Annotated in this window: 45 protein-coding genes; 10 read left to right on the forward strand and 35 right to left on the reverse strand. The window is 43.0% G+C overall.

Annotated features, from left to right (window positions below; all coding sequences use genetic code 11):
- Window positions 1-760 (reverse strand): lactate/malate family dehydrogenase (locus F9817_RS17270; protein ID WP_161157409.1); only part of this gene is annotated, 760 nt, incomplete at its 3' end.
- A gap of 351 nt (window positions 761-1,111) precedes the next feature.
- On the opposite strand from F9817_RS17270, the gene F9817_RS17275 reads away from it, so the two are divergent.
- Entirely contained in the window at window positions 1,112-1,927 is an 816-nt protein-coding gene (locus F9817_RS17275; RefSeq protein ID WP_161157410.1) for a 6-carboxytetrahydropterin synthase, read from the forward strand.
- A gap of 76 nt (window positions 1,928-2,003) precedes the next feature.
- Here F9817_RS17275 and F9817_RS17280 read toward each other — a convergent pair whose 3' ends face one another.
- Together F9817_RS17280 and F9817_RS17285 are read right to left on the reverse strand one after the other, a co-directional pair.
- Window positions 2,004-2,447 (reverse strand): GNAT family N-acetyltransferase, encoded by a 444-nt coding sequence (locus tag F9817_RS17280; protein WP_161157411.1) that lies wholly within the window; start codon window positions 2,445-2,447, stop codon window positions 2,004-2,006.
- 128 nt (window positions 2,448-2,575) lie between these two features.
- Window positions 2,576-3,577 (reverse strand): aldo/keto reductase, encoded by a 1,002-nt coding sequence (locus F9817_RS17285; RefSeq protein ID WP_161157412.1) that lies wholly within the window; start codon window positions 3,575-3,577, stop codon window positions 2,576-2,578.
- 110 nt (window positions 3,578-3,687) lie between these two features.
- On the opposite strand from F9817_RS17285, the gene F9817_RS17290 reads away from it, so the two are divergent.
- On the forward strand, window positions 3,688-4,599 hold the full coding sequence (locus tag F9817_RS17290; RefSeq protein ID WP_161157413.1) for a LysR family transcriptional regulator: 912 nt from the start codon (window positions 3,688-3,690) through the stop codon (window positions 4,597-4,599).
- Here the strand turns inward: F9817_RS17290 and F9817_RS17295 are convergent, their stop codons facing one another.
- Both F9817_RS17295 and hpxO read right to left on the reverse strand, forming a co-directional pair.
- On the reverse strand, window positions 4,600-5,400 hold the full coding sequence (locus tag F9817_RS17295; RefSeq protein ID WP_161157414.1) for a PhzF family phenazine biosynthesis protein: 801 nt from the start codon (window positions 5,398-5,400) through the stop codon (window positions 4,600-4,602). It abuts the gene before it with no gap.
- A 204-nt stretch (window positions 5,401-5,604) separates the two neighbouring features.
- Window positions 5,605-6,759, reverse strand: coding sequence for an FAD-dependent urate hydroxylase HpxO (hpxO, locus tag F9817_RS17300; protein WP_161157415.1), 1,155 nt, complete (start codon window positions 6,757-6,759; stop codon window positions 5,605-5,607).
- A 337-nt stretch (window positions 6,760-7,096) separates the two neighbouring features.
- Between hpxO and F9817_RS17305 the strand changes: the two genes are divergently transcribed.
- Window positions 7,097-7,948 (forward strand): universal stress protein, encoded by an 852-nt coding sequence (locus F9817_RS17305; RefSeq protein WP_161157416.1) that lies wholly within the window; start codon window positions 7,097-7,099, stop codon window positions 7,946-7,948.
- 126 nt (window positions 7,949-8,074) lie between these two features.
- Window positions 8,075-9,166 carry a hypothetical protein gene (locus F9817_RS17310; RefSeq protein WP_161157417.1) on the forward strand — a complete coding sequence of 364 codons (1,092 nt, stop codon included), beginning with the start codon at window positions 8,075-8,077 and terminating at the stop codon, window positions 9,164-9,166.
- 66 nt (window positions 9,167-9,232) lie between these two features.
- On the opposite strand, the gene F9817_RS17315 is transcribed toward F9817_RS17310, so the two are convergent.
- A complete protein-coding gene (locus F9817_RS17315) occupies window positions 9,233-9,679 on the reverse strand; it encodes a DUF2798 domain-containing protein (RefSeq protein WP_161157418.1) in 447 nt (148 codons plus the stop codon).
- Window positions 9,680-9,744: 65 nt separating this feature from the next.
- Here F9817_RS17315 and F9817_RS17320 point away from each other — a divergent pair, with 65 nt between their 5' ends.
- A complete protein-coding gene (locus tag F9817_RS17320; RefSeq protein ID WP_161157419.1) occupies window positions 9,745-10,167 on the forward strand; it encodes a MarR family winged helix-turn-helix transcriptional regulator in 423 nt (140 codons plus the stop codon).
- 183 nt (window positions 10,168-10,350) lie between these two features.
- Here F9817_RS17320 and F9817_RS17325 read toward each other — a convergent pair whose 3' ends face one another.
- From F9817_RS17325 to F9817_RS17335, 3 genes are all read right to left on the reverse strand, one after another.
- Window positions 10,351-11,124, reverse strand: a complete 774-nt coding sequence (locus tag F9817_RS17325; RefSeq protein ID WP_161157420.1) for an ABC transporter substrate-binding protein — start codon at window positions 11,122-11,124, stop codon at window positions 10,351-10,353.
- Between the two features lie 391 nt (window positions 11,125-11,515).
- On the reverse strand, window positions 11,516-13,519 hold the full coding sequence (locus tag F9817_RS17330) for a methyl-accepting chemotaxis protein (protein ID WP_161157421.1): 2,004 nt from the start codon (window positions 13,517-13,519) through the stop codon (window positions 11,516-11,518).
- Window positions 13,520-13,723: 204 nt separating this feature from the next.
- Complete coding sequence (locus tag F9817_RS17335) at window positions 13,724-14,077, reverse strand: hypothetical protein (RefSeq protein ID WP_161157422.1); 354 nt, start codon at window positions 14,075-14,077, stop codon at window positions 13,724-13,726.
- A gap of 236 nt (window positions 14,078-14,313) precedes the next feature.
- On the opposite strand from F9817_RS17335, the gene F9817_RS17340 reads away from it, so the two are divergent.
- A complete protein-coding gene (locus tag F9817_RS17340) occupies window positions 14,314-14,772 on the forward strand; it encodes a GNAT family N-acetyltransferase (protein ID WP_161157423.1) in 459 nt (152 codons plus the stop codon).
- Window positions 14,773-14,845: 73 nt separating this feature from the next.
- On the opposite strand, the gene yghU is transcribed toward F9817_RS17340, so the two are convergent.
- From yghU to F9817_RS17395, 11 genes are all read right to left on the reverse strand, one after another.
- Window positions 14,846-15,679: a glutathione-dependent disulfide-bond oxidoreductase gene (yghU, locus tag F9817_RS17345; protein WP_408063539.1), complete on the reverse strand. Its 834-nt coding sequence runs from the start codon at window positions 15,677-15,679 to the stop codon at window positions 14,846-14,848.
- Window positions 15,680-15,834: 155 nt separating this feature from the next.
- Window positions 15,835-16,566: a glutamine amidotransferase gene (locus tag F9817_RS17350; protein WP_202436505.1), complete on the reverse strand. Its 732-nt coding sequence runs from the start codon at window positions 16,564-16,566 to the stop codon at window positions 15,835-15,837.
- Between the two features lie 211 nt (window positions 16,567-16,777).
- Window positions 16,778-17,878 carry a sugar diacid recognition domain-containing protein gene (locus F9817_RS17355; RefSeq protein WP_161157424.1) on the reverse strand — a complete coding sequence of 367 codons (1,101 nt, stop codon included), beginning with the start codon at window positions 17,876-17,878 and terminating at the stop codon, window positions 16,778-16,780.
- A 147-nt stretch (window positions 17,879-18,025) separates the two neighbouring features.
- Window positions 18,026-19,357, reverse strand: a complete 1,332-nt coding sequence (locus tag F9817_RS17360) for an enolase C-terminal domain-like protein (RefSeq protein WP_161157425.1) — start codon at window positions 19,355-19,357, stop codon at window positions 18,026-18,028.
- 72 nt (window positions 19,358-19,429) lie between these two features.
- Window positions 19,430-20,782, reverse strand: a complete 1,353-nt coding sequence (gntU, locus tag F9817_RS17365; RefSeq protein ID WP_161157426.1) for a gluconate transporter — start codon at window positions 20,780-20,782, stop codon at window positions 19,430-19,432.
- A gap of 34 nt (window positions 20,783-20,816) precedes the next feature.
- The gene (locus F9817_RS17370) at window positions 20,817-21,959 is read right to left on the reverse strand and encodes a glycerate kinase (protein WP_161157427.1); all 1,143 of its coding nucleotides are present in this window, start codon (window positions 21,957-21,959) and stop codon (window positions 20,817-20,819) included.
- Window positions 21,960-22,013: 54 nt separating this feature from the next.
- A complete protein-coding gene (gene garR / locus F9817_RS17375; RefSeq protein ID WP_161157428.1) occupies window positions 22,014-22,898 on the reverse strand; it encodes a 2-hydroxy-3-oxopropionate reductase in 885 nt (294 codons plus the stop codon).
- Window positions 22,899-22,907: 9 nt separating this feature from the next.
- Entirely contained in the window at window positions 22,908-23,672 is a 765-nt protein-coding gene (locus tag F9817_RS17380; protein ID WP_161157429.1) for an aldolase/citrate lyase family protein, read from the reverse strand.
- 376 nt (window positions 23,673-24,048) lie between these two features.
- A complete protein-coding gene (locus F9817_RS17385; RefSeq protein ID WP_161157430.1) occupies window positions 24,049-24,558 on the reverse strand; it encodes an Lrp/AsnC family transcriptional regulator in 510 nt (169 codons plus the stop codon).
- Between the two features lie 257 nt (window positions 24,559-24,815).
- Window positions 24,816-25,469: an HAD family hydrolase gene (locus F9817_RS17390; RefSeq protein WP_161157431.1), complete on the reverse strand. Its 654-nt coding sequence runs from the start codon at window positions 25,467-25,469 to the stop codon at window positions 24,816-24,818.
- 204 nt (window positions 25,470-25,673) lie between these two features.
- The gene (locus tag F9817_RS17395; protein ID WP_161157432.1) at window positions 25,674-26,972 is read right to left on the reverse strand and encodes an aspartate aminotransferase family protein; all 1,299 of its coding nucleotides are present in this window, start codon (window positions 26,970-26,972) and stop codon (window positions 25,674-25,676) included.
- Window positions 26,973-27,286: 314 nt separating this feature from the next.
- On the opposite strand from F9817_RS17395, the gene F9817_RS17400 reads away from it, so the two are divergent.
- Entirely contained in the window at window positions 27,287-28,213 is a 927-nt protein-coding gene (locus F9817_RS17400; RefSeq protein WP_161157433.1) for an NAD(P)-dependent oxidoreductase, read from the forward strand.
- A 50-nt stretch (window positions 28,214-28,263) separates the two neighbouring features.
- On the opposite strand, the gene F9817_RS17405 is transcribed toward F9817_RS17400, so the two are convergent.
- The 10 genes from F9817_RS17405 to F9817_RS17450 all read right to left on the reverse strand — a co-directional run bounded on the left by F9817_RS17405 (window position 28,264) and on the right by F9817_RS17450 (window position 40,071).
- On the reverse strand, window positions 28,264-29,733 hold the full coding sequence (locus F9817_RS17405; RefSeq protein WP_161157434.1) for an NAD-dependent succinate-semialdehyde dehydrogenase: 1,470 nt from the start codon (window positions 29,731-29,733) through the stop codon (window positions 28,264-28,266).
- A 36-nt stretch (window positions 29,734-29,769) separates the two neighbouring features.
- Window positions 29,770-30,927: an acetylornithine deacetylase gene (argE, locus tag F9817_RS17410; RefSeq protein WP_161157435.1), complete on the reverse strand. Its 1,158-nt coding sequence runs from the start codon at window positions 30,925-30,927 to the stop codon at window positions 29,770-29,772.
- Window positions 30,928-32,079: an NAD(P)/FAD-dependent oxidoreductase gene (locus F9817_RS17415; protein WP_161157436.1), complete on the reverse strand. Its 1,152-nt coding sequence runs from the start codon at window positions 32,077-32,079 to the stop codon at window positions 30,928-30,930. It lies immediately after the preceding gene.
- Window positions 32,076-33,545: an FAD/NAD(P)-dependent oxidoreductase gene (locus tag F9817_RS17420; RefSeq protein WP_161157437.1), complete on the reverse strand. Its 1,470-nt coding sequence runs from the start codon at window positions 33,543-33,545 to the stop codon at window positions 32,076-32,078. Before F9817_RS17420 ends, F9817_RS17415 begins: the two co-directional genes overlap by 4 nt.
- Window positions 33,521-33,835: a (2Fe-2S)-binding protein gene (locus F9817_RS17425; RefSeq protein ID WP_161157438.1), complete on the reverse strand. Its 315-nt coding sequence runs from the start codon at window positions 33,833-33,835 to the stop codon at window positions 33,521-33,523. The genes F9817_RS17420 and F9817_RS17425 overlap by 25 nt, the downstream gene beginning before the upstream one ends.
- Window positions 33,819-35,729, reverse strand: a complete 1,911-nt coding sequence (locus F9817_RS17430) for an ABC transporter ATP-binding protein (RefSeq protein WP_161157439.1) — start codon at window positions 35,727-35,729, stop codon at window positions 33,819-33,821. Before F9817_RS17430 ends, F9817_RS17425 begins: the two co-directional genes overlap by 17 nt.
- A gap of 10 nt (window positions 35,730-35,739) precedes the next feature.
- On the reverse strand, window positions 35,740-36,579 hold the full coding sequence (locus F9817_RS17435; protein WP_161157440.1) for an ABC transporter permease: 840 nt from the start codon (window positions 36,577-36,579) through the stop codon (window positions 35,740-35,742).
- On the reverse strand, window positions 36,576-37,535 hold the full coding sequence (locus F9817_RS17440; protein ID WP_161157441.1) for an ABC transporter permease: 960 nt from the start codon (window positions 37,533-37,535) through the stop codon (window positions 36,576-36,578). Before F9817_RS17440 ends, F9817_RS17435 begins: the two co-directional genes overlap by 4 nt.
- 62 nt (window positions 37,536-37,597) lie before the next feature.
- Window positions 37,598-39,223, reverse strand: coding sequence for an ABC transporter substrate-binding protein (locus F9817_RS17445; RefSeq protein ID WP_161157442.1), 1,626 nt, complete (start codon window positions 39,221-39,223; stop codon window positions 37,598-37,600).
- Window positions 39,224-39,396: 173 nt separating this feature from the next.
- Window positions 39,397-40,071, reverse strand: coding sequence for a haloacid dehalogenase type II (locus F9817_RS17450; protein WP_161157443.1), 675 nt, complete (start codon window positions 40,069-40,071; stop codon window positions 39,397-39,399).
- A 624-nt stretch (window positions 40,072-40,695) separates the two neighbouring features.
- Here F9817_RS17450 and F9817_RS17455 point away from each other — a divergent pair.
- Genes F9817_RS17455 through F9817_RS17465 form a run of 3 tightly spaced genes read left to right on the forward strand, consistent with a single transcriptional unit; the run spans window position 40,696 to window position 43,180 of the window.
- Window positions 40,696-41,400 (forward strand): metal ABC transporter ATP-binding protein, encoded by a 705-nt coding sequence (locus tag F9817_RS17455; RefSeq protein WP_161157444.1) that lies wholly within the window; start codon window positions 40,696-40,698, stop codon window positions 41,398-41,400.
- A gap of 12 nt (window positions 41,401-41,412) precedes the next feature.
- A complete protein-coding gene (locus F9817_RS17460) occupies window positions 41,413-42,285 on the forward strand; it encodes a metal ABC transporter permease (protein ID WP_161157445.1) in 873 nt (290 codons plus the stop codon).
- 16 nt (window positions 42,286-42,301) lie between these two features.
- Complete coding sequence (locus F9817_RS17465; protein WP_161157446.1) at window positions 42,302-43,180, forward strand: metal ABC transporter substrate-binding protein; 879 nt, start codon at window positions 42,302-42,304, stop codon at window positions 43,178-43,180.
- A 75-nt stretch (window positions 43,181-43,255) separates the two neighbouring features.
- Here the strand turns inward: F9817_RS17465 and F9817_RS17470 are convergent, their stop codons facing one another.
- The 5 genes from F9817_RS17470 to F9817_RS17490 all read right to left on the reverse strand — a co-directional run.
- A complete protein-coding gene (locus F9817_RS17470; RefSeq protein ID WP_161157447.1) occupies window positions 43,256-43,876 on the reverse strand; it encodes an OmpA family protein in 621 nt (206 codons plus the stop codon).
- A 13-nt stretch (window positions 43,877-43,889) separates the two neighbouring features.
- Window positions 43,890-45,248, reverse strand: a complete 1,359-nt coding sequence (locus F9817_RS17475) for a TadE/TadG family type IV pilus assembly protein (RefSeq protein WP_161157448.1) — start codon at window positions 45,246-45,248, stop codon at window positions 43,890-43,892.
- Between the two features lie 2 nt (window positions 45,249-45,250).
- The gene (gene tadF / locus F9817_RS17480; RefSeq protein WP_161157449.1) at window positions 45,251-45,814 is read right to left on the reverse strand and encodes a tight adherence pilus pseudopilin TadF; all 564 of its coding nucleotides are present in this window, start codon (window positions 45,812-45,814) and stop codon (window positions 45,251-45,253) included.
- Window positions 45,792-46,331 (reverse strand): TadE/TadG family type IV pilus assembly protein, encoded by a 540-nt coding sequence (locus F9817_RS17485; protein WP_237476281.1) that lies wholly within the window; start codon window positions 46,329-46,331, stop codon window positions 45,792-45,794. Before F9817_RS17485 ends, tadF begins: the two co-directional genes overlap by 23 nt.
- A partial coding sequence (locus F9817_RS17490; protein WP_427916721.1) for a tetratricopeptide repeat protein occupies window positions 46,312-46,999 on the reverse strand: 688 nt, incomplete at its 5' end. The genes F9817_RS17485 and F9817_RS17490, both read right to left, overlap by 20 nt.

Raw genomic sequence — 46,999 nt, forward strand, 5'->3', positions numbered from 1 at the left:
CGATATTACCATCGCGCACAATGGCATTAATCATGCGCGCAGCGACAGCGGCGATTCCGTAATCAGTCGCCCCCTTAGCTCGTACTACTTGATAAGCGATTTGACTAATTTCTTGCTGCACTTCTTTAATATCGACCCCTTTCAAGCGCTCAGGATTATCATGCAAAATTTGCTGAAAACGTTTTGCACCGACAGTCACCTGGCTCCACGGGATCATTTGTGAATCACCGTGTTCACCCAAACACATCGCTTCAACGCTGCGAGGATCCACCTGCATGGTATCGGCTAGGAAATAACGCAAACGTGCTGAATCTAGAGATGTGCCCGTACCTATCACTCGGTGTGAGGGTAAACCAGACAATTTGTGAACGAGATAGGTGATCGCATCGACTGGATTGGTAATAACGATGAAAATACCGGAGAACCCACTAGCCATCACCTGAGGCACAATCTCTTGTACAATATCGGTCGCTTTTTCTAGCATGTCTAAGCGGGTATTACCTTCTTTATAAGGTGCAGCCACAGACAACACAACGATATCTGCATCCGAGCAATCTTGATAATCACCCGCATAAATTCGCATCCGATTTTCGGAAAATCCTAACGAGTGTTTTAAATCTTCGGCTTCTGCCCACGCTTTCTCAGAGCGGCGATTAATAAGTACCAATTCCCCACAAAGATTTTCAATGGTGAGGTGATGAGCTAATGCACAACCGACATGCCCCATACCAATAATGGCGAGTTTACTTTGACTTAGCATATTTGCATCCCTTTCCTATACTCTGGCAGCGGTAAACGGCCTAAAAGCCTCACCAGAGCGAATTAATCCATTATCGTTAGCGATACACCATTATCGCCAACGTGTTGCTGCGCGGATTCTAGCATGCTTTATTATCGTCAAAAGCGAGTGACAGAGCTTTACCCAAATGCTTCATTGTAAGGATATGTTGACACTCTTGGTCTTATCACTGAGCAAAGTTAGTCACAATAAACAGGTCGGTAAGCGGATAAAAATGTGTTGTTCATCACAATCTACTTGAAAAATAATCCTATATTCTCCACAATTCGCTCGGGTTTGACCGTCGGGTTAATTTTAATAAGAGGTATTGTTTTGAAAACTGCGATGTATGTTGATGATCTTACTGCGATTGATTTTTCAGTCTACAACGGCCTAGAGATCTGTGGTGACAGTGTTTCTCTCAGTGTTATGGTGACAGGTAAACTGAATGAGTCTGGCATGATTTCAGACTTTGGTAAGATCAAACCGCGTTTAAAAGCAATTTGTGATAACGAAGTCGATCACCGCTTAGTGTGCGATCCGAAATTTTTAACCAATTTAGAATCCCAATGGCAAGGTGAGTTTCCCGTTTCAAGCGGTGTCATTACTGTAAAAGGTCCACGCTGCATGTTCTGTGAGATCAAATCGGGCCCAGAAAACTACGTTGAAGACATCAAACAGTACCTGCACGACAAATTTAACGAAGTGATGCCTGAGTTTGAATTCGAACTCACACTGAGTCATAACCGTAAAGCAAGCTTCCAATACAATCATGGATTAAAGCTTCATGACGGTAACTGCCAACGGATCATTCACGGTCATAGTGCCGAATTAGAAATCTTAATTGATGGTAAGCTTTGCGCTGAAAGCCAAGCGATGATGATTCAGCGCCTTAACGGTAAGCACTTGTTCAATGAAAGTGATGTTGTGCACGGTGAAGAACGCTCAACCGTTAGCTACTCAGCCTCTCAGGGACAATTTGAAGTACAACTGCCCAATGAACTGCTGGAAATCGTTGCCGGTGAACCATCGATTGAAAATATTTCGAAGCACATCGCACAGATTGTTCTATCAAACCAATCTAAAGCTTCAAGTGTACGCGTACGCGTGAGTGAAGGCTTATCAAAAGGTGCTGTGACACTGATTTAATCGATAACAATGACAAGGGCAGATTTGGGTTATGATGACCAATAACGCCAAGATAAGCCCTTGCCATTAAATCTTGTTATTGATCGTGAGTCAGCAACATTTCATATTCCCACTCATTCTCACCAACGACTTTAAAACCCAATCGTTTGTATAAATTTTGCGCAGGATTTGTTTTTAATACTCCTAATGCAACATTGGCACCTTGAAGCTTGGCTTTTTCAATTAACCCTTTCAATAATCGACTGCCAATTTTCCCGTTTTGAAAGTCAGGATGGATTTGAATTTGCACCACATACCATTCATTTTTTTCCGCACGATAAATGGCCTTAAATAACCCAGCACGCTGACCATTTACTTCTACAATCTGAGCAGCATCATAATGCAGCAACACTCGCTCTACGTACGATTTGCGATCCGTTCCTGCTCCCATATCGCTCAAATACCCTTTAAGTGTGGTATCTCTTAGGGCAATTAAAAACTCAATGTCGTTATTATCAGCAGCTCGAAGCGTGTACTCCATACTCACCTCCTTATGAGTGTCACTTAGAAGGCAAGACTGTATCACTGATAACCTACTGATGACTATACCCAAATAACGTTTCATGCCATGGGTATAGTCTGTGCCCTTAGTATGAGCGTGGGCTCACATTAAACGTGATCGGTGTATTTGAGAAAATCATCCGTGTATCTAGCACCAGCAACGCCTAACTCTGCGGTTAAACCATTCAATAACGCCAGTTGAGCATCACTAAGATTCAAAGAGATCGCCCCCAAGTTATCTTGAATATGAGCAATTTTACGACTGCCTGGAATCGGCACAATATCGTTTCCTTGATGAAGTAACCATGCTAGAGAGACTTGAGCAGGAGAGGCATTTAATTGCAAGGCGATCTCTTTTATCGCCGCCAGAAGGTGCAAGTTATGTTGATAATTTGTACCTTGTAAGCGTGGGTCCCCCCAAGCACGAAAGTCTTGATGACCATATTGCTCAGCACTTTTGGCTTGAGCAGTGAAAAAACCTCGCCCTAAAGGACTAAAGGGCACTAACCCTATATTGAGTTCGCGTAACAGTGGTAACACATCCTGCTCGATACCACGCTCCCATATAGAGTATTCACTTTGTAACACAGACACAGGGTACTCTTGATGTGCACGTTTAATATTGACGCAACTTGCTTCTGACATACCAAAATATTTCACTTTACCTTGCTTCACTAAATCACCCACTGTCCCAGCCACTTCTTCAACCGGGACATCAGGATCAACTCTGTGTTGATAGAAAATGTCGATGTAATCCGTCCCTAATCGCTGCAAACATTCATCAATAACACGACGAATATGTTCCGGACGACTATCCAATCCCGATGCTCTAACTTGCAAGTTATCGAAACCAAACTTAGTGGCTAACACAATGTCTTCACGCTGAACATTTGATTGCGACAACCAATGACCAAGTAGCTTTTCATTGGTATATGGTCCATAAAATTCAGCGGTATCAAGCATCGTAATACCATGGTTCACCGCATAATCTAGTGCTTGTTTTGATTCCCTATCATCAGATTCGCCATAAGCATGACTCATTCCCATACAACCTAATCCTAAAGCGGACACGCATAAACCTTGGTTACCTAGCTGTCTTACTGAATTCATCTTATTGGTTCCTTGTCTTCTTCGTAATGAGGAAACCAGTGTGCCATGCTTGTATTTATTAATTAATGCCGCATAATCTTATCGAATTAGTAAGGTTAAAATGGATAATTATGAAAAGTAGTGAATATTCAGATTTAAAAACGTGCTTAGCTGTCGCACAACATGGTAGCTTTGCGAATGCCGCGCGCCACTTAAAAATGACGCCATCAGCAGTCAGTCAAATCATCCGTCGTTTAGAACAGAAACTCGATATCAGGCTGTTTAACCGTACCACCCGCAGTGTTTCATTAACCACTGAAGGCCAAGCACTCATAACCAAAGTGGGCCCGGCTTTATCAGAGATAGAAGCAACCTTTAGTGAATTAAAATCTCAGAAAAAAGACCCTGCGGGTAAAGTCAACATTCATACCACTAGCTCAGCCGCTCGTTTGCTTTTGGAACCGATCATTGGACAATTCCACCAGACGTTCCCCAACATTGTGTTAGATATTGTGGTCGAAGATAAAATTATCGATATTGTCGAGAATGGCTTTGATTTGGGCATTAGTTTGGGCGAATACGTACAAAAAGATATGATTGCCTATCCGTTAATGCCAGAGACTCAATTAGTGGCTGCTGCGAGCCCAAATTACATTGATCAATATGGCATCCCTTCACATCCAAATGAATTACGACGTCATCGCTGCCTTAATTGGCGCTTTCTTAGCGACAATAGCGTTTATCGTTGGGAATTTTTTATTGATGGGCACTGGCAATCTTATCGAGTTGATGGCCCTCTAACTTCAACCTCTCGATCATTACTGCTTTCTTCTGCGTTAAAAGGGGGCGGCATCATTTTGTGGGAAGAAAATGTATTACAACCTTGGTTTGATAACGGACAACTTATCCCATTGTTAAGAGAATATTGCCATCCGTTTTTAAGTTGGCATATGTTCTATCCGCAACAAAAACACACGCCGAAAGCCGTGCGGTTATTCATCGATTTTATGCGGGAACACTATCCTGCTAGCCGTTTACGATGACTAAACGAACAAGACCCCTTTAATGACTGTATGTGCTGAACCATACAACTTCACACGTTTGTTTGTGTGGCAATATTCCATCTCAACATATCCACCTCGTGTTGACGCTTGATAGCCACGCATACGTGTTTTATTGAGAAGCGGAGACCAATACACAGCTAACGCACAATGTGCAGTCCCAGTCACAGGATCTTCATTAACACCAACCCAAGGCGCGAAATAGCGTGATACAAAATCAAGCTCGGGGTCATCAGCTGGCGCAGTGACAACCACGCCTCTGCCAGGAAATTGCTTTAATCTTTCAAAACTTGGAGTTAAAGCGCGCAATGACTGCACGCTCTCTATTTGAATCAAGTCTTTACTAGCAAACTGCTGGTAACTTACGACCTCTTTCGCATCTATCGTTAACAAGGTCAATTTCTCCTGAGCCACTTCGGCAGGTAACAATTCAGCAGCGGGAAAATCTAAGATAATTTGCTGGTCTTCCAATTTAGCCTGCAACACCCCAGACTGAGTATTGAATTCAACGATGTCACCAACACTCGCTAACCCTGATTCTTTCATGACATGTGCCGTAGCTAATGTTGCGTGTCCACACAGAGCCACCTCGATCTCTGGTGTAAACCAGCGCAATATCATGGTGCTTGTATCCAAAAATGCAGTTTCAGATAGTGCCATCTCTTTTGCTATTGCTAACATCAGAGATTCCTCTAAAGGAGATTGGGTAATGCAAACGCCGGCCGGATTCCCTGAAAATGGCTGAGAGGTAAACGCATCGACTTGATAGATGTTAAGTTCCATTGGCTCTCCTTATTACAGCGTAATCCTCCTGATTACGTGAGATCATTTTGGTGTATAACGGCTGAAGTTACGAGAGAAAAGCAGAATATTGACGGATATTTTGCACTACAAGAGTTCGCAAATTACATTTTGAGGTGTTTGGGATATTACATCCCATCTTTTCAACAAAAATGGGATGTCTTTACAAAAGCAATAACCGCTAACTTAACCGAGCGGACCACCTTGAATCGTCACTTTAAGACCCTCCATAATATGCTCGCCTGTCTCTTGCTTGAGCTCAGCATACCAACTTTGTGTTTTACTCATCTCTTTGCCATGAGTCACATCACAACGTTTACGCGCTTTTAGCACTAAGTCTTTAACTCGCCCTGCTCGCTGGGCTTCATAACTCTTTAACGCTGCGATTATGTCACCTGAATCTTGCAACACTTCAGATAGTACCACCGCGTCTTCAAATGCTGCGCAGCCGCCTTGACCGATATCAGGCGTCGTACTGTGGCCAGCATCACCTAATAGTGCAACACGCCCTTTAACTAGCGTAGGGAAAGGTTCAATATCATGAACTTCAATACGATTAACCGCGTCACTATCGATCGCTTTAATCAACGTTTGCACTGGTTCAGCCCAACCCGAAAAATAACGCGCTAAATCAGATTTGGCCGAAGCACGGTCTTCTTCTAATCCCTTAACCAATGGCACATCAAAAAAGTAATAAAAACGGTTGTCCGCAATTGGCATCATAGAGACGCGCTTTCCTTCTCCAACGAACGTTGTCCATTGGTCCGCGGATGCAATATTCGTATCAATCTCTACCAAACCATTCCAGTTGACATACCCAGCATAGCGTCGCTCGGGTTGATATCCGATAACATAAGGACGAACCACTGAGTGAGTCCCATCAGCGGCAATTAAAAAATCGGCTTTTTCTACGCCACCGTCAGTAAAATAAGCTGTAACACCTGCATCGTCTTGTTCAACACGCTCAACCACCTTACCAAATTGCACTTTGTCTCTGCCCCACCAATCAATCATACTCGCCTGCAAGTCCGCACGAGAGACAGGACAAGGACGCTCTCCTACTTCTTTCACTAACGGTTTTAAACTGAACTGAGTCATCACTTGGCCATTAAGCCCATCAATGTAAGCCATGTTATGCATAGGACCACCCAGTCGATCCATAATTTCTCCCATGCCCAAATAATTCATGCATTTCACGCCGTTAGACCATACAGAGATGGCAGCGCCTACCGGTTTATTTTCTTTGACCGCTTCAAACACATCGCACTCAATACCTTGCTTCTTCAACGCAGCGGCAGCTGACATTCCGCCCATCCCCGCACCAATTACGATTCCTTTCATTCTGTATTCCTCAGTGTTCTATGTCTGGATTGTATACAATTTACGCATAGACCGTGCCATATTGCTAAGATGATAGTTAACTGATAACAAATTACATAAAAATACTAATATTCATGTACTTAAATAAAATAAACCGCTCATTAAATTTTCGCCTTGACCGTTTCTCATTCTGGATTGAACTTAATTTGTGCATTTATCTGACCACTTGGTCAGATAAGGTGCAATTGTTTCGTTACAAAAGAAAACCTGACTCATTTGGACCAAAAACGCTTTACTGTTGCTAAAGAGCATTTCATAGCTATGGTTATAAATAGAGCAGTCAGAGTAAGGATACGATATGCAGCGTTATGTCACTGCCTGTGTGGAAGAACAACATTACTGTGAACCCATCACAGAACTTGCCGCTTGGGCATCACATAAACTCAAGGCCCCACTGCGATTAGTCCATGTCATGGATGATGATGATATATTCGCAGAACCCGACCTATCCCATTATATGGGGTTAGGTGCCCATGAGGAGTTAGTTCAATCTTGGACAGACTCTGCCTTAGCGCGGTCGCATAATCAAATCATCCAAAGTCAGCAATTACTAGATGAGTTGCAAATAAAGCTAAAATCACAAGGGTTGACCAATATTTCACAGCAGTACTTTCACGGACATCTTATTGATACGTTAAAAGAGCACGATTTAGAGATTAGGACCTTAGTATTGGGTAAATCCGGCCATACTAATGATGCAATGCCCCATCATATTGGCCATCATATCGAACCCCTATTACGGACATTGGACATCCATACACTTATTGCCAGTAACGAATTTATTGCTCCTCATAGCTTTATGCTGGCATTTGATGGTTCTCCACATGCAGAAGACATGCTAGATAAAGTCATTGCTTCACCTATATTGACCAATTTGACTTGTCACTTAGTTATGGTCCATGGGCATCACAATGAGTATGAAGCCTTTGAGAGAGCCACCCACCGCTTAGTCAATGCTGGGTTTAATGTCTTTACCGCCCATCTCGATGGAGACCTGCCCCACGCACTCACTGACTATCAATTACTTAATGACATTCATCTGTTAGTCATGGGCGCATATAGTCATTCAAAAATTCATAATATGATGTTTGGTAGTCATACAACGCGAATATTGAATGACACCGACATATCGGTGATGATTTTAAAATGAGATGAAACCTTCATTCCATTGCTCATGTTTTCATGTAGTTTAGCGCAATCCAATATGCATATCATTCAATAAGACCATTCATTAGATTGGTCTTATTGAATGATATGAATTAAAGGACTAACTAATATGATTAAACAGATTATCACTTTGATATTTGGTACTTGTGTTTGCTTTAGTGTTTTCGCTCGAACAGGGGTTTTCCCTCAGTCTAGCTTTGATGAACTCAGTTATGGTTTGTATTGGTTTGGTGCCGACAACCAATATGAAGAAGCATCATCCAGTACTCAAGATGGCAGCACTTATTACGACCCAGAAAAACCGACCCTCATTTTAATTCATGGGTGGCAAAACGGCAGTATTACGGATCAAGATAGACAAACCTTCTATGAAGATGACTCAAATGGCTGGCCAGATAAAGACTTTGCCAACAGCTGGATTAGTGCTGGCTACAATGTCGGTCTTTTGTATTGGGATCAATTTGCCGATGAATCAGAGGTCAAAGATGCTGAAGCAAAAATTTGGTCAACAGAAGGTAACCAAGCAATGCGCTGGATCGATAGTGAAGGCACTTACCATTCAGGCCCAGATCAAAACGTAACCGAGCTCCTGCTTGCTAAATATGAAGCGGCTATGGCTGGATATCAAGGCAGTGACATTCGATTAGCAGGACACAGTTTAGGCAACCAATTGGCTTTGCGCCTTGCTGATCAGTTGGTTCAACTTGCAGATGCAGGTGATATTAATAGTAACGAAGTACCTGGCCGTGTCTCTTTACTCGATCCTTTTTACTCCAACTATGCGAAAAGTTATCTAGATGGGGAATGGGTTGGAGAAAAAGCACGTGAGATCGTAAAACGCTTAAAAGCAGCAGACATTGCTATTGATTCTTATCGAACTTCACTTGTGACCTCTACTCTTTTTGTGGGGGATGAAAATACCGAATTACAAAACTCGGTAGCGTTCGAAGAGGAAAAAACTTCATATTTTGATCAAACTCAACAATCGCAAAAACACAGCGCTGCAATCTGGCTCTATTTGTGGTCTATCGAATATGCCACACCTACCGTTTCTGATAACACTCTCGCTGGACTTTCAGCAACAACAACGAATGTTGAAGTAAAACAGTGGATGGACACTACAGATCATTTAGTTCAGAGCTCTGGCGGGGATACTAAAGATCCCCAAGACAATGTTTTCGAAACAGAAGGAGCCCTGTAGCTTTACCGCCCATATCACCAAATAAAAGCACAATATGTGCTTTTATTTGGGTCGAAAATTCAAATATTATGCAGCGGCAGCAAGTGCACGCTGAATTTTAGGCTTCACAATAAATACCATGATCATTGCGATCACATAGCCCAAAGGCAAGGCACGGACCAAAGTAAACGACCATGTAGTAAAAAACTGCGCTATATCATGAGGATGAGTAGTCGAAAGTGTCGATATAACCGCTAGAATAGCCTCTAACGTAAATGCAATACCGGCGCATTGAATCAACTTTTGATAAAGCGGTTTAATATGACCAAAGCGTGTTTCCACAAACTTACCGATTTTCATGATCAGTAGACCAGCTAAAGGCAGCATGATGATTAATGAGAACGCTAACGCTTTAAGCCATTGAGCAAGGAAATCGTCACTGAAACCATGGTTAATATAGGTCATAAACAGTGAGAGTGTACTCACAATACAGATAGGAGCAGGTAGTGTGATGGCGACTTTCTTTAAATTCATTTTGTATCTTTTGTAATTGGTTGATATAGTCAACTATATGTTAATTAGTTGACACTATCAACCTTATGAAAAGTAGTAGTTTAGAACACCACATCGCCCACCTTACCCAGTGCATGCGAGAAAACATATCTAAGTTATTGGTAAAAAAAGGCATTACTCTTACGTTCTTTCAAAGTCTAGTCCTGCAAAAAATAGCCGAAAATACCGCGTGCACAGCTCATGACGTTGTTGTTGCCACGCAAAAAGACAAAGCACAAATTACTCGATTAATTAATGAGCTGATTAAGCTGGAATATGTCATTCGGCAACAAGATGAGCTAGATAAACGCCAATATATCCTGACGCTCACTACTGAAGGGCAAGAATGCTTTGCCGACATAAAGCTTATTCGTCAACAGGTGTCGGAAAAGATGACTCAAGGTGTCACGCAAACGCAGCAAGATCAACTGATAGAGTGGATTATGCTGATGGAAAATAACCTAAGTTAATCCGATGATACCTAAGTCTCGTCAGGATTAAGGTTTAGCGAAAAGAATGTCGCTCTGAAGATCTGCTTTGAAGAGGGAGTCGTTCTATGTTGAAGAGCAATGATGCCGCATAGGAGCGAGTTATATAAAAAAGCAGCGCTTCACAGGCGCTGCTTTCAATATCAATCTAACCATTCGCTTCGTTTATTTACCGTAAATATCGAAGTCGAAGTATTGTTTAGCTATCTTGTCGTACGTGCCATCAGCAAGCATATCGGCCAATGCTTTATTCACTTTGTCTTTTAAAGCACCGTCTTCTTTACGAAAACCAATGCCCGCACCAACGCCAAAGTATTGTTCATCATTTACTTCAGGTCCGCTAAAGTGGAAGCTTTTGCCAACAGGACGTTTCAAGAAACCATCATTTGCCGCGACTGCATCTTGGAATGCTGCGTCAAGGCGACCATTCACTAAATCTGCATAGATAAGGTCTTGGCTTTGGTAAGTCACCACATCAACCCCTTTTTTCAGCCATTGTTCTTTAGCATAGGTTTCAGCGGTTGTCCCTTGGAATACACCAACACGTTTGCCTTGCAAAGACTCCGCTGTAGGTTTCAAATCTACATTATTGGCAGTCACTAAACGAGCAGGTGTGCCATATAACTTATCAGAGAAAGCAATCTGCTTTTGACGTGCTGGAGTGATCGACATAGACGAAAGGATCGCATCGATTTTCTTCGCTTTCAGAGCAGGAATCAAACCATCGAAATCGCTTTGAACCCAAGTACAATCAGCTTGGATACGTTGACAAATTTCTTTACCTAAATCGATGTCGAAGCCAGCTAATGTACCATCCGGTTTTTTGTATTCGAATGGTGCATAACCAGGTTCAACGCCTAGACGAACTTTTTCTGCAGCGAAGCTAGATGTAGATAATGCGATCCCTGCAAGTAATACGGCAAACAGTGATTTTTTCATTTTAGTCACTCTTATTCTGTTTATGTTGTTGTTTTTAATGCGTCTGCAATGTTATTCATGTGCACTTCCCTCAGTGCATAGCCGCATTCTAACAACACCCAAACTGAATAATCAACAATTATTATTGTATTTTTATTCATTATTAGCGGATAAACACTGTATGGTATTCATTATCGAGCATAGCCTATGGTTAAAAGGTAGCCAACTAGAATATTATGTTGCAGCAAAATATAATCATACGGTGCGCTTTTTTTAGCAGCATTAAATCAGAAATTTTTCATTAACCTATTTAAAACCAATATCTTACTACCAAACCAAAAGAGCAAATGATCGGTATCATTTGCTCTTATTAAGTCATAGCTTTTCATTGCTTATCGCTAACGCGCAATAATTAGATCGTAAATTTTGCGACCAGTTGGCTTTGTTCAGTGGCAAGCTCATTTAAGGAATGGCTGTTAGTGGCTAATGTTTGAGCATCGTCTGCCAAACTTACCGCCATATCCGAAATATGCACGATGTGCTCTGCCACATCTTTTGTTACGACATTCTGCTGCTCACATGCTGTGGCAATTGAACGACTCATTTCGTTAATATTGTGCAGGCGTTTAATCATGACACTCAGTGACTCGTGGGTGTCATGAGTCTGCGTAACCGATTGATCGGCGTAAGATTGGTTGCTTTCCATCATGGCTACGGCTTGCCGAGCCTTCTCCTGAAGTTCGGCAATCTTGTGATTAATATCATCAGCAGAACGGCGCGAGTGACTTGCCAGCGAGCGTACTTCATCGGCGACGACAGCAAAGCCTCGGCCATTTTCTCCCGCACGGGCCGCTTCAATGGCAGCGTTCAATGCCAAAAGATTCGTTTGTTCAGAAATACTCTGAATCACTTCGATCACTTGGCTAATTTCTTGAGTTTCATTCGCCAGTTCCTGGATGAGGTCAGACGCCCCATCAAGCGAGGTTTTCAACGAACGGATAAAGGCCAAATTATCTTGCATATTGTCAATGTTCTCATTGGCTAACACCGTCACTTTCTCAACTTCACTGCTCGCATCTACGGCATGATGAGTCACCTCTTCGACCGCAGATTCCATTTGCGTTACAGCCGTTGCGATAGAATCCGTTTTCTTGCGCTGTTCGGCTAAGTCTTGACTGGTTTTATTACTCATTTCAAAACTGTCCGCTGCAACTTTGTTGACCATTTGGGCCGAATGTTGAACTGAACCAATCACATTGTGTAATTGTTCTCCAAGATGATTGATATCACGAACCACCTTGCCCATTTCAGAACGAAATGATTGGGTTATCTTCCATGATAAGTTGCCATTGGTCAGTTCATTCAAGGCCCGAGTGATAACCACAAGTGGCTTTTTCACTGAAAATACTACGGTGGTTGCCACTAATGCAGCAACAATAACAGCGACTATCGACAATGTGATATTGGTGGCCATTGAATAAGTTGATTGCTGTTCTGCATACTGGCGAGCAGAGTCCGATAAGGCTCTGATTCGAGCGGTCACATCCCCCGCTTCAATCACAATGTTGTCCATGTTCTGGCCAATTAGCTCTAACTTGGCACTGCTTTCACGTTGCAAATTGAGTGACTTAAGATGTTGTTGCATTAAACCGTCTGGACTTAGCACGGTACGATTCAATAAGTCGACATAACCTTGCAATGTTTTTTTGCTGTCCGGCATTTCTTTGATGACGTCAGTCAGCTTTTCTTTAAACATCTGTTGGTGCTGTTTAATTTGCTTTGTTAATGAATGTATTGCTTGATCATCATCCACCAGTAATGCTTTTTGTAGCAGGTTTTCAACACTCTTCCCTTTTGCTTCGGCAACATCTAAATCAATCACAACCAGTTCTTGATTATTCCATTCGGCTTCGGAATTCAATGCCGTAAGATCGCGTTCAAGATTTTGCCAACCAGATTCAAACTTAGACAGTTCATCTTCAGAAGCCTGTTTCGCTGCTGCGCGCTGTTCTTGAATGTCTAAATGCTGGTTCGATTCTTTAATCAAGTAATTCGCTTCTGTACCGACTTGTTTTACTTTATGCAAAAGCTGCGGATACCCCTCTATTTGATGGGTCAATGCTTGGTAGGATTCTTGGTAATGTTGCACTGCTTGGTGATATTCGTTCACCAGACGTCGTCTCTTCTGAGGGTCTAACTCGTTGGCGTGGAATAAGGTTAAACGGTTAATATTTTGGATGTCTAATAACACGGTATTAGAACTATCGAGTAACCCCGTTAACGTTGATGACGTCAATTTGAGTTGCTCAGCCATTCTGACTTGTGAAACATACGCTGACACGCTAATGCCCAACACAAATAAAATAACCACTGCGAAACCCGCAATGACTCTATGAATAAGGGACAAATACATCATAAACCTCTAGTAATGGGTAATAGGCGTGACGTCTCCTATAAAGTTTTATGATCGTTATTGACGTCTGCGCGATACCCTTACGTATACCATTCGCTTATGAAAGAAATGTGTCGATGTTGATTGAACTTTCATCAACTGAAACAATTTTCTAAAAATTGCTTCAGTGTGCGTTCTCAATATTATGGTTAGATGACAGAAAAATGATTAAAAAAGAAAGTGATAGATTAGTACAAAAATGAGCGATGGCACGCCGGCCCAGGCCAGTTTGATAATAGTTGCCATGGTAGATGTTGATTCTTCTTTCTGCGCCTCTAAGACATTTTTCTTCGCGTTCATGACTTCATCACGCTTTAAGAGTGACACTTTACCTTTTTTACTGGATTGAAAAGGCAATGACATGTGCAGCAGCGCAGCACTGCCCCATGAAATGACTAGGGTGATAAATGCGTAATCAACTACATGGTGTAGTGATAACACACCAAGCAATGTTTCTTCTGCGAACACAGCGAGATAGATAATAACATTAGTAATAATGACAAACTTAATGGTGCTAAACACAACTATGACCTCATGTGTATCGACCGGCCTAACGGCTCAAATAAACTTTTGCAGGGCGCACTATAGCAAGTGAGTGAATGATTGCCAAAATCAAAAAAGAGACTTGGATATAAATTCATTGCAATCAATAAGTTTTATCTCCCAAAGTCATAACTGATTCCTTGTACTTATTTTAAGCACATTTTATAACTTCTATAATGTACCCAAGATGACTGATGTTTAAAGGGGGCTATTTCATGTCATTCACGATCTCACAAGTGGTGCCAGCTCAAGCTAAGGCTATTGCTCCACTGTTCGATCAATTTCGCTTACTCAATCACCAACAAAGTAATCTACAAACAGCAGAGCAATATTTAACCGCACGGTTAATGAAACAAGAATCTGTCATTTTTGCTGCGGTTACCACCGAGAAAAAGTACTTAGGTTATGTTCAGCTTTATCCCACCTACTCTTCAATGACCGCTGGTCGCATCCTGATCATGCGCGATATGTTTGTTGTCAATGAAGCTCGGCGGCAAGGAATTGCATCAGCATTACTGAAACATGCTGCCGAATACGCAAAAGACATTCATGCGCAACGAATTGTCGTTGTCGCTGAGAAAGACAATGTAGCAGCGCAACATCTGTGCGAACATAATCGCTGCCCAATCAATAAAGAACTCATCTCTTACGAGCTATCCTCTTACGCACATTGACCTTTAAGCTCGTTTGGTTTCTAACATAAAAATGGCCTGCATCAGCAGACCATTTTCACTTATATCCGACAGGTTAAAAATCGTCTCGGCTATGCCTTTCTGGCAACGGCTCTTCACCCCAAGTGCGGTTCACTCGGCTACCACGTTTCACCGCTGGACGTGTCGCGATTTTTTCTGCCCAGACAATAACATGCGGGTAACTTTTTACATCGAGAAATTCAGCTGCACCATAAAGCTCACCCAATACCAATGCGCCATACCACGGCCAGATAGCAATATCCGCTATCGTATACTCATCACCCGCTACATATTGATGTTGCGCCAGTTGCTGATCTAATACATCCAATTGGCGTTTGGTCTCCATGGTGTAACGGTTAATTGGGTATTCTAGCTTTTCCGGCGCGTAGTTGTAGAAATGGCCAAAGCCACCACCCACAAAAGGCGCGCTCGCCATTTGCCAAAATAACCAGTTCATACATTCTACTTTTTGGATGCCATCTGGTAATAATTGCCCAAACTTTTCAGCAAGATAAAGCAAGATAGACCCTGATTCAAAAACACGCACAGGCTCTTGACCAGAATGATCAATCAAAGCAGGAATCTTGGAATTTGGATTTGCTGCAACAAACCCGCTGCCAAACTGATCCCCTTCACTGATGTTAATCAGATAAGCGTCATAGTCTGCGTCGTCAATACCAAGCTCCAGCAGCTCTTCCAGCATCACTGTCACTTTTACGCCATTAGGCGTTCCCATTGAGTAAAGTTGTAACGCATGCTTACCAACAGGTAATGCTTTCTCAAATCTAGCTCCTGCCGTTGGGCGATTAATGCTAGCGAATGCGCCACCGTTGTCACCTTGTTGTGTCCAAACTTTTGGTGGTACATAAGACGATTGTTGGCTCATCATAACTCCTTCGTTGTTGTTATCCCCAAGTCACCTCAAGATGGTATTTCAGCGAGAATGCATTCGCCCTCAGGGATCTCATTAACAATTATAGCGAGGTAAATAGACGAACTCGAAACCACTCATTTGAAGAAAACATTCAAATGATTCGAATATCATTAAGAGTAATAATCAACAAACTTAGCTAATATGCTTCGTGCGTATTCAGCCTCTTCCAATCCAGCTAATAAAGTCGGTATATCTTGTCCTTCTTGTTCAAGCTTGTGCTGATTGGTTTCAATTACGGCTTGAAGAAGCTCAGGTGTAAACTCCGGATGAAATTGAGTCGAAAGCGCCGTTGGTGAATAACGGATAATTTGATGTCCATCGCGCTCTGATCCTGCTAACACTTGTGCACCTTCTGGTACCACTGTGACCCGTTGAGAATGAGTTAAATGCGCTTTAAATTGAGTAGGCAAATGACTGAGGAGAGGGTCTTGTTGGGCTGTTTCGTTTAATGTCACCGGTAAACAACCAATCTCTTTTTGCTTAGGGAAGTAATCCACTTCACCACCTAACGCATAACTCATAAGCTGATGCCCATAGCAAACACCATACAATGGCATTTCAGCATCAACCGCTTTTTTAATCCACTCAGCCGTGCGTTCACTCCAAGGTTCATGATCGGTGACCATTGCCCACGAGCCAGTAATGACTACTAACCGGTCCTTACTCGGTTCAGGTAATGGTTCATCTAAATACACGCGAATAATCTCGACATCGCTTTCCTCAAGCCCCAAAGCTTGATAAAACCAATCCGCCAAACTTAAAAAGCGAGATTTAATCACCTCGGGTGCACTTCCTGTCTCGATGATAATTGGTTTATTGTGAGTTTTTACTGAGGTATTCAACGCTTGTCTCCTCCCTGGAAAATCATGACATCGTTATGGCTACAGTAGATAACACCCTACGCCGAGAATCAACACCAGATTGTTGTTATTTCAAATACAAGAATAAGAAAAGCATGCAGCAGATAATAGAAAAGAACAGAGCGAATCTGGACACCATTTTACTAACAAGTTGAATGATGCCCCACGGAGAAGAAGACGGCTTAATCCGATGCTAAGCTGCTGTTGGAGAGAGAATCAGGCTCAAATATATCCAGACTCGGTCTTGGTAATTACTGAGATCAAGATGGCATATGTCACTGATTTTATTCAGTCGATATCGCAGCGAATTGCGATGAATATATAACTGTTCCGCAGTCTTAGCACTGTCGAGGTTGTTTTCAAACCAACAGAGTAATGTTTTTTTTAACACAGGATCCATCTCATCGACACGGCGAACCGGTTCAAATAACAACTGCTGTTGCCACTGTTTACGCTCGTTGTCTAGAATCGCGGGTAGTGTCACTTGGTCAAATTCAAAGTAGCGTTGGTTTTTAAGTAACTTTTTACCGCTATTGAGCGCTGCGAGCGCACTTTGATATGAGGCAAATAGCTCCTTAGGGTGTGAATAATGTTTGCCTAGTGAGCCATACACCGGAAAATCAATCGTGTCATCAATGTCAATAACACGCTGAATTTGATGCCAATCGCTATTGGTTTCTGAATGCTGTAACAATAACAACAAGCGGTATTTTGTTAATTCAACAGATAACCGTTCTCGATTCCATCTTTTCACCAAATTGTGCACGACATTCAGTTGGTCACTATTTTTCGTTTCCAATAGACACACAACGTAGCCCGCATATAAATCGATTTTCAGTGGGATAGCCTGAGATTCAACCATATCGAAATCAGCTTGCTGATCAATCCATTGCAGTAATAAGTCCTTTCGGCGTTGATCCTTCCAATGACTCTGTTCAACCACATACTCATGCTCTACTGTCATCTCAGCCGCCATTTTGACAAGCTCACCCAGATGGCGAATGTCATTAGGCGGGCCAGAAATACCAATCACCCCGATAATGGTGTTTTTGAACATAATTGGTAAATTTACTCCGGGCTGTGTGCCTCGCATGTTTTGCGCTGTAACATCATCGATTTCTACAATGGTACGCTGGCTTATCGCAACAACGGCGCCACTATGCTTTTGATACTTACGCGATGGATTGGTTGATGCAATGATCAACCCATCGGCATCCATCACATTAATTGGGTATTGAATAACACGCTGAGCATGGTAAACAATCTGCTCAGCAATCTCTGTATTTAGTTCCATTTATTCACCTCACCATCACATCTTATCCATGCGTTATCTCCCAATAATTATCCGTTCACCGAAGTAACAACGTCATGTTCAACGCTGGGGAAATAAGAAAAAGGCCACCGCGGATCGACGGTGGCAAACAGGTATTAATGACTATCTTTAATCACGAACTAAACAAGGTTTTTTAGGATCAAATGTCCAATCTGGAATCAGATATTGCATGCCTTTAGAGTCATCACGGGCACCCAGACAGTTGTCTAAATACAGTTTGTTCGCTTCTTCTACTTTTTCCCAATCAAGAGTAATACCTAATCCAGGAACATCAGGAACAGCGATTTTGCCATCCTTGATTTCAAATGGTGCGGTAGTAAGGCGTTGATTACCTTCTTGCCAGATCCAGTGAGTATCAATCGCAGTAATGTGGCCAGGTGCCGCTGCCGCTACATGAGTAAACATGGCTAATGAAATATCAAAGTGGTTATTAGAGTGTGAGCCCCAAGTGTAACCAAATTCATGACACATTTGCGCCACGCGTACAGAGCCTTCCATTGTCCAGAAGTGTGGGTCTGCAAGTGGGATATCCACTGACTGTAGACTCAAAGAGTGACACATCTGACGCCAATCCGTCGCAATCATATTTGTTGCGGTTGGTAGACCAGTACGACGACGGAATTCAGAGAGAATTTCACGACCTGATAAGCCATTTTCTGCGCCACATGGGTCTTCTGCATACGCTAACGTATCTTTAAGATCTTGTGCCAACTCTACTGCTTCTTCTAGCGACCAGGCACCTTTAGGGTCAAGAGTGACACGCGCATCTGGGAAAGCTTCTTTGATCGCTTTAACCGCTTTTGCTTCTTCTTTACCAGCTAATACACCACCTTTTAATTTAAAATCGTGGAAACCATAACGGTCGTGACTGGCTTTCGCGAGGCGAGCAACGGTTTCTGGCGTGAGCGCTTCTTGGTGGCGAATGCGATACCACTCACACGCATCATCATCTTGGCTTTGGTAAGGCAAATCTGTTTTATCTTTATCACCGACAAAGAATAAGTAACCTAATACCTCAACCGCATCACGTTGTTGACCATCACCAAGAAGTGAAGCGACATTCAAACCAAGGTGTTTACCTAATAGGTCAAGAAAGGCAGCTTCAATCGCAGTGATCACGTGCACTGTTGTGCGAAGGTCGAAAGTCTGTACACCACGGCCAGAAGCGTCGCGATCATTGAATTTATGTTTTACTGCTGTTTTGACATTTTTGAATTCACCCACAGAACGACCTAGCACCAGTTCACGAGCATCTTCTAAGGTTTGGCGAATGTTTTCCCCTCCAGGGACTTCACCTAGACCTTCATTACCAGCACTATCTTTTAGGACTACGATGTTACGAGTGAAAAAAGGCGCATGGGCACCACTTAAGTTAAGCAGCATACTGTCACGACCTGCAACGGGAATAACATGCATTTCAGTAATGGTAGGTACGCTCATAATTCTTTCCTCTTGCTATTAAGCTATTGAATAAGTTCTTTAATTAAATAATGTTTGGAGCAAACGTTATTGTTAAATAAATGAGAAGATAACGAGGGCTACACAAAACCCTGTCAGACCAACAATGGTGTCGGTGACCGTCCAAGTTTGTAGCGTTTGTTTTTCAGTCAGGTTTAAGTATCGATTCGCTAACCAAAAACCTGAGTCGTTAACATGAGAAAGTAGTTTTGCACCGCCGCCAATCGCTATAGTGACAACGGCAAGTTCAGCACCACTTAAATGCATAGGTTCTAGCATAGGCTGAATCAAACCGACCGCAGTTAGCATGGCAACGGTTGCTGATCCTTGAATTACACGGACAAAACCAGCAAACAAGAAAGCTAATACAACCACTGAGAGATCATATTGTGCAAGGAAATCACCGACCGCTTGGCCAACACCAGAATCCACGAGAACTTGTTTGAATACACCACCAGCACCGGTAACCAAGATGATGACGCCTGCAGGTTGGAGTGCAGAGCTACAGATATCCATCACTTCTTGTTTAGATAATCCGCGACGGAAACCCAGTAAATAGAACGCCATAAAACAGGCGACTAAAATGGCGGTAAATGGGTGACCAATAAACTCAAACCATGCATACATTGGAGACGTTGACGCAATAAAATGTAGCGCGATCGATTTTAAGCCAATCATGATTAAAGGAAGTAAGATTAAGCCTAATGCCAAACCAAATGTAGGTGGGATCTCTTGGTCTGACGCACATTCACCAGCACACTCTTTACCTTTCAATGGTGGTAGTGGCATTTCAACCCGTTTAGAGATCCAATTACCGTAGATAGGACCCGCAAGAATCATCGCTGGCACAGCAGCTAAAATACCAAATGGGATAACATAACCGAAATCTGCGCCCAATTGTGAAGCAACTAAAATAGGGCCTGCTGTTGGAATCAAATACGCTTGGCAAGCGGCAATCCCCGCCAGCAAAGCACAACCATTGGCAGTCACAGTACCACCACCACGACGCGCCGTAGCAAAAACCAAACCGATCAGAAGTACAACTGCCACATCAAAAAACAGAGGTAAAGCGCAAATCAAACCGGTTAAACCCACAGCCCATGGCGTGTATTTTTGGCCCACTTTACGCACGAGCGTCTGTCCAATAACATCCAGAGCTCCGGTTTGTTCCATCACGCGTCCAAACATTGAACCGAGCGAAACCACCACAGCGATAAAGCCCAATGTACCAGCCATACCTTCTTGAATGGTTTTGTTAATATCCGCAGGCGACATACCTGTGGCTATCCCGGCCACCATTGAAACCAATATTAAGGCTATCACCGCATGTAACCTGGCCTTCATCACCAGGAAGAGTAGAAGCAATATTGAACCAACGGCGGTCCAAATAAGATACATATCTGACATAGTAGTACTGTTCCACGTTAATTAATAAATAGGGTTACTTCACTAGAGGGGCGCTTTGTATAACTAACGCTATATTTTTACTTGTATTTTTTAAGTTTTCTTCACATGTCTCGTAGGCTTCTGCCAACATCATTGGCCGAGGTAATACGGAAAAGACAGCGCTAACACCTTGTTCATATACCGCATCTACATCATTAGAGACACTACCTGCAATCCCTATAACGGGAACGCTGTATTCAAATGCCAAATTACCCACGCCACATGGCACTTTGCCGCGTGCACTTTGACTATCGATACGACCTTCACCTGTAATCACAAGATCGGCATCTTTCACTTGTTCTCGTAATCCAACAAGCTCGCTAATAATGTCAAATCCATTACGTAATTCTGCTTGGCAAAATACCGAGAGTCCGGCACCTAAACCACCCGCAGCACCGCCACCACTGATAGTGAGGGCGTCTTGACCAAGATCTTGTTGAATCACCTTCGCAAAGCGCTCTAGGCACAGATCAAAATGGGCAAGCTGTTCTGGTTTCACTCCTTTTTGAGGACCGAACACATAAGTCGCTCCCTGCGGCCCTAGCAACCGATTATCCACATCACACGCAACTTCAAATTCAATATTGGCTATTGCGGGCTCAAAGCGGCTTAAATCGATATGTTCGATGTCAGCTAATGCTGCACAACCCACACTCAGTTCTTGCCCATCTTTAGCTAAAAGTTGCGCTCCCAGTGCTTGCACCATGCCAGCACCAGCATCATTCGTAGCGCTGCCACCAATAAATAAAACAATGTGATTCACGCCACGGTGGATAGCATCAGAAATAACTTGGCCAACCCCATAGGTGGTTGCTACTTCTGGGTGACGCTGCTCGGGTGTGGTATGTTCAATGCCGCAAATTTTGGCGATTTCAATGAGTGCAGTTTTACCATCGGCTTCAAGAAAATAACTGGCTTCTCGATCATTAAAATAAGCATCTTTGATCATTAACGAGATTTCTTGGCCCTGTACGGACGCTTTAATTGCATCAAGTGACCCTTCACCACCATCAGCCATTGGTACTTTCATGTACTCAGCACTTGGAAATACCTCTCTAAAGCCACTTTCAATATGCTGCGCAACATGTTCTGCAGACATGCTCTCTTTATATGAGTCAGGCGCAATTACAATTTTCATACGTCGTCCTTTATAAGAGGTAGTGGCTGAAACAACAGCCACTACTGGCGCCAATTACTCAGCGATTTGTGTATTAGTGAGTTTCTCGTAGTACAGAGCCAAAGCATCGTGGTCACATGAGCCATGACCATCTTCACGCAAGCTGTACATCATTTCTAAGACTTGACTCGTTAATGGCAATTGAGAGCCAACGCCATGAGAAGTATCCATTGCATTGCACAAATCTTTGATATGAAGATCAATACGGAAGCCAGGTTCGAAATTGCGTTCAAGAACCATCGGTGCTTTTGCATCTAATACAGTAGAACCTGCTAGACCACCGCGGATAGCTTGATAAACACTGCGTGGGTCTACACCTGCTTTTTTCGCAAGGACCAGAGCTTCACTCATTGCTGCAATGTTGAGAGCAACGATCACTTGGTTAGCCAGCTTAGTGACGTTACCTGCACCGACTTCACCCACATAAGTCACTGAAGATGCCATCGCACTGATGACTGATTCGTATTTGTCGAATAGTGTCTTATCACCGCCAACCATAACAGCTAAAGTGCCTTCCACCGCTTTAGGTTCCCCACCAGAAACTGGTGCATCAAGATAATTCACGCCCAATTTTGCTAATTCGTAGGCAATTTCGCGGCTAGCAAGTGGCGCGATAGAACTCATATCAATAACAGTGGCACCTTTTTCAGCACCTTCAACAGCACCACCTTCACCAAGCAATGCTGCTTTTACATGGGGTGAATTTGGTAACATAGTCACGATGACTTCTTTACCTTTTGCGGCTTCAGTTGATGATTCTGAGCCAGTCGCACCCGAATCAACTAATTCATTAATTGCATCCGCGTTATTGTCATACACGGTGAGCTCGTGACCTGCTTTCAGTAGGTTTTTCGCCATAGGTTTACCCATGATACCTAGGCCAATAAATGCGATTTTCATGAATCCTCCTTATAGGAACTTCTCTTTGAGTTGAACAGCGGCTGATTTAAAGATGCCAATATCGCTACCAACAGCGACAAAATTGGCACCTAATTCCAAATAGCGATTAGCATCATCTTGTTTAGGAGCAAGAATGCCGCAGCTTTTACCCGCTTTTTTAGCGGCATTGATAACGTTACAAATACTGTCAAAGACTTCTGAATGAGACGGGTTACCAAGATGCCCCAAAGAAGCAGCTAAATCAGAAGGGCCAATGAACACCCCATCGATGCCATCTACAGCTAGAATGTCTTCAACGTTAGTTAATGCAGAACGGTCTTCGATTTGTACAACAATCGAAATGTTGTCATTGATTTTTTGTTGATAATCGGGTTGGAATCCCCAGTTGTTGCTACGATGTGCCACACTCACCCCACGGACACCTGCTGAAGGGTAGCGGGTATAGCTCACAGCATTTTCTGCTTCTTCTTTAGTACATACAAATGGCACTAAGAAATTATAGAAACCAATATCTAATAAACGTTTAATTTCAACTTTGTCGTTAAATGTAGGGCGCACAAAAGGTGCTGAATCGCTGTCTTTTAATGCCATTAATTGATGAATTAAAGAATTAATATCGTTTGGTGCATGCTCACTATCAATTAATATCCAGTCAAAACCAATCTGGCCTAATAATTCTGTAGTCAGTGGATTGGTCATAGCAGCCCAGCAACCGATCATTCGTTCGCAATTAATTAATTTCTGTCTTGCTTGATTAGGAAAAATATTTTTCATGACGCACCTTGATAGTCGATTACGATGAAGAAAATTAAACCACTTCCATTTATTCGACACATTAGGCAATCGGACAAATCTTTAGGGTTAATTTTTCATCTCACTTGTGCGTTTGCACAATACACCTGTGACCCATCTCGCCAAAAGTGGATCTTTTGTGTGCGAAATCACAAAACAATGTTGGTAAACAATAAGTTAAAAAATATCGCTTTTGTGGTTATGAACAAAAAGGAAGGATTTTCACGATTGAAGAAACGAGGTTGTTAAGCCAATATTAAATATTAAAGTAGGAAGATTTTGATGGGGAGTATTGAATACCGTATAGGAACAAAACCTGTAAGTTCAGACAACTTCCTAAACGGTAAGGTAGGATTATTTACGCACTCAATGGTTGATGGGCGTGATCCAATAATTTCTTAATAGGCATATCTTCTTTTATTACTGGTGATTTAATGACGATATAACTAAAATACTTTGAAATTCCAATATTACTATCTACCATACTTTCAATTACTTCTTGATAATGTGCGATATTGCGAGTTACAAATCTGAGTAAATAATCATAACCACCACTAATAAGATGACACTCCATTATTTCGTCAACTTGTTTTAAATAATTCTCAAATTTAATAAAATCTTCTCGTTTATGACCATTTAAATATACTTCTGTATAAACGGTAATATATTCAGTAATCTTTGCGATATTAAGAAATGCTTTGTAATCTTTGATGAAACCCGCTTGTTCTAAACGTTTGACCCGCTGCAGGCACGGGCTTGCAGATAAGCCCACCACATCAGCCAGTTTTACATTGGTCATGCGACCATTCTTCTGTAGCTGAGTTAGGATATTGATATCGATACGATCCAACCGAAAATCCGTTGCCATGGGTCTCTCCTTCTACTTATGGCGACAAACAGCTATCGCTAATGACCTCGCACTTTTTCACGTTAGGTTCTTCATCTAAGAACCTATACGACCCCGTGAACAACAAAATATGAGAGGCGTATTCACCTTAGTGTTTGCTGTTATTGTGAAATCTCTATATAGCTAATCGTTAGATAAAATAGCAGGTAAACCAAGCCACTTTTCTTAGAGAAAAGGACACGATTCGAGGCTATTTCTCTATGACTAACAATAAGCTACTAAGCATATTCAGTGCCACTTATCCTAAGTTTTCTCTGATGTTCAACAATAAGACTGACTAACGATTCCTTTGAACCATCAAAAGCTCGACTAATCTCTCGAATATAGGGAAACGAAAGTCGTTGAGCATTTTGCGGATTAGTGACCACTAATCCCTGCTCATCGGTAAGCCCAATTGACCTAAGAAAACGTTGAATTTGATCAGGTTCCATATCGCGTAACAAAATGTCATTTTTCTCAATACCGAATCTTTTTTTAATAAATTCAATATCTTCCATTTCTCTATCACAACGCACAACCACACGATAAAATTTCTTTAGATAATGTAATGCTCCATAGGCATCTTCATAATCAGGCCATTTACCTATCGAGCGAGAATAATGCAGCATTTCTCTCCAGTTTGTTTCACGAGAAAAGTGTTCTAGAACTTCCGCAAAACAGAAGCATTGAATGGCAGAAAAGCCAAGTTCAGGAAGTCGTTCAATATATTTGGCATAGGCCGTTTCAAATGCCGTGATCGCCGCTCGCCGAGTCACACTATTCTGCGGTAGATCCTGCCGCAGATTATACAAATTAGTCAAAAAACCTTGATGATGATTTATTAGAACCCCGTCACAATCGAGGATTAGAACTTCTAATTCCTTTTTTTTCATACCGCATATCCTTTTGCCTATATGTCCATTATCTGTGCGTCCATGCACTATTTTTGATCATATGAAAAACCAAACAGTATTTTATGCTGCTTTATTAACAATCAAATGCATCAAGTTTGTCATGTGTATTCCTTCATCACAACTAACTAGCTGAAATGACAAGCTATGATTCATAGCACTCATCCCAGCTAGCCGACATACCATTTATTGCGCGGTGAGTACTTTTTTACATGCTCGTTCAAGCATGCTTAGTGCCTCAATTAACTGCTCTTGCGGCGTATTAACCGGTGGTAAGAAACGTATGGCATTACGATAAGTCCCACATTTAATCACCAGCAGACCTTCTGCACGGCAAGCATCAATTAATGATTGGGTGATGTCTGCATCCGGCGTTAGCGCATCATCCCCTTTCGTGAGTTCCATCGCTAACATAAAACCCGCACCACGAACGTCAGCAATTTCTTTGAATTTTGGCATAATGTCGTTCAATCCCGCTTTAAAGAACTCCCCATTACGGCGTGATAAATCGAGCAAATCTTCATTTTTGTACAGATCGATAACCGCAAGCGCTGCTGCACATGCCAATGCATTGCCTCCATAGGTACCGCCTAGTCCTCCTGGTAGCGGCCCATCCATAATGTCAGCTTTGCCGACAACCGCCGATAGTGGTAACCCTCCTGCCAGACTTTTCGCTGTGGTGACGAGATCGGGTTGAACGCCAGTATGTTCATAACCGAACATCGTACCGGTTCGCCCAAAACCTGCTTGTATTTCATCGCAAATCAGCACAATGCCGTGCTCTGTGGTGATATCGCGCAGCGCTTGCATAAATTCAGTTGGTGCTTGTAAAAATCCACCATCACCCTGTACTGACTCAATAATTATGGCCGCCACTCGGTCGGGAGTCACATCCGTTAAAAACAATTCATTTAACGCGTCTAGCGCATCTTCACTGGTAATGCCACGAAATTCATTTGGATAAACAGTGTGATACACTTCCGCTGCCAAAGGGCCAAAGTTCTGCTTATATGGCGCACTCATGCCGGTTAATGTGCTGCCCAATAAAGTACGACCGTGGAAACCACCACGAAATGAAATAACAGCCGGACGATTGGTGTAACCACGCGCAATTTTCACTGCATTTTCAACGGCTTCTGCGCCAGATGATAACAACACCGTTTTATATTGTTCTTTCCCTTTGCCCACTAGCGCATTGAGCTCTTGCGCCACTTTAATATACGGTTCGTAAATCGCTACCTGAGCACAAGGGTGCGAAATTTTGCCAAGCTGATCATTAACCGCCTTGACCACTGCTGGATGGCTGTGACCGACGTTTAATACACCAATCCCACCGACAAAATCTAAATAACGCTGACCATCAACATCCCACAGCTCAGTTCCTGAAGCTGTCTCGATGGCCACAGGGTGAGCATTGACCAAACCTCTTGGCACATTTTGGTTTTTCAATTCCATTAAATTTGCAGTATTTGCACCCATTTCCATTGCCACTTCTCCTTGAATCGATATTCACTAATTAATATGGGAGACAAAGCCAATTCACCTAGCGAATTACCTGTTGCTTGCCCATGCTATAAACGCTACCACCTTTGCTCAGTGCGCAGTGCTTTATTGCGGAATGGAATATCCATATTTCACTCTTTTTTGCAGATAAACAGCACATTCCATTGCCATAGGTGAGTTTCATGCCTAGAAGCTAGATTTTTCCGATAATCTTCCGTTCTACATAGTGATAAAAGCACCATTTACTGACAGCTTCTGGCACAATATATCCGCGAATAATTAAACGAGGGAACGATGTGGTTATTCTTTACAACTCAATGCCTAAACGAGGCCAACATTGGCAGCAACGACTCAAACAAGACTTTCCGGATGTCGAATTTCGTCTCTGGCCAGATCACGGTGATTTAAATGAAGTGACGGGAATAGTGGTTTGGAAGGTCGATACTGAACTACTTGCTCAGTTACCAAATTTACAAGTAATTTTTACCGTTTCAGCAGGTATCGACCAAATTCCTCTCGATTGTATTCCCGAAAGTGTGCAATTAATTCGAATGATTGATCACGATCTTGAGCAACAATTAACTGAATACAGCTGTGCCACTGCGCTATCCATTTATCGCGGTTTCCATCTTTATCGTGAAGCGCAAGCACACAGTAGCTGGAAGCCACACAGTGTTGGTCCTGCTAGCGAATACCGTATCGGTGTGATGGGACTAGGTCAGCAAGGTAAAGCTATTTTGCGCGGACTTAAACCGTTTGGTTTTGCACTTAGCGGCTGGGCAAGAAGCCAATATTCATTAGAAGGGGTCGACTGCTTCGCTGGCAATGAGCACTTACCAGACTTTCTCAATCAACTTGATATTTTACTTTGCGTTTTACCATTAACCGAGCAAACTCGAGATATTCTCAACCAGACCTTGTTTGAACGATTGCCACAAGGTGCCGCGCTTATCAATATTGGCCGTGGTGAACATTTAGTAGAACAAGATCTTATCAATGCATTAAATGAACAACATTTGAGTTATGCGGTATTGGATGTCACCAGAGAAGAACCTCTGCCGAAAGAACATCCATTTTGGTTACACCCTAAGATCATGTTAACCCCGCATGCTGCAGGCTTAACCCGCCCAGAATCAGGCTACCAATCCTTTATCAAAAACTTGCAAAGCTATTTAAATGGTGAGAAAGCGATAGGATGGGTTGACCGAAATAAAGGCTATTAATCCCCACACTACAAATGAAACGCGGCATTAAGCCGCGTTTTCTTTATTCCTTATAAATTACCCATGTGCCAAGCTTTAACTTCTAGGTATTCATCTAAACCGAGTTGTGAACCTTCACGTCCCAATCCAGATTGTTTAATCCCACCAAATGGCGCGATATCCATTGAGATAACGCCAGAGTTTAGGCCCACCATGCCAAACTCTAACGCTTCACCGACGCGCCAAGCTCGTGGCATATCAGACGTGTAATAATAAGCACCGAGGCCAAATGGCGTGTTATTGGCTTCCTCAATGACGCTTTCTTCATCAGTAAAGCGAATCAGAGGAGCTAATGGACCAAAGGTTTCTTCACGGCACACCACGGAGTCTAAACTCACATTGGTTAAAATCGTTGGTACGACAAAAGGTTGGTCATCATCCGGCACACCACCACTCAGTAATGTCGCCCCATTTTCCAACGCATCTTCAATATGGTATTTCACCTTTTGCACCGCTGCTTGATTGATCATTGGACCAATCGTGGTGCCTTCAGCCATACCGTCGCCCACCACTAACTGCTCCACTTTCACTTTAAGTGCCGCGGCAAATTCATCGTAAATAGCATCATGCACAAATACGCGGTTAGCACATACACAGGTTTGTCCTGCGTTACGGAATTTGCTGACCATTAAACCATCAACAGCAGCCGCTATATCGGCATCATCAAAAACAATAAATGGTGCATTACCGCCTAATTCCAAACTCAAACGTTTGATCGAGATGGCACTCTGCTCCATTAATAAGCGCCCTACTCGAGTAGACCCTGTAAAGGTGATTTTGCGAATGGCATCATGAGAGGTAAACACACTTCCAATCAGCTCGGCATCGCCAGTAAGCACATTAAATATCCCTGCTGGTACACCGGCACGTTCAGCTAATTCAGCCAACGCCAGTGCGGATAGTGGCGTTAAATCAGCCGGTTTCACCACGATTGGACAGCCAGCAGCCAACGCTGGCGCACATTTTCGAGTAATCATCGCTGCAGGAAAGTTCCACGGCGTTATTGCCGCACACACACCTATAGGCTGTTTGATCGTCATAATCCGACGATCTGCGGAAGGCGACGTCAGTGTTTGCCCTTGAATACGGCGCGCCTCTTCGGCAAACCATTTAATAAAACTCGCCGCATATGCAATCTCTCCTTTAGCTTCTGGTAATGGCTTACCTTGCTCTAACGTCATGATAAGCCCCAAGTCGTCTTGGTTTTCCATCATGAGATCGTACCAACGGTATAAAATGGCGGAGCGTTCAGCCGTCGGTACTTTGCGCCAACTGGCCCAACTTTGTTCCGCAAACTCAATGCTATCTAACACCTGAGCTTTTGATAAAGCAGGAACGGTTGCAATTACTTCAGAGGTTGATGGATTGATGACATCAATCGTAGAACTATCATCAGCATCAAACCATTGACCTTGGTAATACGCTTGCTCTTTGAGTAATGATGGATCGTTCAATGAGCTAATAAATGAAGACAGTGCCATAATTCTCTCCCTGTAAATCGATTGGCATCGTATTTTTTATTCACATATGTGAGCAGTAAATTGCTCAAGTAATTGGTGACAAGCGTCAAGCTGTGTGAGCTCAACATATTCATCTGGTTTATGCGCTTGGGCAATTGAACCTGGGCCGCAAACAACAACTGGGGCATTTAAGTATTGAGAAAACAACCCACCTTCAGAACCGAATGCTACCTTTATCAATTGAGTTTCTGGTGTGGAATGCGCCATCAAAGATTGCACCATGGCGTTATCTGACTCAGTATTCAATCCCGGGTAACGACTCATGCACTCAAATTGAATATCCGCATTACTATCAGGATGCTCTTCTCTTGCTTGAGCAACAATCTCTTTGGCTTGTTCAAACACGGTATTGAGTGATGCATCCAAATCATCTTCCGCTAGGTGGCGGATTTCAAAATCAAAGTCGCACTGTTGTGGCACGATATTAATTGCTTTCCCACCTTCTATTTTCCCAACATGCACTGTCGAGTAGGGAATATCGTATGCCTCGTCTCTGGCTCCATGCTGTTTAAAATCACGCTGCATTTGGCGCAATTGCGCCATCACATCACACGCTAAATAAATCGCATTGACTGACAAAGGTGCCCGTGATGAATGTGCTTCCTGACCATGGCAATGAACGCGATACGCTGCTTTCCCTTTGTGTCCCAAAGCAATATTCATTAATGTCGGTTCACCTACAATACACAATAGTGGTTCGACTTCGATATGTTTTAGATGCAATAAAAGATCTTTAACGCCTAAACACCCCAACTCTTCATCAAAACTGATCGCTAAATGCACCGGTCGTGATAACGGTTTCTGTGCTAGTGAAATCATGACGTTAATTGCGACAGCAAGAAAGCCTTTCATATCACAGGCCCCTCGCCCGTAGAGCTTACCACTCTCAATTTGAGGGTAAAAAGGCTCATAATGCCAATTTTGCCCCGCGACCGGGACAACATCTGAATGCCCCGATAACAATATGCCAGGAACGGATGGATCACCAACGGAAGCAAACAGCGCGGCCTTTGCCTGATCGGGATCGTCAATTTGCGTGGTATTGATACCGTGACTTTGCAATAAATCAGCGACATATTTGATTAAGTCTAGGTTTGATTCTGAAGAAATCGTCGGAAAGCGAATAAGTCGCTCAAGCAGTTCTGCATCCGTCATTTAAGCAATTCTCTTGGCTGGTTGTGGCAAAAATCTCTGAATATCAAATGGTTCAATATACGTCGATGTCTCACCTGTCGCGATAAGTTCTGCCATCACGTCCCCAACTGCTGGGCCTAACTGGAACCCATGTCCACAAAATCCAAATGCATAATAGAGCCCTTCCGTAGTACTGCTTGGCCCCATAATAGGCAGTGAGTCAGGTAAATAACTTTCGATACCACTCCAACTGCGAATAATATGAATGTTACTCAGCTCAGGAACAATACGGTGCAGCTGCTGCATCTGGTAAATCATCGCTTGAGGCTCAAAACGGGCTTTGCGGGCGTCCATATCAGGGATAGTGCGATGGCATCCGCCGATGATTATATTCCCTCTTGGTATCTGACGAAAATAGATTGAATCCATTTCATTGGGCGAAGAGACCCCAATGACTGTTTTAAACCGATAAGGTAATGGTTCGGTTACCGTCATTTGCGGTCCACGCGTAAACAGTGGTACCGATTCGCCAAACTGATTAGATAACCTTTGAGCCCAAGCGCCCGCAGTAATTAGCAATTGATGGCAATGGTATATCACCCCTTCTTTGGTCTGAACGGTGAAGCCGTGCTCGTTCTTTGCCACGCGAGATATTTCACAATGTTCATAAATATCCGCTCCTAGCTTTTTGGCAACGCGAGCAAAAGCTGGTGAGGCTAAACGGGGGTTAGCGTGTCCATCAAGTGGTGCATATGAGCCAACCAGAACATCTTTACCCAAATAGGGGAAACGATCATGTAGCGCTTTGCCGGTTAATACTTCTAACTTAAGAGCTTGTGCTCGTGGATCGTTGGCGTAATCTTCAAATTGTTGAATGACCTGTTCTTCATAACCAATCCGCATATGACCACTTTGAATAAACTCCAAATCGTCACCGATCAGTTGCGGCAATTTTCCCCATAAATCTCGCGAGCGGTTAGCGAGTTCCAGCTGATCCAGATGGCGACCTTGGCGGCGTACGTTGCCAAAGTTGACGCCACTGGCATACTGCCCAATCCGATTTTGCTCAAACAAACCAACCTTAATTCCACGTTGGCTAAGGAAAAAGGCACTGGCCGTCCCCATAAAGCCACCACCAACTATGATCACATCGTAAAAATTTGTCTGGCTCATGCACTCACCTCCGACTCTCCATTCCGTTCATCAACTAAGTTCACCACTGGAATCTGGTTAATGATTTGAGGTTGATGCAAATACACATCCACAGGCAGAGGTTTGACTGGCGCTTGAGAACGCTGGCGTCCTACGAACGTATCATTATGCTGTGATGCTTTCGCGATTAAGTGGCGATTAACATGCTCACAATACCGGCCTTGGCAACGTCCCATACCTACTCTGGTAAATGATTTAGAACGGTTGACTTCATCAGCCTGTTTATAACGAACACTTTGCTTAATTTCGCCCGCTTTAATCATTTCACAGCGACAGACGACCGTCTCATCCGTTAACTCAGAAATCATATGCGCAGGCCAAGGAAACGCTTTTTGTAATCCCAAACCAAACCGGCGAAACCGCGCGAGTTTTTTGAGCATTTTTTGTTTCAGGGCTTTTTGCCGATTATGGGTCATCGTCAATACCATTGCCGCCGGATCCAAATCTTGTAACAGTGATAAGGCGGCTAAACGCCCAGCACACTCGGCAGCATCTGCACCTAAAATAGCGGTTCCATCACCCGCACTATAAACGTGAGGTACCGACGTACGCCCTTCCCCGTCCGTGTTAAGTAGCCACAACTGGCTCAGTTCATCAAAAGAGAAGTCACAACCAAGTAAGTCCGCGAGTTGAGTTTCTGGTTTTAAATGAAAGCCGGTTGCTACAGCATCACAATGAATTTGAATGTTTTTCCCATTAGGGAGTTTCGCTTCAACACCGCACACGCCCTGCTCATCGTGGGCAATGCGTTGCGGTGTAATGCCAGAATATAATGCCACCCCGGCACGCTTCATTTGCAACATAAAATAAAGACCAGACCAAAGAGCTTGTGGCTTGGACAATAATCCCATTAACCCTTTGCACCGATCTTTCAATGTTGAGGTGTCTAATACGGCTTTAACATCAGCGCCTGCTTTAACGTATTGGTAAGCGACTAGATAAAGTAATGGCCCAGTGCCCATAAAGGTGACATGTTCGCCAATCGACAAACCTTGATGCTTTAACGCGACTTGGGCACCACCTAAGGTATAACTCCCCGCATTTTGCCACCCTTCTATCGGCATCACACGATCAATTGCGCCAGTACACAATACAATTGAATCATAATGAATCTCTAACGGTTGGCCATCTTGATGAGCATAAACAATCTTATCTTGTACATTCCACACTGAAGTGTTGGGATAATACAAAATCTTAGACTCAATACGATCAGCACTGCGATGAAGCGCTTGTGCTTTAGCGGCTTCGCTACCATATAACGTCTTATAGCCACGCTTGAAATTGGGGGGTTGACGGCGATAAATTTGTCCGCCACTACGTGGTTGCTCGTCGATCACCACAGGTGTTAATCCTGCATCCACCAGCGTCTGTGCACACCTAATACCAGCAGGCCCCGCACCGATTATGACAACTCGTGAACCTTCCATACGGCCTCCGGTTGTTTTGTAACGATTTCCATTCCAGATTCTACGGAAGTTGAACATGAACGCAGTCTTTTACCTTGCGCGGTCCATACCCAGCAATCTTGACATGCCCCCATCAGGCAGAATCCAGCTCGATGTTGATGATCAAACTCATTCGTTCTTAACGCCCCTTGATGCGTTAATATGGCCGCCATTACCGTATCTCCCTGTTTGGCATGCACTAACTCACCATCGATATGAATCATGACCGTCTTTCTATCGCGCTCAGCAACACGTTTAAAGCGACTGTTCATTAACCAATTCCTTTCCCGTTGTGTTGGTCGAGGGACACCAGCGATTTTGATGTCGCTTTTGATGATGTTCTCCGTTAACTGGTAAATTATCTGGTTTTAATAAACACAGTATCTGACCACCCAGAGCGGTTTTACGTATTCCAGGCGCATTACGGTCGCAAATCCCCGTAATCCGGTGCGGGCAACGTTCAAGAAAAGCACAGGTTTCAGTATGCTCAGGCACCTGATAAAAAGAAGGCTTAGCTAATTGCACCGTGGCTAAACGAGGCTCTTCAATCCAATCTTGACGAATTTGTGGAATGGAATCGATCAACAATGCCGTATACGGATGTAGCTCACCCTGTTGTAATTTATGAGTATTGGCCGTTTGAACTTGATGGCCTTTGTACATCACCACCACTTGCTCGCACAGAGAGCGAACGGTATGAATATCATGACTGATGAATAAGTAAGAAAGGCCTAATTTGGCTTTTAGATCTTTTAACAAATCCAAAATAGCAGCGCCAACAACGGTATCTAGAGCCGACGTCACTTCATCACAAATCACTACTTTAGGCTCAGCAGCTAACGCACGCGCTAAATTGATGCGCTGTTTTTGACCACCAGACAGCGCAGAGGGCTTACGATCAATCAGATCAGCGGGCAGTTGAACAAGCTCTAGCAACTCATAAATACGTTTTTCACGCTCTCCTCGGGACATGGAAAAATACGCTTTAAGCGGCCGGCCAAGCAATTGGCGAATGGTATGTTTCGGATTAAGCGCGTTATCCGCACTTTGAAACACCATTTGAATTTCTCGGCACTGCTTTTTGGTGCGCATGGAATAAGGCCCATTAAGCTCTTCACCACACAGCTTCATGCTTCCCAATGCAGGCGGTAACAAACCGGCCACCACTTTGGCCAACGTCGTTTTACCTGAGCCTGATTCACCAATAACACCAATCGCGTGGCCAGGATAGAGGGTCACATTAATATCATCTAATACTTTCGCTTCTGGAATACCGTGTGAATTACGCTTGCCATAACCAGCAAGGATCTTTCTGAGAACTAACAACGGCTTTTGCGTCTGCGACGCCACTGAAGTCGGGGTCTGATAGGTGCTTGTGACTTTAACACTTGGTGATGCGGCATCGAGCAATTGTTGCGTATAAGCATCATCTGCTTGAGTTAAAATTTGCGCCGTTGAGTTACACTCGCGAATTTCCCCCTGATTTAACACCACGATTTTATCAGCGACTTGCGCAACAACGGCCAAATCATGGGAAACATATACGGCGGTTACCCCACGCTTTTTTACAACACTACGAAAGACTTGTAGCACTTCAACTTGCGTAGTGACATCCAGCGCAGTCGTCGGTTCATCGAGAATCACCAATTCTGGTTCAGCAATTAAGGCCATTGCAGCCATCACACGCTGCAGTTGTCCACCAGAGACTTCATGCGGATAACGTCGACCAATGCTTTCAGGATTAGGCAGCGCTAAATCCCGAAACAATGCTATCGCCCGTTTCTTTAAATTCTCTTTATTATCCATTCCATGAAGATAAGCGGATTCAATCACTTGATCGATCAAACGCTTACTTGGGTTGAAAGCGGCAGCGGCGCTCTGCGCAATATAAGCAATACGATTACCACGCCACTCGCGTAATGTTTTGATATCCGCATCCAGTACGGAATCATTGCCCAACATCACTGAGCCACCAGAAATACGACATCCAGGTTTGGCATACCCCATTAACGATAATGCAATGGTGGTTTTCCCTGAACCTGATTCGCCAATAAGCGCAAGAACTTGGCCTTTAGGTAAATCAAAACTTACTTTTTTGACGATATCTTTGGGCCGGCCATCTTGTTCAACACTAATGCGTAAATCTTGTACCGTTAGAAATTCCATTTTCTTCTCCTTAGCGTTGGTTACGTTGACGAGCAATACGGTCAATCACCAAATTCACCCCAACGGTTAAAAAACCGATTGCAATAGCCGGGGCAAGCAGTGCAGGCGCTCCTTGACTTAAACCGCCAATATTTTCACGCACCAATGAACCAAGATCAGCATTCGGTGGTTGAATACCTAAGCCCAAAAAGCTTAAGCCACTAAGAAGCAACACGATAAACACAAAACGCAAACCAAAGTCTGCCAGTACAGAATTCAAAATATTGGGTAAAATTTCGCGTACCGCGATGTAGAACTTGCTTTCACCGCGAATCATCGCCACCTTCACATATTCCAATTCATGTTGATTTAAGGCCAAACTGTAAGCAATACGAAAAGCGCCCGGCGCATAGCCAATGATGGCAGTCAAGATCAGTAATTGAGCGGAGCTACCAAAACCAGCGACAATAACTAACGCCAACATTTTGCTCGGAATTGAAATTAACGCATCGACAATACGTAAAAGAACCACTTCCACAGTTTTGGGAGAAATGACCGCCATTAATGCGATTAACGTTCCGATTGCTGAAGCACAAATTGAGGCAACTAAGGCTAAGCCTACAGTATAGCGAGCAGCGACTAACATGCGGCTTAGCATGTCTCGACCAAGGTAATCCGTCCCTAATGGGAACTGAGCGCTGATAGGCGCAAAAATATCATGAGAGACTATTTTACCCACATCATAGGGGGTAACCCATGGGCCAATAATGGCAATTACTAACCAGAACATACACAGTAATGAACTGATATTGAGCCATGGTTTCATGCGCATCAATGGTGATTGTGCTTTAGCTATGACCTGAACATTCATACTCGATTCCTCAATCTTGGGTTACACATAATTGAGCAGACGTCCGCAATGAGAATTAACGCTAAATAGCCCGTACAAAAAATCATGGTACATGCTTGAACAAGCGCAATGTCGCGGTTGGTCACCGCGTCGACCATTAACCCTGCAATACCTGGAAAGTTAAAAATGGTTTCGACAATGACTACGCCACCGAATAAATAAGACAAGCTCAGCGCGATCGCATTAACAATCGGCCCGACTGCATTTGGCAGTGCATGAAAGAATGCAATTTTTAACGTTGATAACCCTTTGAGACGAGCCATTTCAACATAATCGGTGGATAATTCATCAACCATCGCAGCTCGGGTCATCCGCGCCATTTGCGCCGTGATCACAAAGCATAAGGTCATCACCGGTAACGTGTAAGAACGCAGGAAGGACAAAAAACTATCGCCAGAGCCACCGTATGAAAGAGCGGAAAACCAGTGTAGTTTGACGGCAAAAATCAATACAGCGATAGTCGCGACCAGAAATTCCGGCACGGCAACCAATCCCAACGTGACAAGATTCAATGCCTTATCGACACGCCCACCTTGATAGATGGCAGCACTGATGCCTAAAGCCAAAGCAAGCGGAACCGATACAGTTGATGTTGCGGCAGCTAACATTAAAGTATTAGTTAAGCGCCCGGACATCAGTTGGCTGACAGGCATATTGTTGGTCATCGATTGTCCAAAATCGCCTTGGATAACATTAAATAACCAATGGAAATAACGAGTAATGGCGGGTTCATCTAGCCCCAAAGACTTGCGAAGTGCTGCCACCTGCTCAGGCATTGCAAACTGGCCAAGTATTTGTTGGGCTGCATCACCAGGTAAAATATTGGTAATGCCAAATACCACTATCGATACCAGAAATAACGTCAGCAACGCGCTAAGTACACGCTTGGTCACTAAACCTATTAGCATCTGATTCATTTCAAGCTCCTTCTATTTAAGGTGCGCACCCCTTGCGCACCACAGCAGGGTCTTACCCTAAATTACGCATCTAGCCATACTTTCTCGGCAAACATGTACCCCATAAAGCCCCCTAGAGGATTCGTTCCATAACCTTTCAGGCGCGAATCAACACCATCAATGTTGCTGATAAATACCGGAATGCCGATACCACAATGATCGTGAACCAAGGTCTGCATTTCGGCATACATCGTATTGCGCTTAGCGTCATCGGTTTCTTTACGTGCATCCACTAACAGCTTGTCAAAAGCACCGTTTTGCCAACGCGATTCATTCCATGCGGCATGGGTGGCAAAGAACTGGGAGAAAATGATATCAGCGTTCGGACGGGGGTTAATATTGCCAAAACTTAATGGGTGCTTCATCCAATGATTAGACCAATAACCATCTGCGGGTTTCACTTTTACATCAACTGAAATCCCAGCCTGTGGTGCCATTTGTTGCAAAAGCACCGCGATATCGACCGAACTGGTGGCGGCGGAAGACGCGACCACAGGGATCTTCGCCCCAGACAGGCCTGCTTTTTTAAACAAAAACTTCGCCTTTTCGGGATCAAATTCAGTCTGTTTAAGTTCAGAATTAAAATAGCGAGCACTTGGTGCAATTGGCGTATCGTTACCTACCACAGCAAAATCTTGGAAAATCGTTGATTTTATCTGCTCACGATCGAGCAACAATTTCATCGCCTCGGTAAACCCGGGACGATTTCCCGGAGCTAGATCCTGACGAATAATCAAATCGGTATAATTTCCCGATGGTGCATTAACATAGTGATGACTTTCACTCTTTTCGATACGCTGTGTAGAGCGGGGGTTTACCTCATTGATCACATGAACTTCGCCAGCTAGTAAGGCATTTACCCGAGACGGCTCATCCGGAATGGCAAATAGTTCGATTTCATCCAAATAAGGTAAACCGGGTTTCCAGTAGTTTTCATTACGCACGACTACTGTGCTCATGCCAGGAACAAAATGTTTGACTTTAAATGGTCCAGTACCAATGCCTTGACTAAAGTCTTGAGTATCGGCTGGAACAATCAGCATATGGGAAATGGCAAAAATAGACGGCAATTCAGCATTAGGCACGTTCAGTTCGATGGTGACTTCATGGCTCCCTGTGGCTTTAATCGATACCATCTGTTTGGCTAAATCCATCACTTTAGAGGCAGTAGCAGGATCCTTATGTCGTTCTAAAGAAAAGACGACATCTTTGGCATCTAAAGATTTTCCATTATGAAAGGTGACATCTTTACGTAAAGTAATAATCCAAGTTTTTGCGCCTTTATTACTGATGTTCTGCGCTAACTCGAGATGAGGAACTAAATGTTCGTCGAACTTAGTTAATCCGTTATACACCATGTAGTGACGGGTATAATCAGTGGATAATGCCCCCTTGGCTGGGTCAAGCGTATCGGCAGTAGAAGATGACAAACTCGCCACGCGAATTTTACCCCCCGTTTTTGCCGCAGATGACTCGGGGTTTGTATCAGCAAAAGCATTCACCGAACCTAACAACGAACCCGATGTCGCAGCCATCAATCCCGTTACGCCTAGCGCTTGCAGAATACGACGTCGAGTCCAACCGGACTGCGTCATTTGTTCATATTCCTCAATACAATGCTGGCCTGTAATAATTTTTTTATCATCCATGATAGAAGTACCTTTCCTAGTTCTAAGCCTGAACTTATTCTCAGCGCTAAGGGCAATCAGCATGGGTATAGGTGCCCATCATTTTTAACCCCGCTTTTTCAGACCACATGATGAATCCGTTTATTTGCCGAACCCGTTTATCCTTAACGAGTCCGACAGCAAAAGTTGTAGAGTTAATCCACACCGAGTAAATCAGCTAAGCCATTGATATCAGGCACTTGGTGATAACGATAAATTTTATCTCCAGGTTGCTCATGGCCACGAGCTATAAAGGCTTTATTAACGATGCCAATATCATCGGCTGGCATCAAATCGTAACGAAAACTTGAAGACACATGGAAAACGTCCTCAGGATTACAGCCTAAGTTATCGAGCATATATTCGAATGCGCCCAGACGTGGCTTATACAGTTTGGCTTCTTCAGCCGTAAACACGCGGTGGAAAGGCGCGCCCAATTGTTCAACGTTACTCATGATTTGACTATCGCTGGCGTTGGAATAAATGACTAATGGGAATTCTTTTGCTAATCGAGCAAGGCCGGATGGTACATCCGCATGTGGGCCCCATGACGGTACGGCATCGTAATACATCTGACCTTCAGCATCGTTATAAGCGATGCCCCAACGGCGACAAGTGCGTTCTAATGCGGCTTTGATTAATTGGTCGTATGGTTGCCATGCTCCGAGTACTTCATCAAGACGAAAACTACCAAAGTCTTTGACAAAAGCTTCCATCTTCTCTGGCAAAATTCGATCTTTAAAAATCTCGCGCGTCATCGCTGCCATTTGAAAATTGGTCAAAGTGCCGTAGCAATCAAACGTAATAAATTTTGGGCGTGGAATACTCATTCCTATCTCCTTCCTTAGAACCATAAATGGCATGTCCTGTGAATTTCTATGTCGTAAATCAGTTCACGATATCTACCAATGATTGAGAAAATAACCTGAGAAAATTTTCAAATCATTTGGATACAAATCATTTCAACATACTCTTTGCAGCAGAAGACGTTTAATTCGTTTTGCAGGAAGTAGAAAAACTCATTTTTTATTTTTTTTCAGCAGCAAATACGGTGAACTTTGCTGAACCAAAACAAAGAATAAACATAAGTAACTGAAAAATAATAATTATTATTTCCATTCTTGTAGAGCATCACGACAAAGGTCATCTCACCGACTCAATGAGAACGCAATCACGATGAAATAAATAGGCTGATTTTTAACCAATATTTCTCACTAATATCCGATTAGCTTGGGCATCAAACTAATAATGCTTCCAAAAAATTGTAAGGAGATGTTATGTTATATTATAACAACAGGCATATGATGTATCGATAAGATGAAACCCATTCCCGTGACAAACTCATACTCAACTTATTCTTCTTGGTTAACCCGCTCAGGGCTCGTTCGTGTAGCCACTGTACTTGCATTACTCGCTAGTATTTGGTTAGCGATCTACTGGGCAGTACTACTACCATGATCAAGTTAGAAAATGTCACTGTGGGTTATCAAGGTGAACGCCTTACTCACCCTATTTCTGGATCGTTTGCTCAAGGCAGCTTAACCGCCATCATGGGAGCAAATGGCGCAGGAAAATCAACCTTATTAAAAACCTTATGTGGTTTGCTGCCCGCTTTATCTGGGCAGATTGAATTTAGCCAACCACGCAAAATGGCCCTGTCATGGCTACCACAACAAAGCGACATTGACCGTAGTTTCCCGATTACTGTGTTTGATGTGGTCGCTATGGGATGCTGGCCAAATACCGGCATATTACGCAGTATTAAGCGTAATGACGTTGAACGTATATATGCGGCTATGGAACAAGTTGGTATTGCCAATCTAGCCAATTATACGGTGTCTCAACTTTCAGGTGGACAATTCCAACGCATGTTATTTGCACGTCTTTTAGTGCAAGACACTGCCATCATGTTTATGGATGAGCCTTTTGCCGGAATTGATAGCCAAACACAAGAGGCATTACTGTCACTGATTTGTCAGTTGCATCAGCAAGGTAAAACCATCGTAACGGTTTTGCATAATCCCACCATCGTTGAAGCTTACTTTCCGCAAACGTTGTTGATTAATCAACAATGCGTCCACTGGGGCGAAACAAAGCAAGTGCTTGCCAGCTGCAGTTTGTATGATTCGCCAATGAAAATGGCCTTAAATTTCGGCTAGGAACGTATTCACATGACATATCATATATTTGACGCCTTTATGCAATTTGGCTTCATGCGTCGCTCGCTTGTAGCGTGCCTTGCCCTATCAGTAAGTTTGACTCCACTCGGTGTATTTCTTATTTTGCGCCGGATGAGTCTCATCGGGGATGCCCTTTCCCATGCCGTTTTACCCGGAGTGGCTATCGGCTATCTATGTGCAGGCATGTCTTTATTCGCCATGGGACTAGGCGGCTTTATCGCTGGCCTTCTAGTTGCCATGAGTTCGAGTTGGATAAGCAAAGCAACCAAACTTCACGAAGACTCAACATTTGCAGGCCTATATCTAGGCTCGCTAGCATTAGGTGTTACATTAGTGTCACTACGCAGTAGCGGTGTTGATTTGTTGCACTTACTGTTTGGCTCGTTACTCGCGGTGAGTAATGATTCGCTAATTTTTATCGGTGTGATTGCAAGTATCACAGTGATTATGCTGGCGGTATTCTACCGCGCTATCGTGTTTGAATCTTTTAACGCTTCCTTTTTTCAAGCACGTTCAAAACGTTTTCCGACCTTGGTTCACGCCATGTTTATGGCACTTGTTGTGATGAACTTAGTCGCTGGTTTCCAAATCTTAGGTACGCTCATGACGGTAGGTTTGATGATGTTACCGGCGATTGCAGCCCGTTGCTGGACCAATCATTTACCCAGTACTTTAGTTATTGCCGCTTGTGTCGGAGCGATGAGCTCTTTCCTCGGTTTGGCTTGGTCTTGGTATCAATCTATCCCAGCAGGTCCTGCCATTGTTCTCACAGCGACCATTCTCTTCTTGCTGTCGATCTTCTTTGGTCGGGAAAAAGGGATCATGCCCATTTACAATAAATCATCAGAAACTTTAACTAATTGATATTAAGGATATAGTAATGAAACTTTGGCACACAGCAGCGCTATCTGTTGCAGTCGCTCTTAGCCCATCAGTCATGGCAAACACTGTACATTCTGTGGCAAGTTTTTCTGTGCTCGCAGACATCGTTAAAAATGTTGGTGGCGAACACGTTGAAGTGAAATCTCTTGTTCAACCCAATGGCGACCCACATACATTCGAACCATCACCAAAAGACAGCGTGCTAATCAACAAAGCAGACGTGGTATTTGTAAGTGGTCTTGGCCTTGAAGGCTGGATGGATCGCCTGGTTAAATCATCTGGCTTTAAGGGTGATATCGTTACGGCATCAAACGGCATCAAAACTCGTTCAATGGTTGAAGACGGTGAAAAAATCACTGACCCACACGCTTGGAACAGCGCTAAAAATGGCGAAGTATACGCACGTAACGTTATGAATGCGTTAATCAAAGCCGACCCAGCTGATGCCAAATACTTCAAAAAACACGGTGAAGCGTACATTCAACAGCTTGAAAAACTTGATGTTTGGGCAAAAGAAAAAATGGCTTCTATCCCAGAGGAAAAACGTAAAGTTCTAACTAGCCATGACGCTTTCGGTTACTTCGGTCAAGAATATAATGTTAAGTTCTTAGCTCCAGTTGGTTTTTCAACTGAATCTGAAGCAAGTGCCTCTGGTGTTGGTAAATTGATTAACCAAATCAAAAAAGAAGGCATCCACACTTACTTTATCGAAAACCAAACTGACCCACGCTTAGTGAAACAAATCGCATCTGCAACAGGTGCTAAATCAGGGGGTGAACTTTACCCTGAAGCGCTAACTGATGCTAAAGGTGAAGCACCAACTTACGTTGCTGCCTTCGAACATAACGTTAATACCATGTATAAAGCGATGAAATAATCACTTATTGCCTATACACGATATAAAAAAGCCGCAGTTGATAACCAACTGCGGCTTTTTTGAATAAATGAATCTCTAGCGAGCAATATCATCAAAGATAATTTCTACCCGCCGATTAAGCGCTCGTCCTGAATCTGTTGTATTGGTAATAATAGGCTGCATCTCACCACGGCTACTTGATGTCACCATGACGTTTTCCCCTTCATTCACCAATTTTTGAGTCATAGCTTGTGCTCGCTTTGAGCCCAACGTTTGATTATATCCATTAGAACCAATCGCATCCGTATGGCCGACAACAGAAACATTGGGCGTGTTAGATAATGCTTTCGCCACTTGAGCGAAAATCTGTTTATCGTCGTTGCTCATTTGAGTACTGTTAAAAGCAAAATGAAAACGGGCAATGCTCTTACCCGAGCGCCAGTATCCCTGACTGAGAAAATAGCTTAAGCACGCAGGAGAAACTTCATCAGGATTAACATGCGTTAATAGCCATTCATGATCTCGAGATATATTAACCGTGCGACTCTGCACTTGATTGCCTGGATACATTACTAACTTCTTTGCCTGCCCGACACTAAGTTGATATCCAAGTTGATTCCCATCTTTATTACATAAATAAGAATACATAGATAAAGGTTCAGCGTTTAATGTAAATGACGTCAACATTAGACTGACCAAAATAGCAATTTTTTTCATAAAGATTACCTTGTTATTCATCGGCCGGAGTAAGCTGGGTTGGCGCTAAACGCCCCATCTCATCAGCAACTAATTCTAAAATTTTGTTTTTGATCGAATCTTTGTCTGTTGCATCAAAAACGTTTTGCTCACCTACACAGTTTTTCATTTCTGGGTAGTTAGAAATCGTATAGCCGAATCCAATGGCGAAAAGACGCGATTTAACATCTTCATCTTCTGATGTTGTCATCGCATTAAGTCCTTCCGTAATAAAGGAACACAGCCCATTATCGACTAAGTTATTGGTGATATCCGAGTAACTGTTCATCCCATCCGAAAGAATAATGATCAAACGACGGGAGTTATCGCCATCAGCTGCTACCTGAGCACCACGAATCAACCCCGAATAAAACGCGGTAATCCCAGCAGGTGAAAAGTTATTGATTGTGCTTACAAATGTTGAGAAATCATTGGTGAGCGGTAACGTATAAAAAGTCATTGATGTGGTCGCCCCCGTTTCAACATGAGCAGACTCATCAAATACACTATTAATCGTCAACGTATAGTCCACACTAGAAGCATCGTTATAACACCAGCCACTTTCTTTCACTTGGGTATAACCATTCTTGGTTGTGTCGCTATTACACATTAAGTAGGAATACGCATAGTAAGCTTGATTAGTCGTACAGTACCAACGGTTACAACTTTGATAGGAATAACTCGTACCAGGAAAAACAAAACCGTCAAACCCTACATACGCTATTTGACTATTAGTTCCCGTGTTATCGTTATACTCTTGTAACGTAGAGGATACAGTGCTGATAATATCTTGAAGCTCAACATATTTTGCATCACGCCCCGAACTCACGGAATCCGCCATCGATCCTGAAAAGTCAGAAACAAGAATCACATCCACAGATTTTGAGTTATATTTTCTCACTGAAGACGAACTAGCAACATCATAAGACTCACCAAACCCATTGCTGATCCCTTTATTTGGGAACCAAGACGGTTCAGTAATTCGTAGTTGAATATCGTATTCAAAAAATTGCTCTGAGGCTAACGATGATAAGTCACAGTTGGGGTTATCATCACAAGCAATCACTTGTGTCGTCACCTCATCAAGCGTTGCCTGAGGGAAAAAATAGCCAATATAATTTTGTACTATTTCATTTCTAGACGCTTCCGTTGTAGTATTTTGACCAGACATAGCCAAAGCAATGACTTCCGTTGCCTCATCGAGACGAGCCTTATTTTGCAATGCTCGGGCACCATCCATTCCCAACACAAAAACACCTAATAAGATGGGAATAATCATGACGAACAACATCGCTGCATGTCCAGACTGACGACGGTACTTTAACGATTTGATATTATTTCGTTGCTTTATCATGATTACCGCCCCAATGTTATTGCATTAGCAGATACGCTTAGATACTGCTCATCAACCAACTGACCGAACCAGTTTGGCGTGCTATAACATAATGTCACTTCGTACAAAGTGGCTGAACGCCCCCACGAGGTTTGAAAAATTAGCTCACGATCGGGTTCATGCCCATTGCAGCTGATACCAATTCCCAACGCATCAGCACTATTCCAATCTGTTACCGCAATCGTGCTATTTCCTAATCCGTAATTAGAACGCTGCCTTACTTTTAAATCGACGCCAAACTTCTCCGCTTCAAACTTACCCATGGTGCGTTGCATAGAATTTGCAGCAACATTATAAATATCAGTCGCTTGAGTATTAGTTATATCAAAAGTATCTTCATCAAATAGCTGAGTGCGTTCTTTTAATACACTCACCATCGAATACGATAATCTTTCAAGTTTTCCCTTCATACTCAATTTGATGACGAGATCACCGCTAAACACCAATAACAGTGCAAAGAATACACCGACAATTGCGAATTCAACGGTGAACGAGCCTTTATGCTTAATCGAGGGAGAATTGATCACGCTGATATTCCTGTATAACAATGGTTTCTCGGGAAAACATAGTTTCGGTGTCGATAAAATAGTCATAAATTTTCGGTGCATTGTAATCAATACGATAAACCGCAATTGCTGCCCCTTCTGACGAGCCACATTCAATACCTATGGCATCACTATCAGTGTCTGGCTCACATTTATCCGTCAATGCAGAAAGCTCATCAAAACTATTTAAATATCGAATGCTATAGCGAAAATTGTCTTGCTGAACGACGTAAGACCAAAGACTATCGTTATCAGCTAGAACTCTCTGAAAATCAGCAAGGAACTCTGTTGAATTAGCCAAGCGTTTACTGTGTAAAGAGGCCTGAGCAATAGCTAAGTCGCCAATCCCAGATATATAAGACAACATGCTTACTTGAATCCAAAACGCACACATCAACCAGAAGAAAAAGAAACCAATAGCAAATTCTATCGTCGCACTGCCCTTCTGCTTACGACGCCCAAAGCGGTGTAACATGGGACTATTTACTGCTTTTCTCATGATGCTCACCCAAAACTACCCCCTTCACGTCAGCGACTTCCATATTTTTTAACCGAGCAAAAACTTGATTTTGTTGCTCGTCAGTCAATCCCTTCGCTAATTCAGAAAATGCACGTCGATTACCTAATTTTGCATATACAATCGCCAGATTTGCTCTTACTCGACGATCATTTTGGGCTCCGGTGTAATATAAAGACTCAAGTAAATCTTTAGCGGTAAAGTAATGTTGTTGAAAAATGGCTACTAATGCTAAATTATTTTTTACCGTTAAATCATCATCCATATAAATTCGAGCTTGAGAAAATCTTTGTTTTGCCGTATAAAAATTACCTTTATAGCAATCACTAATCCCTAATAAATTTAAAACTTCAGCACTAGTGGGTTGCTGCTGATTGGCTTTACCTAAATACTCTAACGCTCTATCTATCTCACCAATATTTAAATACGATTTACCCGCTAGTAAATTTACTTTATATTCAATTTCCTGACGTTTTAATAGTGGTTCTAGATAAAATATAGCTGAGTTAAAACCCCCTAACTCAACATACGCTTCGATCAATTTTATACGGGTATCTTTATCTTCTTTTTTAACTAACTGCTCTTTATAAAAAGAGATAAGCTTTTGATAATTCTTACCACTCAGCAACAATTTTTCTTTAGTATTAGGG

The sequence above is a fragment of the Vibrio eleionomae genome, assembly GCF_009874545.1.
Classification (GTDB): Bacteria; Pseudomonadota; Gammaproteobacteria; order Enterobacterales; family Vibrionaceae; genus Vibrio; species Vibrio nitrifigilis.

Excerpts from the sequence above, each read along its gene's own strand:
- F9817_RS17280 (WP_161157411.1), bottom strand. The coding sequence starts at position 2,447 with ATGGAGTACACGCTTCGAGCTGCTGATAATAACGACATTGAGTTTTTA.
- F9817_RS17285 (WP_161157412.1), bottom strand. The coding sequence starts at position 3,577 with ATGAATTCAGTAAGACAGCTAGGTAACCAAGGTTTATGCGTGTCCGCT.
- F9817_RS17290 (WP_161157413.1), top strand. The coding sequence starts at position 3,688 with ATGAAAAGTAGTGAATATTCAGATTTAAAAACGTGCTTAGCTGTCGCA.
- F9817_RS17295 (WP_161157414.1), bottom strand. The coding sequence starts at position 5,400 with ATGGAACTTAACATCTATCAAGTCGATGCGTTTACCTCTCAGCCATTT.
- hpxO (WP_161157415.1), bottom strand. The coding sequence starts at position 6,759 with ATGAAAGGAATCGTAATTGGTGCGGGGATGGGCGGAATGTCAGCTGCC.
- F9817_RS17305 (WP_161157416.1), top strand. The coding sequence starts at position 7,097 with ATGCAGCGTTATGTCACTGCCTGTGTGGAAGAACAACATTACTGTGAA.
- F9817_RS17310 (WP_161157417.1), top strand. The coding sequence starts at position 8,075 with ATGATTAAACAGATTATCACTTTGATATTTGGTACTTGTGTTTGCTTT.
- F9817_RS17315 (WP_161157418.1), bottom strand. The coding sequence starts at position 9,679 with ATGAATTTAAAGAAAGTCGCCATCACACTACCTGCTCCTATCTGTATT.
- F9817_RS17320 (WP_161157419.1), top strand. The coding sequence starts at position 9,745 with ATGAAAAGTAGTAGTTTAGAACACCACATCGCCCACCTTACCCAGTGC.
- F9817_RS17325 (WP_161157420.1), bottom strand. The coding sequence starts at position 11,124 with ATGAAAAAATCACTGTTTGCCGTATTACTTGCAGGGATCGCATTATCT.
- F9817_RS17330 (WP_161157421.1), bottom strand. The coding sequence starts at position 13,519 with ATGATGTATTTGTCCCTTATTCATAGAGTCATTGCGGGTTTCGCAGTG.
- F9817_RS17340 (WP_161157423.1), top strand. The coding sequence starts at position 14,314 with ATGTCATTCACGATCTCACAAGTGGTGCCAGCTCAAGCTAAGGCTATT.
- yghU (WP_408063539.1), bottom strand. The coding sequence starts at position 15,679 with ATGATGAGCCAACAATCGTCTTATGTACCACCAAAAGTTTGGACACAA.
- F9817_RS17355 (WP_161157424.1), bottom strand. The coding sequence starts at position 17,878 with ATGGAACTAAATACAGAGATTGCTGAGCAGATTGTTTACCATGCTCAG.
- F9817_RS17360 (WP_161157425.1), bottom strand. The coding sequence starts at position 19,357 with ATGAGCGTACCTACCATTACTGAAATGCATGTTATTCCCGTTGCAGGT.
- gntU (WP_161157426.1), bottom strand. The coding sequence starts at position 20,782 with ATGTCAGATATGTATCTTATTTGGACCGCCGTTGGTTCAATATTGCTT.
- F9817_RS17370 (WP_161157427.1), bottom strand. The coding sequence starts at position 21,959 with ATGAAAATTGTAATTGCGCCTGACTCATATAAAGAGAGCATGTCTGCA.
- garR (WP_161157428.1), bottom strand. The coding sequence starts at position 22,898 with ATGAAAATCGCATTTATTGGCCTAGGTATCATGGGTAAACCTATGGCG.
- F9817_RS17380 (WP_161157429.1), bottom strand. The coding sequence starts at position 23,672 with ATGAAAAATATTTTTCCTAATCAAGCAAGACAGAAATTAATTAATTGC.
- F9817_RS17385 (WP_161157430.1), bottom strand. The coding sequence starts at position 24,558 with ATGGCAACGGATTTTCGGTTGGATCGTATCGATATCAATATCCTAACT.
- F9817_RS17390 (WP_161157431.1), bottom strand. The coding sequence starts at position 25,469 with ATGAAAAAAAAGGAATTAGAAGTTCTAATCCTCGATTGTGACGGGGTT.
- F9817_RS17395 (WP_161157432.1), bottom strand. The coding sequence starts at position 26,972 with ATGGAAATGGGTGCAAATACTGCAAATTTAATGGAATTGAAAAACCAA.
- F9817_RS17405 (WP_161157434.1), bottom strand. The coding sequence starts at position 29,733 with ATGGCACTGTCTTCATTTATTAGCTCATTGAACGATCCATCATTACTC.
- argE (WP_161157435.1), bottom strand. The coding sequence starts at position 30,927 with ATGACGGATGCAGAACTGCTTGAGCGACTTATTCGCTTTCCGACGATT.
- F9817_RS17415 (WP_161157436.1), bottom strand. The coding sequence starts at position 32,079 with ATGAGCCAGACAAATTTTTACGATGTGATCATAGTTGGTGGTGGCTTT.
- F9817_RS17420 (WP_161157437.1), bottom strand. The coding sequence starts at position 33,545 with ATGGAAGGTTCACGAGTTGTCATAATCGGTGCGGGGCCTGCTGGTATT.
- F9817_RS17425 (WP_161157438.1), bottom strand. The coding sequence starts at position 33,835 with ATGAACAGTCGCTTTAAACGTGTTGCTGAGCGCGATAGAAAGACGGTC.
- F9817_RS17430 (WP_161157439.1), bottom strand. The coding sequence starts at position 35,729 with ATGGAATTTCTAACGGTACAAGATTTACGCATTAGTGTTGAACAAGAT.
- F9817_RS17435 (WP_161157440.1), bottom strand. The coding sequence starts at position 36,579 with ATGAATGTTCAGGTCATAGCTAAAGCACAATCACCATTGATGCGCATG.
- F9817_RS17440 (WP_161157441.1), bottom strand. The coding sequence starts at position 37,535 with ATGAATCAGATGCTAATAGGTTTAGTGACCAAGCGTGTACTTAGCGCG.
- F9817_RS17445 (WP_161157442.1), bottom strand. The coding sequence starts at position 39,223 with ATGGATGATAAAAAAATTATTACAGGCCAGCATTGTATTGAGGAATAT.
- F9817_RS17450 (WP_161157443.1), bottom strand. The coding sequence starts at position 40,071 with ATGAGTATTCCACGCCCAAAATTTATTACGTTTGATTGCTACGGCACT.
- F9817_RS17455 (WP_161157444.1), top strand. The coding sequence starts at position 40,696 with ATGATCAAGTTAGAAAATGTCACTGTGGGTTATCAAGGTGAACGCCTT.
- F9817_RS17460 (WP_161157445.1), top strand. The coding sequence starts at position 41,413 with ATGACATATCATATATTTGACGCCTTTATGCAATTTGGCTTCATGCGT.
- F9817_RS17465 (WP_161157446.1), top strand. The coding sequence starts at position 42,302 with ATGAAACTTTGGCACACAGCAGCGCTATCTGTTGCAGTCGCTCTTAGC.
- F9817_RS17470 (WP_161157447.1), bottom strand. The coding sequence starts at position 43,876 with ATGAAAAAAATTGCTATTTTGGTCAGTCTAATGTTGACGTCATTTACA.
- F9817_RS17475 (WP_161157448.1), bottom strand. The coding sequence starts at position 45,248 with ATGATAAAGCAACGAAATAATATCAAATCGTTAAAGTACCGTCGTCAG.
- F9817_RS17485 (WP_237476281.1), bottom strand. The coding sequence starts at position 46,331 with ATGAGAAAAGCAGTAAATAGTCCCATGTTACACCGCTTTGGGCGTCGT.